This window comes from Streptomyces sp. NBC_00322 (assembly GCF_036147535.1).
GTDB lineage: Bacteria > Actinomycetota > Actinomycetes > Streptomycetales > Streptomycetaceae > Streptomyces.
In genome coordinates this window covers 8360041-8417711 of record NZ_CP108019.1, presented here as the reverse complement: position 1 = coordinate 8417711, position 57671 = coordinate 8360041, and the positions used below count along the sequence as shown (strand labels likewise).

Below are 57671 nucleotides of genomic sequence, written 5' to 3'. Positions count from 1 at the left end.
AAGGGCAACTCAGCCGCGTTCTTCCCGCTCTACCCGGCGCTGATGCGGCTGGTCTCCGAGGTCACCGGCCTCGGCCTGTACGGCGCCGGCCTGCTGGTCTCCGTGGTCGCCTCCATCGTCGCCGCCCTCGGAATCTACGCCGTCACCGCGCGGTTCGGAGGCAGACGGGCCGGGCTGGCCGCGGCCGGACTGTGGGCCGTCTGGCCCGGTTCCGGTGTGGAGTGGGCGGTCTACTCCGACTCCCTCTACGTGGCCCTGGCCGTTTGGGCCTGCCATGCCGTCATGAGCCGCCGCTGGCTCGCCGCGGGTCTCCTCACCTGCGCGGCCGGGCTCAACCGCCCCACCGCCGTGGCACTGATCGCCGCCCTGGCTGTCGCCGCCCTGCTCGCACTCCGCCGGCACCGGGACCGGGACGGCGTCCTGCGTCCGCTGGCCGCGATGGCCGTCGCACCGCTCGGCCTCATCTCCTACCTGGGCTGGGTGGGTCACCAAATGGGTGACTACGCAGGCTACTTCAAGCTCCAGTCCGGCGCCTGGGCCCACGAGTTCGACTACGGCCGGCACACCCTCGACGTCCTCACGTCCGTCCCGGTGGGCCACTCCGACTACCTCTCCGCATGGCCCTTCGCGGACCTGATCGGCGTCGGTGTCGTCCTGCTCGCACTCGCGCTGCTCCCACTGCTGATCCGGCTGCGTCCCCCGGCCGTACTGGTGGTCTACACCGTCCTGACCCTCGTCCTCGTCCTGGGCAGCCAGCAGATATTCGGCAACGTCTCCCGCTATCTGCTCCCCGTCTTCCCGCTCTTCCTCCCGCTCGCCCTCGCCCTGCGCCGCCTCAGCGCGATCCACCAGTTCACGCTGCTCGGCATCGCGGCCCTGGCCTCCGGCTCGTACGCGGGCTATGCCCTCTTCGAACTCGGCGTCCCGTAGCCGACGGACACGGACTCAGGAATGGATGCCCGATGACCACGACCCTGCCCGTCGCCGAGCGGAACCCTTTAAGCCCCACAGGGAAGAAGCCCCCGGTTGCTCCGGTGCGGCGACGGCTGCTCGACCGGTTGCCCCCCGCGGACCTCCGGGTGCTACGGCTCTATCTGTTCACGCGCCTCGGGCTGTGGCTCGTCGCCTACTGCACTTCCTGGCTGTCGCCCGCCGGATCCGACGCCAAGACACCCGCCCGCTGGCTGTCCCGCTGGGAGCAGTGGGACTGGGCGCACTATCAACACATAGCCGAGTACGGATACTTCGACCCCTTCCCGGTGGACGAAGGAGCATCCGGCAAGCTGGTGGCGTTCTTCCCGGGCTTCCCGCTCACCTTGCGCGCCGTACACACCGTCATCACCGACTGGACCGTGGCCGGCCTGCTGATCTCCCTGGTGAGCGGTGCGGTGGCCGTCGTTGCCCTGGCCCGGATCGCCGGACTCTGCCGACCGGACAGGACCCTGGCCGGCCAACGGGCCGCGGGTTTCCTGCTGTTGTCGCCGGCCGCGGTGTTCCTGGCCGTCGGTTACACGGAATCCCTCTTCCTGGCGTTCGCGCTGCCGGCCTGGCTCGCGGCGAAGAACCGCAAGTGGCCCCTCGCTGGTCTCCTCACCGCCGCGGCCACCACCGCCCGGATCAGCGGTCTGTTCCTGGCCGCCGCGATCACGGTCGAATTCCTGTTGGCCCACGACGACCGCCGCGTGCACCGGCGCCTGCGCTCCCTGTTCTGGTGCGCGCTGCCCGTCCTGCCCGCCGCGGCATACACCGCCTACCTGTACGCGCACACCGGCGACTGGATGGCCTGGAAGCACGCCCAGGAACGCGGCTGGAACCGAAACTTCCACACCCCCGCCGAAGCGTTCCCGAACACCTGGCACAACGCCTTCGACCACCTCCAGACCACCGGCTACGCCTGGGAGTTCCAACTGGAGCTGGCCGCGATGGCGACCGGGCTCCTGCTGATGGCCTGGCTGCTGTACCGCCGCCGCTGGCCGGAGGCCGTCTACATCGCGCTCACCCTCTGGGCCCTGGGGACGTCGTACTGGTATCTGTCCATCCCCCGCGCCACCCTGCTCTGGTGGCCCCTGTGGACCGGCCTGGCCCACTGGAGCCTGCGACGCGGCTGGGTAAAGGAGGCTTACGTCGGCGCCGTGGCCCCGCTGACCGTGGTGCTCGCGGTGACCTTCACGTCGGGCCACTGGAGCGGCTGACCCTCGGCAGCCAGTGCACCGACGAGGGCCACCGACGGAATTCGTCTACCTGCGCTTTTGCAGCTTCCCGACTGCGCAGGTCCCGTGTTGATGGCGCAAGATCCCGTAGAGGACGCCCTGTGTGACTTCACGCCTCAGCTGAGCGGTGGGGCATCACAGGTGGCCACACTTTCCGACTCTATGGGCGCCAGTCCGCCTCCAGGTCATGGGAATCGGCCTTGGTGAGCTGTGTCGGTCCCGTGCCGTCGGCCCTTACCAGGTAGAGGTGTTCGGGGTCCGCGTCGTCGGCACCGCCTCTGGTGAAGACCAGGCGGCTGCCGTCCGGGGACCACGAGGGGTTCTTGTCGTTGAGGCGGGCCGCGGTGATGCGGTGCAGTCCGGTGCCGTCGGGGCGGACGAGGTAGAGATGGGCGAAGCCCGAGGAGTCCACGCGGCTGAAGGCGATCCGGCCGCTGTGCGACCAGTCGGGTGTCCAGTCGTGGGAGCCGGACCCGGTGACCGCCGTCTGGGCCAGGGTGGACAGCCGGATCCGCATCACCCTGCTGTGTCCGCTCGCGTCCGCGCGGTTGAACGCCAGGTACTTGCCGTCCGGGGACCACGTCGGATGGAGGTCGTCCGCCGCGGTGTGGGTGAGCCGGGTGGCGGGGGTGCCGTCGATGTCGGCCACATAGATCTCGCGCTGGGTGCCGACCGGCTTGGCATAGGCGATCCGCTTGCCGTCCGGGGACCATGCCGGGTCGGAGGCGCCCTTGGTACCGGGGACGGCCTTCAGGTCGCCGCCCGTGGTCTTCATCGTCCAGATGCCGTCGATGGCGCCACCGGATCCATAGCGGACGAAGGCCACCCGCTTGCCGTCCGGGGACCAACTGGGCATCACCTCGCTGACGGTGGAGGTGTGGGTGAGCTTGACGGGCGTGCCGCCACTGGAGGAGATCGCGTAGAGGTCTTCGATGGGCGCTGCCGCGGTGTAGCGGGCGAAGACGATCGGGTGGTCCCCCGCCGCCCCCGCGTCTCCTGCGCCGCCGAGAGTCAGTGGTACGGCCATGGCGAGCGCCGTGGCGGTCACCGCCGCCCGGCGGCGCCGCGTTGTGCCGTTTCCGCCGGTCCTGCCGATTCTCCGAGCCCCTCCGGCGGTTCTGCCGTTGCCCGTGCGGTGTTGTTGACGCGTCAAGGTGTCCACCCCGATCCCCCTGCAGCCCACTGCGGGCCGCTCCGGCCGGTAAACATCCCACCCGGTGGGGCTTGGGGGAAGCGGCGGCACCTGGCGGTACGAGCCCTGTGACACGTTCCGTACATCGCTGTCACATGCGATGCGGTGCGGACGCGCGGCGGCCGTGGATCAGGGTGTCGGCGGTGGCCTCCGGGGGGCTCCGTGTCGCCGGCCTCGGCGACGGCGAGCCATTCGACGGTGTGGACGAGCAAGGGGGCGTCGTCGAACTGGCCGGAGACGAGGTCGACGCGCTGAGCTGGATCTGCAACACGCTTTAGGGACCCGGGCGGCGAGTTCTTGTCTGGCCAACCGCCCCCTGTGGTTCACCAGTTGGAGCCGGACTCGGGTGTGGAGCATCGCCGTGGCGGCGGCCGGTTCCGGTCATGTGTTCATCGCTGATCACGGCATTGCCACGCCGCATGCCTGGCCGGCCGACCAGGCAGCACCAGAACGTGGCGGACGAGCGTCTGGCGCATGGCGGGCCGCTCTGGGCGTGAGTGGGGTCTCCCGCGCGCCCGCGCACAGCCCTTGATTCCTCCCCCGTGCACCCCCCTTGGTGAGAGTTGCGACGAATTACTGTTCGCATTGAACATTCCGCGGGTCTCTTCCGTATGTAGCACGGCGCTTCCCCCACAGTCGGCTCACCCTGGCGGTCGACCGGCAACGCAGCATAGGAGTCCCTGTGAGATATACAGCCCGAAGACGCTCAAAAAAGGGCAACAGAGTCGTCGCTGCCTCGATCGCGCTCATGCTGGGCGGGGGTGGCCTCATCGCGACCAACTCGTACGCCTCCGCGAGCGAAGGATGGGGGCCATGGCCGGGAGAACGGAACGAGCAACAGCAGAGTCAGACCCAGAGCGCCAGCCCCTCTGCGTCCACCATCAAGTGTCCTGAGGTTGCCAACGGGCTGCCCGAGGTGCCGGATGGAGCCAGGGCGGAAGTCGACCGCGAACTTGCCACGCTGGACAGCCAGATCACTGAGGCCTACCAGCGTTTCGCCGACGAGAAGGAACAAGTAGAGCGGGATCCACTGTTCGCCCAGAACGCTGTCCTCGGGCCGCTGAAGGACAAGCGCGCCGCGAGCATCGACCGCATAGCCGTAGCCATCAGCCGTGTGACCGGGCAGCATCCGCAGAGACTGGAGTCAATGGCCCCTTGCACTCTGCAAGTCGATGACGCAGACGAGGCCGACACCGATGGGGGCAACAGCCAGGGGCAGGACCAAGGCCGCGCCCAGAACGGCGACGGCGGCCAGAACAACGGCAACGGCAACGGCGAGCAGGGCAACGGCCAGCAGGAGAACGGCAGCGGCGGCGAGGCGGGCAACGGGCCGGAGGCCTCGGACTTCGTCGACATCCAGTCCGTCCAGCCCACCGTTCAGGTTCCCCGCACGGTCCGCGACGCCTCCCGCGGTACCTTCTCGACCGACTGCGGCGTAAACGCGAATGAAAAATTCAATCCCGACAACGTGATCGTTGCACCCGGCGTGAGCAATGGCGCGCACCATATGCACGACTACGTGGGCAACCAGGCCAACGACGCGTTCGCGAGCGACGACGATCTCGCCAACGGTCAGACCACGTGCCGCAACCCGGGTGACAAGTCGACCTACTACTGGCCCGTGCTGCGCCTGCAGAACGGGCAGAACGAGAACGACGCCCAGGCCGACGGCGGCGGCAAGGACAAGAACGTCGGCGAGATCCAGACTCCCGCCCAGGTCACGCTGAATTTCGCGGGAAGTCCGGTCGGCAAGGTCACGGCCATGCCCCGTTTTCTGCGGATCATCACGGGTGATGCCAAGGCGTTCGTCAACGGCAACGCGAACGCCAATGCCTCCTGGAGCTGCACCGGTTTTGAGGACCGTCAACTGAAGGACAAGTACCCGATCTGCCCCGGGGGTAGCAAGGTGGTACGGACCTTCAAGTTCCAGAGCTGCTGGGACGGTCAGAACACCGACAGTGCCAACCACCGAACACACGTGGCCTTCACCGACCAGAACGGCCGCTGCCCCAACGGCTTCCGGGCCATTCCGCAGCTCGTGCAGCGGATCGTCTACGACGTGCCGTCGCCGGTGTTCGACGGGGACAACCCGGCAGTGTTCGCGGTCGATTCCTTCCCCGAGCAGCTGCACAAGCCGGTGACCGATCACGGCGACTTCATCAATGTCTTCGACGACGACCTCATGCGGAACATGGTGAGCTGCATCAACGACGGACAAGAGTGCGGCCCCGGCGACCCCGGCGCCCTTCCCGTCGACAACGTGCAGAAGCCCGAGGATGCGGCTGGGTCGGGTGTCGGCACACCGAACGCGCACGGCACTCCGAATACCGCGGGTGAGGTGCAGCAGCCCAAGAATGCGGCCGGGCCGGGTACCACCACACCGCACCCGCACGGCACTCCCAATACCGCGGGTGACGTCCAACAGCCCAAGAATGCGACTGGAGCCGGTGCCAACGCACCGAGCGCGCAAAGGACTCCGGCCGTCGGCAAGAACGACCTCGTACCTGACGGCGGCGGCGAGCAGCAGGCCGGAGCGGGCGGACTTGCCGCTACCGGCGCCCAGCTTTGGCCTTCTGCGGCGGGAGCCGTGCTGCTGATCGCAGGCATCGTGCTTCTCCGGACGCGTCGCACCCCACGTGGAGTCGCCCGTCATCGATAACGCGGCGCCACTCCCGCCCTGGCCGGACCAACACCTCAGGTCCGGGCAGGGCGGGCGCCGATCCCGAGTCGGCTTCTGCTGTTTCCGGAGGGCCGCGTCGAGCGCCCGACGCCACTGGCACGCCGAGGTCTTGCTGTGGACGCCCCACACCGATTCGCATGGCGGGGTGGGGGTGAAGTGGGCGCCGGACCCTCGGGGTGTAGGTGCCGTCGTGGGCGTCGGCGTTGTCCATCCACTGGCGCACGGTGCGCCAGTGGACCTCGAAGGCCTCGGCCACGGCACGCGTTCCCCGGCGCTTTTTGGGACCGGATCTCACCAAGGCGCTCGACCACCTTTTCTGCAGGGCCGGTTGGTTCAACGGCGTGACAAGCGCATTGCATTGAAGCCTGCTTCACCCTTCCGATGTTCAATGAGCCACGCCGGTCATTGACTGGGGAGCGGACCGTTCCGGCCGAATACGATCCGGGGTGATTCGGCCGTCGCGCCTGGCACGGACGAACGCGGGGCGACGGTCGCCAGGGAAGTTCCCTTTCCGCGCCGTTGCGTCCCGGCCACTGATTGAACGCGCAAGGTATCTGAAACGCACGGGGTGCGCGTGCCGTTCCTGCGAGCGCTAGGCAAACTCGAGAACGCCGATCGGTTCCCGCACAATTCAGCACAGCCAGGAAGGATGCGCACCATGCGGAAGACCACTCGATGGACTGCGGCCGGCGTTCTCGTCGCAGGAGCGATGCTGGGATCGACGGCCGGTACCGCGCACGCCGAGCCCTCCTCGCTCTACGCGCCCTCGGCGCTGGTCCTGACCACGGCACACGGAGAGAACGCCGCCACCGCGACTCCGGAGCGCGCCGTGACCCTCACCTGTACGCCCGACGCGACCGGCACGCACCCGGCCGCCGAGGACGCCTGCGCCACCCTCACCCAGGTGAACGGCGACTTCAGCAGCCTGGCGGAGATCAGCCGTGGCCAGCCGCGTTTCTGCACCAGGGAGTACAACCCCGTAACCGTCACCGCACAGGGGGTATGGGACGGCAAGCGCGTGACCTACGAGCACACCTTCTCCAACCAGTGCATCAAGAATGCCGAAGGATCGGGCGTCTTCGAATTCTGAGGGCATCCGGGTGCTGCGGCTCAAGGGCATCGATCGGTGGTTTCGGCCACCATCGGTGCCCTTGCCGAAGGCATTCGGGTGTATGCCTATACGTACGGGTACGTGACGGATAGCGGAAAGTGGGAGCAGGCTGTGCAGCGTTTATGGGCAGTGAGTGCGGCGCTGGTGCTCGCGGGAGCGGGCTTGACAGGCGCGGCGGTGCCGTATGGAGCCGCGATGCCGGGCACGGGGCCGACGGCATCCGCCTCCGCATGCTCGACCGCGTGGGGAAGCGGCGTGAAGTCGGCCGCTGAGGCCGGTGCTGTGCCGCTGAGGAACGTGACGGTGAGCCGGGGCGCGTGCTTCGACCGCATGGTCTTCGATGTCACGGGCGCGTCGGGCAAGGTGGGCCATCACGTCGGTTATGTCGAGGCGTTCCGTCAGGACGGCTCGGGTGACCCGATACCCGTACGCGGGGGCGCCGTTCTGCAGATCTTCCTCTCGGCTCCCAGCTATGACCCGCTGACGCTTCGCCCGACGTATGCCGGCAGGGCCGGCAAGCCGTTGCCCGGCGTGGAAGTGGCCGGGTACAGGACATTCCGGGACGCCAGGTTCGGGGCGAGCTTCGAAGGACAGACGCAGGTGGGACTCGGCGTAAGGGCACGGCTGCCGTTCCGGGTGCTCCAGTCCGGCGACAAGCTGATCGTTGACGTCGCCCATACGTGGTGAGCCAGAACTCCCACTGCGCCTGATGGAAGTCGGGGAGCAGGCCGCCTCCGTGAGGACGTCGGGATCGTACTTGGGCCGCGTCATGCATCAGTCGTCGTCAAAGGCAAGCAGATACCGGCCGGGCTCGGTGCTGAAGCGCACCTGAATCGCCTCCGTCTCGCTGCCCGACGGTGTCTTCACGATCGGTAGGGCGTTCCCGTCGGGGCCGTAGGCGATCACGGCGCCGCCCGCCCTGTGGCAGGCGTGCAGCGACGCTGAACTCGGCACCGTCTTCGGTGCGTTCAAGGCGGCTCGCACACCCGAGGAAAGCCTCAACGACCTCCGCAGAATGCTCCCGTCCCTGCCGCCCGAGGCCCGGGCGGCGATCGCGCGCGCGACGCTCACCGCCGGCCCGGACGACGAGGCGGGCCGCACCCTCGCGGCACTCTCCACGACGCTCACCCCCCGCCAGCGCGGACGAGGATCTCGGAGCACCGGAGGCATGGGCCCCTGCTGGAGACCGAGGGCGGTAGGCCCGTTAGACACGACCCTGAAGCAGCGGCCTGGAGGTTCGCCGCAAGGCGAGGCCCGGAAACTGTGCCCGGGGCCCGCCCAGCCGGCCGTCCGGTTCAGGCGGGCTGCTTCACACAGGTGCCGACCACCTAAACGGTGACGCCGTGCCACGGTCTCGAGGCCCGAGCCGTGCATCTCGCGCGCGGGCGCTTTCGTCTGGGCGATGGCGGGGCTGTCGGCGATGAGCGTGGTACCAACGAGGGCGGCTGACACCATGGACGCACCGAGGATCCGCGTGCGTGCTGTCTGTTACTCCCCTTTCGATTGACGCGGGAGTGTCGCCCGCTGTGTTCGGAGCCAGACTGGATCCGCTCGCGCCGCAGGCTTCACGGACGCCACAAACACCGCACGGACCAGCCACGTCCGAGGCCGTTCGACGGAGCCCGAGCGAGCGCTCAGCGCAGTGCCGTCGGCATATCGGCCCCCTGGTCGGCTACGCGTCGGCGGCGCTGAGCCACTGCGGGCTGGATCACGGGGTCCCAGATCCCCCAGAATGACTGCGCAGTCCGCACAGCACGTCACGAGAGGAAGCTCAGACGCATGGCCGGCAACGCAGACATGGTCGCCTTCATCGAAGCGCGACTTGCCGAGGAGGAGCAGGTCGCGTGGAGCGCCGGCGGCGCGAACTGGAGGTGCCCGGCGGATGCGCCCGGAGAAGTCCATGACAGGAAGTCCGGCATCGCGTTCACTGTGAGAGGAGCCGGCTACGACCAGCACATCGCGCTCCATGACCCGGCTCGCGCGCTGGCCCGCCTCGAGACCAATCGCGTCCTGCTCGGCGAGTATCTGGACGTGGCGGACCGGGACGTCGACCGGCCGGCCGGCGACTTCGCTTCCGGCCGCGCAGTCGGACTCGGCTTCGCGGTGCGGCAACTGGCCGCCGAGTACGCCTGGCATCCCGGCTACAAGGCGAAATGGCTCCCCCGGTTCACCCGGTAGCGCTCGCATCGGCACGCCGACGCCCTCCGCCCTGCTGCACGGAGGACGGCGCGAGTCGTACGGCTGCTGTGTCAGTCGGCCGCCGCGGCCCGGCAGATCTCCGGGGGCCGTGGGTGCGTCAGACATGCCGGCCGGCGAACTCCTCGGCCATACGCTTGAACTGGCCCAAGTCATAGTTGGTCAGCGTCTTGTCCAGGTTGGTGAGCGCACCGAAATGTTCGACGAAGCCGTCGGGCTCGTACTCGACCTGCAGCGTGACGCGGCTGGTCGTGTCGCTGAGGTGGTGGAACGTGACGACGCCGGCGTGGTGAACACCGGCGACCGTCTTCCATGCGATCCGGTCCTCCGGCGCGACTTCGGTGAGCTCGGCGATGAACTGCTTGTCCGCGCCGGGCAGCTCGAGCCACCACGCGAACCGACGCTCGTCGAGGCGGTCGACGCGCTCGACGTGGCTGAGGAAACGTGGCCATGCGGTCACGTCCTGCCAGTGTGGGCCGGTTTCGCGGGACAGAGCCACCGGGCCTGAGACCTTCTTCACCTCGCTGCGGGTCACGGCCCTGGGGCGTGTGCGGTGCCGAAGGCCGAGCCGGCGGAGGTGAACAGGCGTGCACAGCGTTCGGCCATGGCTTGTGGGGACTGTTCGGGGTGCCGGATCCACCAGTTGACGAGTGCGGTCACAAGGCCACGCCAGGCGTACTTGAGGGCGTCGGCGTCGAGGGGGTCGGTGAGACGGGCTGCTCGCAGGATGTCGGCTGATCCTGCGGCTGCGAGATCGTCGATGCCGACCCGGTACTCCTTTGCGAGGCGGGCGGCTTCGCTGTCCGGTGGAAGCCGGTTGTCGTAGAGGACGAGCCATGCTTCCCGGCTGCCTTCGAGGGCTGTGAAGACCGCGTGGAGCACCGCCAGGGGCACGTCCGCAGTGCTACGGCTCTCTGCCATAGCGGTGCGGATCGCACTGAGAAGTCGCTCACCGATGGGGGTGAGGCAGGCGATGTACAGGTCCTGCTTCGTGCCGAAGTACTGATGCAGAAGGGTCTTGGTGACACCGACCTGCTGGGCGATGGCTGCCAGTGAGGCCGCCTCGTAACCGCGTCGGCCGAACTCCTCGGTCGCGGCGCCCAGGATGTCCTGCTTGCGGCGTTCTCGGGGGACGCCTTTCGTACCGGCTCTGCGGTGGGGTGAAGACACAACGCTGATTTTACCCTACGGTAATTTACCTCTAGGTAAATTACCGATGGTGACGGGAGCTTCTTGTGGCCGGATCAAAGTCATCGAACCCACCCCACCGTGCACGCTCCTGGTGGGGCTGGGGCTGGGCCGATGCCCAGCTCGGCGAAGCCGAATGCATCGCTCTGGGCGGGCAACTGCCCGGCACACTCGCGCGTCCGCTGCCGCTGCCGGACGTAGCCTCCCTGCATGTCCAGGCACCGGCCGTCGCGGTCCCGCGTTCCCTGAGCCACCTGGTCACCGCAGACCCGGAGCAACGCGCTGCGCACACGATGGGCAAGGCATACCGGGACGTGATGCGGGCCCTGCGAGGTCGGTCCGGAAGAGTGCCCGACCTCGTGGCTCATCCGGAGACCGACCAGGACATAGCCGGCCTGCTCGAGTGGGCCGGAGAGGCAGGAGCCGCCGTTGTCCCCTACGGCGGCGGGTCCTCCGTGACTGGCGGCGTCGAGTACCGCGGTGACGCACACGCCGCCGTTGTCTCCCTGGACCTCACCCGCATGAACCGGGTACTGGAGATCGACAAGGAGAGCCTGGCCGCACGCATTCAGGCCGGTACACTCGGCCCGGCCCTCGAAGCCCAACTGCGTCCGCATGGACTCACCTTGCGCCACTTCCCCCAGAGCTTCGAGTTCTCCACGCTCGGCGGCTGGCTCGCCACCCGCGCAGGCGGCCACTACGCCACCCTGCGCACTCATATCGACGACTTCACCGAGTCGCTGCGTGTCATCACACCCCTGGGAGCCAGTGAATCCTGGCGGCTGCCCGCCTCGGGTGCGGGCCCCTCCCCCGACAGACTCATCCTCGGCTCCGAAGGCACTCTCGGGATCATCACGGAGGCATGGATGCGGCTTCAGGAGAAACCCGTCTTCAAGTCCGCGGCCTCCGTCACCTTCACCTCGTTCACCGACGCACTACGAGCCCTGCGGTCCATCGCCCAGTCCGACCTCCACCCCGCCAACTGCCGCCTGCTCGACCCCGGCGAAGCGGCCCTGGCCGGTGCCTCCCACGACGGATCCGCGGTACTGATCCTCGGCTTCGAGTCGGCTCATGCCCCCGTGGACCACCGTCTCGGACAAGCCATAGACCTGGCCCGCTCCCACCGTGGACACGCCGAAGAACCTGCCACCGAACCCGGCTCGCCAGCCGGGGCGGCCGTAGACGCATGGCGCACCGCGTTCCTGCGCATGCCCTACCTCAGAGACGCTCTGGCCCGCATGGGCGCAATCGTCGAAACATTCGAAACGGCAGTCACCTGGGACCGACTGCCGCAACTGATCGATGCCGTCCGCACTGAAGTAGGCAACGCCGCCCACCTGGCAACCGGTCACCCGGCAACCATCAACTGCCGCATCACCCACGTCTACCCGGACGGCGCCGCACCGTACTTCACCGTCCTCGCCGCCGGCCGCCCGGGCTCCGAAGTCGCCATCTGGGACGAACTCAAGACGGTTGCCAACGAAGTACTGCACCGCCACAAAGCCACCATCACCCACCACCACGCCATCGGACGCGACCACCGCCCGGCGTACGACCGCCAGCGCCCCGACGTGTTCGCGGCCACGCTCCGAGCCGCAAAAGACACTCTGGACCCCCACGGCATTCTCAACCCCGGAGTCCTGATCACCTGACAGCCGTGGTCGCAGAGCCACGATCACAACCGCCGGGATGTGCACGAAATCCAAGTTCGACGTCAGCGGGCCCGTGCGGCTGGACGGCCACGCCAAGGGCCGGCGCGTCGGCTTCGTTCGACAAACGCGCCTACATCTTCCACGGCACCGTCATCGTCGCCTCGATCCGACTCTGGCTCCGCTCGTGATCCGCGACTGGCTAGTCGTACGAGCCGGTAGCCGACGGCGGTACCTCGAGGACGAAGAACAGGAAGGTGGTTTTGGTCGAGAGGTCATGGAAGTCGTCGGGGAACAGCTCACGGGCGGCCAGGTCGGGCCGCGGTTCGCTGATGACGGCAAGGCGGAAGCCGGCGGCGGTGAAGGCATCGACCATGGCGTGCAACGGCCTGCGCCAGAACCTCATCGGGAAGGACTGTCCGTTGAACGTCCAGTCGAAGGTATAGCTGGTGGTCGCAAAATAGTCGGGCCGAGGATCCTGGATCGTGTAGGCCACGAAAGGGTGGTCCACCGACGCGATCAGCCGGCCGCCGGGCCTGAGCACTCGCCGCAACTCGGCCAGCGTCGGCCCCCAGTCCTCCAGGTAGTGCAGCACCAGCGACGCGACCACGTCGTCGAACGCACCGTCGTCGAACGGCAGGCGGTCGCTCAGGTCGACCACGTGCAGGGCTAGGTCGTCACCGAGCCGCCGCCTGGCCAGCGCCAGCATCCCGGCGCTGGCGTCGATGCCGGTGACGACCGCACCGCGGTCGCGTAGTGCAGCGGACAGGGGGCCCGAGCCGCAACCGGCATCCAGGATCCGACGGCCGGCCACGTCTCCGGCGAGGGCCAACATCGCGGGCCGCTCGTAGTACCCGTTCACGAGGTTGCTCTCGTTCTCCGCCGAGTACGCCTCGGCGAAGCTGTCGTAGTCATTCACCTGGTCCCGATCTGCAGACTGGGCGAAACTCTCGGGTACGTCGGTTACGCGTTCCATCGTCGCAGCCTAGTAGTCACATGATCCGCCGGCAGAACGACGCCCGAACCCCAGCCGGGCGCGCCGGGCGCCGCTGGCAGCGGCAAGTCCACGCTGGCGAGCATGCCGTTGATCCGCCAGAGGACCACGTGGGAGACGGCGGAGGCTTCCCATTCCTTCACTCCGACCGGGCCTCCTACATCCAACGGCCCTCGGCATCCGGCCGGATCATGATTGCCCGGATACGTCCCAACAGCCTCTGCGAACTGGCGGCCGGCAGCACGGGCGCAGCTGCGAAGAGCCGATGCGGCGCCGCTTCGTCGGACGGGATTCGTCCGGTGCGTTGCTGGTCCGGCGCCGGATTGTCCTGCTGGCGACCCCTTTCGTCGGCGAATTCATGGGCGACCCATGGCCAAAGCAACCCATGATGCGCAAGGATCACGCCCGCACCGAGCCACCCCCCAAATCCGGCTCATCACATCCCATCGATGGAGGATGTATATGGCTCGCCGCACATCCCGCGGCCTGGCTGCTGCAGCCACGGCCACTGTGGCGCTGTTCACCCTGGCCGGCCCGGCCGGTTCGGCTTCGGCCTCCGGATCCGCTCCGACTGCGCCGCAGGCCCGCGTCTTCATGGTCAATCCCGTCCAGTCCTCCGGTGATCAGTTGCTCACCGACGCCAAGGATGCCGCTGGGGCCGTACCGACCTCTGCCTATGCCGTCGCCGCGCTGCGAAACCTGGACGGCAGTGGTGGCCTGTCCGGGACGTGGGCCTCCGTGAGATCCGACACGGGAGCCTCGGCAAAGACGACTGACGTCGGCTCGTACACCCGGCACGACGACCAGTTCGAGCAAGTCATGGCCTACTTCTGGGTGAACGAGGCACAGGAGTACCTGCAGGGCCTGGGTTTCGGCAGCGAACTGCCCGGGGCCAACAACCGAGCCCAGCCGGTCCGTATCAACCAGTGGGGTGCGGACAATTCCTTCTTCACCGACAAGAAGGCCGAGATCCGTTTCGGCAAGGGCGGTGTGGACGATGCCGAGGACGCCGAGGTGATCGTCCACGAGTACGGGCATGCCGTGCACCACGCCCAAGTGCCGGGCTTCGGGACGTCGTTGGAGGCAGGCTCGATCGGCGAGGCCTTCGGTGACTACCTCGCCGTCGAGGTCGGCGCACACGCGGACGCCAAGTACGGCTGGCCGATGAAGGCCGACCTGGCATGCGTCGCCGACTGGGACTCGGTCACGTACAGCAGCGCCCCGCACTGCCTGCGCCGCATCGACGGAAGCAAGGTCTACGGGGACCGGGTGGGGGAGGTCCACGCGGACGGCGAGATCTGGTCCCGCGCGCTCTTCGACATCCGCAACGCGCTCGGCGCGAGGACCGCTGACCGCATCATCATCAACGCCCAGTTCGGTTTCGCGCCCGACACCAGCTTCAAGGACGCGGCACTGAAGACGATCGCGACCGCCGAGCGCATGTACGGCACGAGCGCGGCGGACACCGTCCGCAGTGCGTTCAAGGGCCGCGAGATCCCCGGCATTCAGTAACGCTTCGCCGATCGGTGGCCGTCGCTCGACGCGGCGGCCACCGGTGCGTCGGGGCTGATCTGGACGGCCCAGGGGCGTGGGCCATAGCGCCGCCGCCTCCGGCGCTGTCTCCCGACGAGGGACGGCGGCGGATGCGAAAGGGTGGGCACGCAGCGGCTCACCCCGGCCGCCCACGCCGGATGGTCAGGACCCCGGTACCGTTTCGGCGGTCGGTGCGATGAATCGGGCCACCTCTTCAGCGCTTGTTCATCGTCTCGGGAGGCGCCCGGTTCGGGTCGAGGTTGATGTTCACGAGAACGGACAGCACCCGGCCGTCGACACTCCAGTCGGGCAGGGCGGGGTCTCGGCTCAGATGCTCACGCTGCCGCCCGAGCCGGTCTGTGGGCCGTCGGTGGCAACGTAACCCGCGCCCGCTTGCGCCTGCTGCCAGGTCACCCACGCCGCGCTGAACAATTGCCCCTGGTCACGACGCAGGGACGGATCTGCGCGGCATCGAGGGGAAACCGATGGACAGAGCACGACGTATGCATCGTAGAGCGCTGCTTGCCGGCGGACTGGCGGGCGCAACCGTCGCGCTCGCAGGGTGCTCATCGACGAGGGCCGCCCCGACGGCGGCGAGCGCTTCGCCCAGCCAGCGCCCGACCACACCAGCCGCGGCATTCGCGAGACTGATGGAAGGCAACGAGCGCTGGGTGAGCGGAGACCTTCAACACCCCGACCGGGATCCGAACCGGCGTCAGCTCGTGGCCCAGGAGCAAGAACCGTTTGGGGCGATCCTCTCGTGCATCGACTCCCGAGTGCCGCCCGAACTCCTCTTCGACACCGGGCTGGGTGACCTTTATGTGATGCGCACGGGCGGGGAGGCGGTCGGCCCGGTGGTCACCGGTTCCGTCGAGTACGGGCCCATGACCAGTGGCACCCCGCTCATCGTGGTCCTCGGCCATCAGCGCTGCGGCGCCGTCAAGGCAGCGTACAAGTCCATTCGTGACGGTAAACCGCTGCCCGGCAACCTGCAGGCGATCGTCAAGGCTCTGCAGCCGGCATACGAACAGGCAGCCCGGGAAGGCGGCGCCGACCCGGTCGAGAACATGGCACGCGCCCAGGTCACGTTGACCGCGGCCGACCTGCGCTCCAACAACGACCTCGCCCCACTCGTGGGAAAGGGCGCCCTTGCCGTGGTCGGCGCCTACTACTCGCTCGACACCGGCAAAGTGGAAGTCCTGGCCGGCGCGCCTTCCTTCGCGGATTCGATCCCGCAAAAATGATCAACGGGCGGACGATACACATCGCAGGCCGATACGGCTTCCGCGGCAGGTTGCGTATTGCGCGATGGCCGCTCCCTGAGCCCAGGCTCTGCGTTGGGTGGCTGATGAGTCACCGACGCGACTGGGACATTGCTCTCCGACTGTGACGATTTGGCAATTTATAGTGGAACAATGCGACTTGTTCCTAGATGGGCCTTGCTCTCGTCGGGATGTGCGCCTGTCCTGTTGATCGGAGGCTGGACGCTCGCGGCTCTACTTGAGGGACCCGCCTACGACCCTGCTACGCAGACGATCAGCGTCTTGGCGGCCTACGGAGCTGCCGGATTCTGGGTGATGACCGGAGCCCTGCTCGCCCTGGGTGTCTGCCACCTGCTTACCGCCTGGGGGCTGCGCCCAGCTGCGCTCGCCGGACGTGTGGCGCTGGCCGGGGGTGGAGTGTCGGCGTTGGTCGTGGCTCTGCTCCCGCCGCCGCGCAGTGGGGGTTCCCTGCACCACGGTTCAGTTGCCGTGGTCGGCTTCACTCTCCTGTCGGTGTGGCCGGTCCTGGCCGCCGATCGCAACGGAGCCGCGCCATGGGGACTCCGGCCCGTACCCTCAATCGCGGCGACCGCTCTGATGAGCGTCGGCGCAGGCTGGTTCCTGGTCGAAACGCATCATCACGGTGCCGCTGGAATCGCTGAACGCCTTGTGACATCCATTCAGTCCCTCTGGCCCTTCGTGGTCGTCGCCTCCTGCCTCCTGCGCCCTGACAACGATGGACCTTCGAATTGACCAGGGCCGACAGTTGGTTACGGCCGGGAGCGGGTGGGAATTCCCGGTGCTGTATGACCTTCGCGCCGGGGTCGCGGGACACGCCCTGCAGGCCCCCGAGCCACACCAGCACTCCGTCCAACAGCGGGCCCGGCGTGCAGCCGATGGACTTGGGGAAGCCCGTCGCAGCTGGGCCCACGCCCCGTGGGCCCCGCGCCGCTCAGTTACGTACCCCTCGACGCGGAGAGCCGCGAACGGCTCGAAAAACCCGAGGCGTTGGCACTCGCCCCGGTCTGAGCGCGCATGACCGTCCGCATGGGTCCGGGCCTGGACCGTGGCGTGCGGTCCGGGCCCGGGTTCGGTGTGGCGGTCAGCCTGTGAAGCGTGTCACCGCCGGGACGAGGTCGCCCTGTTTGGCGACGCCCACGGTCCACAGGTCTGCGGTGCCCGGCACAGTGGTGAACCCTCGCACCACCACACCGGGGTCGGCTGCCTTCCCCCAACGGCGCTGCTGCGTGTCGAAGCGCAGGGCGAGTGAGACGGCACCCTTGCCGCCGACCGCCCACAGCGTGCCGTCCCCGGCCCTACCGACGGCTCGAAGCCGGCCGTCGGCGATCTCGGCTGTTTGGGCGTCGGTCCACTTCTTGCCGTCCCAGTGCACCGCGTAGGGGCGATCGCCTCCCTTGGACGTCGATCCGCCCACCGCCCATATGTCGTCGGCACCCAGTGCGGTGATGCCGCTGAGCCAGCGGTGCTCGTCCTGGGCAGCGGTGGGTGCGGCGGCCCGCGTCCAGGAGGTGCCGTCCCAGTGCAGCAGCAGGGCCGTCTCCGCGGCGTCGTCGGTGGCGAAGGACGTGCCCGCCGCCCAGATGTCGTCCGGTGCGACGGCGGTGAGGCTGGTGAGTTCGCCCTTGCCGACGTCGGGCAGGGGCTGCCGGCGCCAGGCCGTGCCGTCCCACGCCTGGATGGCGGGGACCCCGTTCTTGATGCCCTGCGGCACCGCGCGGCCGGCCGTCCAGGCTTTCCCGTCGGACGTCGTCACCACCGCGTCGGGTGTCAACCGGCCCGCGGGGTCGCGGGCGAGATTGCGCGTGGTCCAGGAGGTGCCGTCCCAGTGGGCCGCCGTCGCGCCGACCGCCCAGATGTCACTGGGCGACCGTACGGCGAGCGCCTGCGGGAAGCTGCCGTCCGGCAGCGTCGACTGCTGCGTCCAGGACGTGCCGTCCCAGTGCAGGGCCAGGGCCTCCAGCTCGGTGTCGCTCTTCAGCCGGTAGCCGACGGACCAGGCCTGCTTGTCGCTGAGCGCGGCCACGGCGGTGATGTCGCCCTTGACCACCGGGACTTTGGTCGACTGCCACTGTCCGGCGACGCGCGCCGGTGTGGCCGCCACGTCCTTGGCGGCGGGCGCGGGTCCGGCCCAGCCCGTGCCGGCGGCGATCAGGCCCCCGGCCGCGATGGCGCCTGCGGCCAGCGCCCCCACCAGCGGCGACCGACCCAGGTGCAGGCGCCGGGATGACTTGCTCGTATGCATCACGGAAATCCTTGAGTGATCGGCGGTCGGCTACTTGGCCGTGGTCTGGATGACGAAGTCGAAGGCGCCGGTGTATCCGCCGCCCTGCGGGCCCGCGAGCGTGATCGTGCAGGCCCGGTTGAGGAGTCGGTCCGCGGCGTTGAGCGCGGCGAAGTCCCGGCCGTACGCCTGGGTGTCGTCGGGGAAGTACAGCTGGGTGACGAGCACGGGTCCGCCGGGGGCCTGGACCTGGGTGTGGATGTGGGGTGCCCGCTGGCCCCAACGGCCCCAGTAGTCCCGGGGGATGATCGTGCTCAGCCGGAACGCGCCCCTGCTGTTGGCGTACTGATGTCCGCGCAGCGAGAAGCCGGCGGTGTCGTAGTCGCCGTTCTGGTCGCACTGCCAGAACTCGATGAGCGACCCGGGCAGGGGCTTGCAGGTGGTGTCATAGACGATGCCGCTCAGATCGAGCCGCACTCCGTGGATAGCGGGGGTGATGAAGTCCGTCCGCTCGGGGGACTGCGGCTTGAAGAGCGGGCCCTCCGTCGCCGCCGGGGTCTCGTGACCGTCACAGGCGGGCGTGAGGGCGAGCGGGCGTCCCGCCGCGCGTGCCTTCTGCACCGGGCTCACCGGTGCCGCCAGGGCGGCGCCGGCCCCGCTTGTCGCCACCAGGGCGGCGGTCATTCCCGCCGAACTCGTTCTGATGAACGCCCGCCTCGAGCTCGTGTGTTCGCCGTCCGCATCGTGGTCGTGCCGCATCGCGTCTCCTTGCCGGATTACTGTCCAGGCAGGGCATTCCGTGGGGGAGGGCCCGGATCCACGCCGTCGGGTCCTTGGAATGCCCTGTTCCGCGTCAGCTTGGTCGCTGCGGCCTGCGCACGGATCGATCGGATGACCGGCGGCTTGGCGGCGTTACGAAACCTCGCCGCGGCGCGGATCGTGCGTGGGGGCGGCCCGGCGCTTCTCCCTTCCGGCCACCCACAGCGCGATCCGCGTACGGGAGCGCATGCCCAGCTTGTCCCGCACGTTGTCGAGGTGGGTCGAGACGGTGCTCGCCGACAGATCCAGACGAGCGGCGATCTCGCGGTTGGTCAGTCCCTCGGCGACCAGCGCCGCCACCGTCATCTCCCGCCCTGTGAGCGGGGACTGCCCGTTGTCCGTACGGACGGCCTGCGTCGCTCCTTCGCCGTTGCCGCGCAGGGCGTACGCGATCAGCCGCTCCCAGCCCATCCCGCGTCCCTGGGCCACCGCGGTGTCCCGTCCCGCCGGGGTCAGCGCCGCCGCCGCTCGGGCCGTCGCCGACTCGACCTGCCGTCGCCACTCGGCCTCCGTCTCGGTGTCCAGCCGCCTGCGCGCCTGCGCAGCGGCCGCGAACAGCCGCAGTGACCGCTGCATCTGGCCCCTCTCGGCTGCCACGACGGCAAGCCCCTCCAGTGGATACAGCGCGTGGAAGCTCTCGCCGGGCACCGTGCGCAGGCCCTCGGCGAACAGTCCCTGGGCCGTCTCGGCATCGCCCAGGGCGAGCCGGATCGCACCGGCGGTGTGCAGAGCGGCTGCCGACTGGGCCCAGGGGGATTGTCCGCGCAGCAGCGGCAGGCAGGACGCCATCAGCTCGTCGCCCTCGGCCGCCTTGCCGATGTGTAGCAGCGCCCAGGCCAGATGGTGGCGGCACGACGCGGTGTCGCGGGGGCGGCCGAGTGCGGCGACGATGTCCAGGCACTCAGCGAAGTCGGCCACGGCCCGGGCGAACTCGCCGCCGCACACCAGGGCGGCGGCCCGGGCGTCCAGGGCGTTGGCGAGTGCGGTGGGGTTGTCGCGCCGCCGCTCGATCGCCACCGCCTGCTCCGCGAAGTACAGCGCGGCCGCAGGGTCCTGCTGCTGGCAAGCCGCGCGTGCGGCGAGCGCCAGTGCCGCACCGCCGTGCGCGGAGCCGTCGTCCTGCGTGAGTACGGCGGTCAGCAGGGTGCGGGCGGCCGTCAGCTGCTCCTGCTGGAAGCGCACCCGTGCCAGCGCGAGGGCCAGCCCGAGGGGCGGCCTGCCGTCGCGGTCGGTGGCGTAGGCGACTGCCGCCGCAAGGTTCTCCCGTTCCCTCGCCGGTGCTCCGCCGATCTGGTCGGCGAAGAGCCGCCCGGCGGTGGGCTCCAGCAGACCGGTCAGCCAGTCCAGGGCCCGCTGCCAGGTCCTGTGCAGTTCGCCGGAGTCGGCGAGCCGCTCGAGTGCGTAGGCGCGGATTGCGCTCAACTGCCTGAATCTCGCGGTGTCTTCGGTCCCCGGCAGCCGTACGATCAAGGACTTGCCCTCCAGGGCGCACAGCACGCGCAGCACATCACGCGGCGGCACCTCGCCGTCGGCGCAGACCGCGGCCGCGCCAACAGCGTCGAATCCGCCGACGAGGACGGCGAGACGGCGGAAGAGGGTCTGCTCCTCCGGGGCCAGTAATCGATGGCTCCAGTCGATTGCCGCGGCCAGTTCGCGATGCCGGCCGGGCCCGGTCCTGCTGCCGTCCGTCAGGAGCGCGAGCTGGTCGTCCAGGCCGGCCAGGATGTCGCTCAGCGGAAGGGCTCCGGTGCGGCGTGCCGCCAGCTCGATGGCCAGCGGCATCCCGTCGAGACGCCGGCAGATCTCCGCTACGGTACGGGCGTTGCCGACGTCCAGCGCGAATCCGGGTACGCGGCCGGCGGCTCGCTCCACGAAGAGCCGTACGGCGTCGGCCTGCAGCACGGCTGCCGGGTCGTCCTCGGCGGCGAGCGGTGACAGGGACAGTTCACCGACCCGGAACACCACTTCGCCCGGAACCCGCAGCACCTCGCGGCTGGTGGCGAGGATCCGCAGCCGGGGGCACCGGCTCAGCAGGGCCGCGGCCAGCTGTGCGCACGGCTCGGCCAGGTGCTCGCAGTTGTCCAGGATCAGCAGCATCGATCGTTCGCCCAGGGCGTGGGCGAGCATCTCGACGCCGCTGCGGCCGCCGCGTTCACCCAGGCCTAGTGCGGTGGCGACGGCCTGGGGCAGCTGGGTGCCGTCGTGCAACGAGTCCAGCTCGACGAACTGGGCCCGACCGTCGGCGCCGCCGCGCATGCTCCCGGCGAGTTCCAGCGCGAGGCGCGTCTTGCCGACGCCGCCGGGGCCGGTGAGGGTCAGCAGCCGCGCCGACTTCACCAGGGTGCGCAGCCGGGACAGTTCGCGGCTGCGGCCGACGAAGGAGTCGAGTGCACGCGGCAGTTCCCGGCCCCGCACGGGCGTAGCCGGTGTCGGCGCGCCGGCCGCGGCGGGCGGCTGCGTGCGGCCCGTGGCGTCCTGTGCCGAGCGGCGGCGGAAGGCTCGCTGTCGGCAGGCAGCACAGCAGTAGCGGGCGGGCCGGCCGCCCTGCGCCGGCTCACTTCCCGTACGCCGGTCCTTTGCGGGCAGCTCTCCCCCGCACTCCTCGCACCTTCGGCTCGGACTCATCCGTCGAATCCTTGCCGACCGGCCGCACCCGGCACCACCGTCTCAGGAGAAGGTGAGCCACGCCCCACGGCGGCTGAGCACGGGCTGAGCGTCCGCTATGCGCCCACTATGCGCGCGCTGTGGACGGCTGCTGGTCCCGCTCCGGCGACTGAAGCCGTCCGCCGTGCGCCGGGGAGCAAGCCGGTCGGCCGAAGGAGTGGCGGCCATCAGGATCGCCGATGCTTCGTCACTACCACGCCGCCGAATCCCTGGCGGAGCACCTCCACCAGCGGATGCGCTCTGCACAACCCGCCCGCCCTGCAAGCCGCTCTCGCCGATGCCCGCTCCCCGCACCCGCGGGTAGGGCCCCTTCCTGGGTGCCATCCCGTCGGGCACGTAGCGGGCACATGGTCACTCGCAGGACAGCAGGTCAGACCCACGCCCGTCGCTGATACCGAGGGAGCCGGGTCGTCTGCGGCTCATGCCACCGGTGCGGGCGGAGACTAAGCCGGCAAGGATGCCAGCGAGGCCGTCACCACCACCGGCGCCAACCGCCCCACCCCACGCAAACCATCTGCGACCATCTCCACCAGCCACACCGCAATATCCGGCGACCACTCCCGCGTACGGCAGCCCAACCGCATCACCTCACGCATCCCCTCGGCATGCACCACACGGCCGAGGTCGAGGTCCAATCCCGGCAGACCGTTTTCCGCCACGGACGTGGAGACCTCCACCGCCCTCTGCGCCATCTCCCGCACCGCCTCGCACACGGCTGCCGCATCATCCTCGACCACTGCGCCCTGCCCAGGACGGCAGGAGACAGTCAGCACCACCTCGTGCCGGGCATCCGGATCCGCAAGGTCGAACCAGGGCGCCAACTCGATCTGGTGAAAGGCCGTGTTGCGCTCGGCCGCCTGCAACGGCAGCAGGGCGTGCAGGCCGGTGAACGTCACCGCACCCACTCGGGCCAATGTCTCGGACAACACCAAGACGATCGGCCGGGCGGGAAGACCCGGACGCGGGGGGTCGGTGAGAACCCCCGCCTGCAGCCAGGCCAGCTCGTGAACCCTTCCATCCTGTCTCCAGTCACCGCCGACCTCCTCATGAGCCCACGAAGTGGGCTCATGGTGAGCGGTGACCTTTCCGTCCTCGTTCAGCCAGCTGCTCAGGGTTTGCCAGCCGTAGGAACCGGCCCGGTCGATCGCAAGACCGAGAAGATCTTCCTCAACGGTGCCGTCGGGATCCTGCTCTACAACCCGGTCAAACCACGGGTACCGCTTGAGGATCCCATGCAGACCAATGATCACGGTGGGGGGAAACACAGGCACTCCAGGGAGGCAGGCGGCGCTGGAAGAGTACCCTTCCAGCGCCGCTGTTCAGCACTTGATCACGTGCCGCAGTACAGCGTCTGCGCCGCGGTGACCTTCTTGTTGGCCTGGTCCGGGTAACCGATGAGATCAACGTCGATGACGCTGCGGAAGGTGTGCTTCTGGATCAGGTTCGTGCACTTCCAGGCAGCCGACGCCCGCTTGGCGCTTCCGCCACCGGAGTAGACGGTCTTGGACCCCGTGTTCAGTGTCCTCCAACCTGTCCCGCTCTTGACTTGCAGCTCTATTGTGACCTTGGCCTTGGTCGCCGGCCCGCTCAGACGCTTCCACCAGCCGTGGGCGTTGATAGCCCCCCGCACCGTGTGCGAAAAGTGAACGTTGTCGCCCTTGGTTTCGAAAGCTCCGATGCCGGAGCCAGCGCGCGCGGATTCCTGACTGTAGGTGCTGCGGTCCTGCGGTGTGCTGTGGTCGTCGGCCTGTGCCGGGACAGCTGCGCCAACGGCCAGCAGGCCGGCCAGGACAGCGGAAGCCGCACCTATTCGGATACGCACGTAGAGTTCCCCCTCATCGTTGGGCGTGGTCACGCCCGACACACGACCCAACCAAACATTCGATCTTCGTGCAATCGTTTAGATCACAAGCGCTCGCGTGCCAACCCCCCGCTGTGCACGGCGCGTTGGTGGCATCAACGCCACCACCTACGAGGGCACCTGAGGAACTCGCCGAGCATGAGCGTGCAGCCCGCCTCGGCGTAGCCACCCGAAGCGGCGCTAGGCAGGTCGCCGCTGCCTCGATCCTGCGCGAGCTGCGTCGCTATGACCTCACGCAACGCGGTGGACGGCGCTCAGCCGGTACGCGGAGGCCGGGCTTCCGTTGCTGCCGGGCGGTTAGCTGTGCCAGCGAGCAGCGATCACGAGGACCGGACGCGCGGCGGCCAGGTCACCGGGTACCTCCGAGGGTGCCCCGGTCTTTAGGCCGGGGAGGAATCGGGACTCCTGCGGTGCAGGGCGGGGGAAGATGAATCGCGGTCAGGGCGATTCGTCGTCTGCGAAGGGGGTGCCGCGCTCGGCCTCAAGCCGGTGCAAGATTTCGGAGTTGAGGGACCGCCGAGCGGACTTTGCTTGAGTGGTGAGCCATGTATGGAGGTCGGCGGGGAGTCTGAGTGTGATGCGTACTTCATGGTCCATACGGTCCATCGTAGTAGTAGGTTGGTGGCATGACGACACCACAGATGGCCGAAGATGCTGGGCACGCCCGGTACACCTACAGGCTTCGCGTGTCGTCCACCGCGCTCGCCGCGCTGGAGGCGGAGTGGGCGCGGTGCCGGTGGATCTGGAACGAGTGCTGCGCCCGGTCGAAGAGGGCGCACGCCGGGGACGAGAAGTGCGGCCCGGCCCGGCTGGACAAGATGCTGACCGAAGCTCGGGCTGCGAACGCGTGGCTGCGCGGGGGCAGTTCGGTCCCGCAGCAGCAGATCATCCGGGACTTCGCCAAGTCCCGCGCCAAAGCCTTGAAGGACATCAAGGCGCGGCTGCCGATACGGCAGCGGGCGGGGATGCCGAAGTACAAGAAGAAGCGCGACGCAGACCCGACGCTGAACTACACGCAGCGTGGCTTCCGGTTGAAGGACGGCCGCCTGCACCTGGCTGGGGGCATCGTCCTGGCCGTGGTGTGGTCGCGGGATCTGCCCAAACCCCCGTCCAGCGTGCGCGTGTACCGCGACAGCATCGGGCATTGGTATTGCTCGTTCGTTGTCCCCGCCACGACTGAGGCCCTGCCCGCCACGGGCCGTGTGATCGGTGTGGACTGGGGGGTGAGGGAGACCGCCACCACCACGTCCGACCTGCACGACCTGCCCCATGCGGGGCATGGGAACAAAGCCCAGGCGAAGCTGACCCGGTACGACCGGATGACGGCCCGGCGCAGGCCGAAGAAGGGGCAGCCCGGATCGAAGGGCTACCGTGAGGCCAAGCGGCTGCGGGCAAAGCTGTACCGGAAGGTCGCACGGCAGCGGCAGGACACCACCCGCAAGTGGGCCAAGCACGTGGTCCGCGACCATGACGCCCTCGCCGTCGAGGACTTCCGGCCGAAGTTCCTCGCCAGATCCACCATGGCCAACAAGGCCGCCGACGCCGCGATCGGTGCCACCAAAGCGGCCCTGATCGAAATGGGCCGCAAGCACGGACGTGCCGTGCACCTGGTACATCCCGCGCACACCACGATGGACTGCGCGCAGTGCGGAGCGAGAACCAAGCACGCACTACCTCTTTCCGAACGAACCTATGCCTGCACCGCGTGCGGAACCGTATCCCCCAGGGACAAGAACTCCGCCCGCGTGATGCTCGTCCGGGCTGGTCTCAACCCGGCTGGTGCTGATCGTGTAAGAGCTGGCGGACCGCCGGTCCACAGCCAACGTGAGCCAGGAATCCCCTCCCCTTAGGGAGGGGGAGGAGTCAATCTCCCCACGGTGTGATCCCCCAACGGACCGTGTGCCGCTCGCCGGGGCCGAGGCTGACGAGCGCGGTGCCGCTGCGGAAGGCGTCCGGCGGGCAGGTCATCGGCTCGACGGCGACGGCGCGGCGCCGCTCCCCTGGCGGCAGAGTGTCGCCCGTGTAGAGCTGCACGTAGTGGGCGCCCTCACCGAGCCACACGTCCGTACCGAAGGCACCCGACGGGTGGGCCAGGCGGACCACCGCCCGCCCATCCGCGTCCCGGTCGAGGTCACCGAACGGGGTGTCCAGTCGGCGTGCTCCTACGGCGTGCGGTGCACGCAGGTCGTACGCCGTCCCGGCGACCGGCTCGGCGGCCACTGGCAAGCCACGCTCGTCGGTGCGCAGCCACGTCCGCGCAGGGACAGTCAGCACCGCCTCGTCGACGGTCGCAGTGCCCGCCATGACGTAAGGATGCTGGCCGAAGCCGTAGGGTGCGGCGCTCTCACCGAGGTTCCGCGCGGTGACGGCGACCTCAAGTCCTCCCTCCCCAAGGGTGTACTCGGCGAGGACGTGGAGGTGGAAGGGGTAGCCCGGCTGCGGCCACAGTTGCACGGCCAGCGCGGCCCGATTTTCGCTCGACTCCACGACCCGCCACGAGACCCACCGGAGCAGCCCGTGGAGGGCGTTGCGGCCGGTCGGCTCGGTGAGCGGGAGTTGGAGCTCCTGCCCGTCCCAGCGGTACCGGCCGTCCCGGATCCGGTTGGGCCACGGCACCAGGATCTGGCCGCGGCCGCCGGTGATCCGGTCCTGTGCGGCGAATCCGTCGATCACGGCGCGTTCACCGACCGTGTATGACCGGAGCGCCGCGCCCAGCTCAACCACGACGGCAGTGTGGGGGCCGTGGCGGAGCGTCAGTTGCTGTCCGGTGCGGCTCTCCTGCACGCGTGGCCCCCTTGGTCCGCCCGGTCGGCGCTCTCAACCGCGGTCGATGTGGTGACCTGCGGTATTGGCCTCCGTCGGGAGCATGCGGCTGCGCGCAGAGCCGGTCAAGCGCGACACGTTCCCACGGGCGGAATCGCTCGGCGCTTTCGCCCACTGGAGCCACGGGCGGTGGATGACGGGACCGGTGCGCCCCGGCTCCGGGACCGGTGCCCCCCGGCTGCCACCGACGGCCGCCGCATCCTTCCGGTCGTCGCACGGGCACTCCGCTGCCCACCCCGGACGGAACTCGCGCGGCGTCACCCGCCGCGCGAGCGCCTGCTGCGCGAGTGCACGCTGCCTCGGCCGATGCGCCGCCAGACAGCCCGTTGGAATCTGAGCGTCAGGACGCCCACCGTAATCAGGAGCACGATGTTGAGCAGCAGCTGGAGCATGGACCCGCGCGCCTCGCTCCAGCTGGAGAACGCGCAGGAGACACCGACGTCGGCGGCAGCCGGGATGGTGGTGACCGAGATGAAGACGCCGAGCAGCGCGCTGGTTCTGGCCTGGGTCAGCGACACGATCCCGACGATTCCGGCCAGCACCGCGACGACGACGGAGAAGACGTTGGGGGCGTCGATCAGGTTCGAGACCGGTCTGATGCCCAGGTCGAATGCCCTGGGCTGCAGTTCGAGAGCGCGGATCGCCCACGAGAACAGGAACGTCACCACGACAGCCAGTGAGAATCCCACCGCAAGGGCGAAGAGTCCCTGACGGATCCTGGTGCCGTTGCCACGGTCGATGCCCAGCGCGACGCTGGCGATGGCGCCGTACTCCGGTCCGACGACCATTGCCGCGACGATGAGGATCTGGGAGTTGGTGAGGATCCCCACCGACCCGATGACACCTGCGATGACCAGGTAGACGTAGAAGCTCGGCAAGTACGTACCCTCGGCGCGAATGCGCGCCTCGACCTCCTCCCAGACCGGCGCATGCGCGAGCGCCCCCAGTTGCTTTTGTTCCGCCTTGGCGGCGGTGGCGGAGAAGGCCATCTCGACCGGCTCGATGACGATGGATCCGCGGCGCTCGAGTTCCAGATCGCGCAGACCGCGCAACACGTCGTTGGCCGCACCCGCCAGGATGTCGCACTCGACCGCGTCGCCGTCGGGATTGCGCGCCAGTTCGCGGAGAACGACCAGGTTGAACACATAGGGGTCGTCGGCCAGCAGTCCAACCGCACGGGACGTCAGGTCAGGAGGGCTCACCAGTCGGACGTGGATCATCTCCATGCACAACCTCCATCGCCGGGCCACTCGGCCGAACCGGGGCGCAACGGCCCGGGCGTCGAGTTCGGACCCCACGTGCGCTGGGCAGGCCCTAGCCAGTAACGCCCGCCGGGTGGGCGGTCGGCAACCGAGAGCGGTGCACGGCTTGGTCCCCCAAGGGTCGCCCGGACGGCCCAGCTGTGGCACCCCCTGCGATGGCCCTCAGCCAGGGCCCTACGCCGTAAGGGTGCCGCCCGCGAGCCGGGGACGTGGGCGAGCGGTCGCCCCGCCTCGGCATGGCGAGGACCAGCGGGGTGAGCGATGGTGGATCTCAGGAGCATCTCCGAGCCCCCGGAGTGGCCATGGACCGCTACCCTCCCATCGCCGAGCACGGCCTGGTGGGCGACCTGCAGACCGCTGCCCTCGTCTCGTCGCAGGGCGTCGTCGACTGGTTCGCCGCTCCCCGGTTCGATTCCCCCAGCATCTTCGCCGCACTGCTCGACCACGACCGCGGCGGATACTTCCAGCTGGCCCCCGAGCACCCGGACGGGACCTGCAAGCAGCTCTACTACCCCGACACGGCCGTCCTGGTGACCCGCTTCATGTCGCCCGACGGCGTGGGCGAGGTGATCGACTTCATGCCCCCGGACCGGACCGGCATCGCCAGCGACCGGCACACGCTGATCCGGGCAGTGCGCGTCGTGCGGGGGACCGTGGACTTCATGCTCGACTGCCGGCCGCGCTTCGACTACGGCCGCGCCGAGCACGAGCTCGAACTCGGCGACGACGCTGCCGTGTTCCGGGCTCCGGGAATCGAGGCACACCTTCAGGGCACCTTCCCGCTGGAGAGGAACGGCCAGGACGTACGCGGCAGGGTGACGCTGCGCGCCGGAGAGGTCGGCGGCGCTGTCTTCACCGTATGCGCCCCGGGCGACACGCCGGAACCTCCCACGGTCGAACGGGTGACCAAGCAGTTCTGGGACGTGGTCGACTTCTGGCACACCTGGCTGCGCCAGTCCCGCTACCGGGGCCGCTGGCCGGAGCTGGTGCACCGCTCGGTGATCACCCTGAAACTGCTCACCTACGCCCCCACCGGCGCCCTGGTCGCCGCGGCCACCACGGGGCTGCCCGAGCAGGTCGGCGGGGAGCGCAACTGGGACTACCGGTTCACCTGGGTACGCGACGGCGCTCTGTCCGTGCGGACCCTGCTGGACCTCGGCTTCGCGGAGGAGGCCACCGCCTTCGTCCACTGGCTGGTGCAGCGGCTGCGCGAGCGCGAGGGCAAGGAGGGCGAGCCGCTCCAGACGATGTACCGGGTCGACGGCAACCCCGATCTGCCGGAGGAGATCCTCGACCACTTTGAGGGCTACCGCGGTTCGTCCCCCGTCCGGATCGGCAACGGTGCCGCGGACCAGCTCCAGCTCGATATCTACGGTGAGGCGCTCTACGCGGTGTCCCAGGGCCTTGAGATCGCCCAGCAGTCCAGTTACCAGGGGTGGAAGACGCTGACCAGGACGCTGGACTGGTTCGCCGACGCGTGGGACAGGCCGGACGAGGGCATCTGGGAGACCCGCGGGGGCCGGAAGGACTTCACCTACAGCCGGGTGATGTCCTGGGTGGCCTTCGACCAGGGCCTGCAGCTGGCGGACCGCTTCCGCAGACCCGCCGATCTGGAGAAATGGCGCATGGCGAGGGACGCCGTCTTCGAGCAGGTGATGCGACGCGGATGGAGCGAGCAGGAGCGCGCCTTCGTCCAGCACTACGACGGCCACGTCCTCGACGCCTCCCTCCTGGTCATGCCGAGGGTCAAGTTCCTCGCCCCCAAGGACCCCGCCTGGCTGTCCACGCTCGACGCGATGGACCGCAAGCTCGTCTCCGACAGTCTCGTCTACCGCTATGACCCGTCTGCGTCACCGGACGGCCTGCGCGGCTCGGAGGGCACGTTCAGCCTGTGCACCTTCCTCTACGTGGACGCGCTGGCCCGAGCCGGACGGCTGCCCATGGCCCGGTACACCTTCGAGAAGATGCAGACCTACGCCAACCACGTCGGCCTCTTCGCCGAAGAGGTGGGTCCGAGCGGGGAGCAACTGGGCAACTTCCCCCAGGCGTTCACCCATCTGTCGCTGATCATGGCTGCCGTCACCCTGGACGAAGCGCTCGACCGGGAAGGAAAGTGAGCGCGGTCATGGCCACCCCGGCGGGATTGCCGCGGCTCAGCGCCGGCGAATTCGCCGAACTCTACGCACGCGTCCGCCGCAGCGCCCGTGCCTCCCTCCGCGGTGCCCTGGACGACATCACGCCGCGTCATGTGGTGGCGGCCGCAGCCGAGGTGAGGTCGGGCCGCACGGTGACGATGGCGGCGCAGGTCGAGACGGAGCAGGGGCCCGACAATCCTGAGCCGTTCGGGCACCTCATGACGGGCGCCGTACGGGGTGGGATTGAGTCGAGCGGGCTCCAGTTCGCCAGGGACCGCTTCACTATGAACGTTCACGGGGACGCCGACAGCCATCTCGACGCCCTGTGTCACGTGATCTACAACGGCACGCTGCACGGTGGCGTGGACGCGAACACCGTCACGCCGGCCGGGGCCACGGCCCTGTCCGTCGACGCGGCTCGCGACGGAATCGTCGGACGCGGCGTGCTGCTGGACATTCCGCGGCTGCGGGGTGTGCCGTGGCTCGAACCAGGCGATCACGTGACTCTCGACGACCTCACCGCGGCCGAGAGTGCCCAGCACGTCCGGGTGTCCGACGGCGATCTCCTCTTCGTCCGGGTCGGGCACCGCCGCCGCCGCAACGAGCTGGGAGCTTGGCACTCGGCAGACATGCGCGCCGGGCTCCATCCCTCCGCGCTGGAGTTTCTGGCGGACCGGCGGGTCGCGGTGCTCGGCGGCGATGGGAACAATGACACGGCCCCGAGCTCCACCGAGGGCGTCGGCTTCCCTGTGCATGTGCTGGCCGTCCACGCCATGGGCCTTCACCTGCTGGACTACCTCCAGTTCGAGGACCTTGCGGCAGTCTGCGAGGCGGAAGAGCGCTGGTCGTTCCTCTGCGTCATCGCCCCGCTGAGGCTGCCGGACGCCACCGGCTCGCCGGTCAACCCGATCGCAGTGTTCTGAGGCCGTCCCGTACTCGGCAAGCCGAGAGCTCGGCGCCGGTCCTCCGTCAGGGGGTGGGCGGCAGCACGATGTTCTCCAGCCGCTCCCCCGCCAGGTAGCGCAGCAACTGGGCCCGGACCAGGCGTAGAGCGCGGGGCAGGAAGGCCGAGGTGGTGCCGCCGACGTGGGGGGTGATCAGGGTGTTGGGGGCGTGCCAGAGCGGATGCCCGGCGGGGAGCGGCTCGGGGTCGGTGACGTCGAGGGCCGCGCTCAGCCGTCCGGCGCCGAGTTCGGCGAGCAGCGCGCCGGTGTCCACCACGGGGCCCCGGGACACATTCACCAGCAGCGTCCCGTTCCGCATCCGTGCGAGGAAGTCCACGTCGGCCATGCCGCGGGTGTGCGGGGTGAGCGGGACGGTGAGGATCACTACGTCGGCGCGGGGCAGCAGTTCGGGCAGTTCGGTGATGGGGTGCACGGGACCGCGCGGGGCATCTCGGGCGGTCCGGGCCACTCGCAGCACGTCGCACTCAAAGGGGGTGAGGCGGGCCTCGACCGCGGAGGCGATGGAACCGTAGCCCACCAGCAGGACGGTGCGGTCTGCAAGCGCCGGGCGGAAGCCGGTCAGCCACTCGGCCGTGTCCTGATTCCGGATGAAGCCGGGGAGGCCACGCAGCGATGCGAGCGTGAGCGTCACCGCCAACTCGGCGGTGCTGGCGTCGTGCACTCCGCCGGCGTTGCACAGCACCGCGCCGGTGGGGATGTGCTTGTGGAGGTCCTCGACGCCGGCGGAGAGGGACTGGACGACCCGAAGCCGCGGCAGGCGGGGCATCAGCGGCGCGGCCACATCCGCGAAGGTGTACGGAATGACGAAGAACTCCACGGCCGCCAGGCTCTCGATACCGGGCGGAGCGCCGGTGCCGTCCCACACCGCGACGGGCAGGCCCTCGGGCAGACCTCCGATCTGCGACGGCGGGTAAGGGAGCAGAAACCTCGCGGCGCTCCGACCGGTTCGACGGTCCATGGGGCTCATGGGCTGAATGTAGAGTCTGTCGGCCGGTCGGGCAGGTCACCGGGCCGGGCCCTGTCCTACCGTCAGCCCGTCGGACGGACGAGGCTGGGAGGACCTCCGTGGGAGCAGCGTCTCGGGTGCCGCCGGTGGTGGTTGTCATGGGTGTGTCGGGTTCGGGGAAGTCCACGGTGGGCCGGCTGCTCGCGGACCGGCTCGCGGTGCCCTTCGTCGAGGCTGACGACTTCCACCCGGAGGCGAACCGCGCCAAGATGGCCGCCGGCCGGCCGCTCGCCGACGAGGACCGCAGGCCGTGGCTGGTGTCCCTCGCCGACTGGATCCGGGAGGCGACCGCCTCCGGCCGGGGCGGGGTGATGGCCTGCTCGGCTCTCAAGTACGAATACCGGGACCTGTTCCGCCGGGCGGGCGCAGGCGTCCTGTTCCTGCACCTTGCGCTCGACCGGGCGTCCGCCGAACGAAGGATCGCCGGACGCACAGGCCACTTCATGCCCGCCCGGCTGGTCGACTCCCAGTACGCCGCACTCGAACCGCTGCGGCCCGACGAGCGCGGCGTGACCGTCGACGCGGCGGCCGACCCGCAGAGCATCGTCGACCAGGCGTCGAGCGCGGTACGGGCGATCGGGTGAACAGGGACCTCTTCAGCACCCATCCGGTCGCCGCCACGAAGGCTGCCCGATAGCTTCGGATTCGGCACTGAATGTCCCCCGTATGCAGGTGCATTTTGACACGCACACCACCTGCCCTGCGGGGCGGGCACTACGGCGAGGACAGCCATCGACTCCTAGAACGGGACCCCGCATGGCCGACGATCAGCACTACGACGTCATCATCATCGGTACGGGAGCGGGCGGCGGCACACTCGCCCACCGGCTGGCCCCCACCGGCAAGCGGATCCTGATCCTGGAGCGCGGCGACTACCTGCCCCGCGAGCGGGACAACTGGGACTCCACCGCCGTCTTCGTCAAGGGGAAATACCGCGCCCCCGAGTTCTGGTACGACAAGCACGGCAATGAGTTTCCCCCGGAAGTCAACTACTACGTCGGGGGCAACACCAAGTTCTACGGCGCGGCGCTCTTCCGGCTCCGGCCCGAGGACTTCGGCGAGCTGCGCCACCACGACGGCATCTCTCCGGCCTGGCCGATTCGCTACGAGGACCTGGAGCCGTACTACACGCAGGCGGAGCAGCTCTACCTCGTACACGGGCGCCACGGCGAGGACCCGACGGAGGGCCCGGCCAGCGGCGAGTATCCCCACCCGCCGGTGGAACACGAGCCACGTATCCAGCAGCTCAGCGACGACCTCGAGAAGAAGGGGCTCCACCCCTTCCACCTGCCCATCGGCGTGAACCTGACCCAGGACGAGAACGGCAGAGCAACCCATAACAGCGTCTGCATCCGCTGCGACCGGGTGGACGGCTTCCCGTGCCTGATGGGCGCCAAGTCCGACGCCCAGGTGATCTGCGTCGACCCTGCGCTGAAGCACGACAACGTCACGATGGTGACGGGCGCCCATGTCCGGCGCCTTCAGACCGACCCGACCGGACGCACCGTCACCAGTGTCGTTGCCGAGCTCAAGGACAAATCGACGCAGGAATTCAGCGCCGACATCGTCGTGGTCGCCTGCGGCGCGGTCAACTCCGCTGCCCTGCTGCTCCGTTCGGCCAACGACAAACACCCGGACGGCCTGGCCAACGGCTCGGACGTGGTGGGACGCCACTACATGCGGCACAACAACCTGGCGCTCATGGCGGTGTCGAAGGAACCGAACCCCACCAGGTTCCAGAAGACACTGGCACTGCACGACTGGTACCTGGGGGCCGACGACTGGGACTTCCCGCTCGGCGGCATCCAGATGCTGGGCAAGTCGGACGCCGATCAGATCCACGGCGAGGCGCCGCGCTGGGCCGGCGCGGTCTCACCGGACATGCCGTTCGAGATGCTCGCGCACCACGCCGTCGACTTCTGGCTCTGCGGGGAGGACCTCCCGCTGCCCGAGAGCCGCGTCACCCTCGACAAGAACGGCGACATCCACCTGGCCCTCGACGAGAAGAACAATGTCGCCGGGCTCAAGCGCCTCCAGCACAAGCTCCAGGGGATGCTCGGTCACCTGGGCATGCACGAGCACCGCCTGCTGTCGCACAGCATTTACCTCCACAAGGGGATGCCCATCGGGGCCACCGCCCACCAGGCAGGCACCGTCCGGTTCGGCACCGACCCCCGCAGCTCGGCCCTGGATGTCGACTGCAAGGCACACGACCTCGACAACCTCTACGTCGTGGACACGAGCTTCTTCCCCAGCATCGGCGCGGTGAACCCATCGCTGACCGCCATCGCCAACGCCCTGCGAGTCGGCGACCACATCGCCGCCCGGCTGCGCTGACGGGGTGTTCGCACTCAGCGATGGAGCCGGCGGCAGGTGGACGTGCTACCCGCCGCCGGCTCCATCACTGAGTGAACCGGCGCAGCTCCGCTACAGGTTGTCCCCGGGCGCTGCGGCAGCCCCGGTGTCGGCGTCGGTGAGCGGCTCCAACTCACCCTGCGTGTCGAGCCGGTAGAGCAGCACCAGCGCCGGCCCGACCACCACGATCGCAATGCCCGTGACGATCGCCAGCCAGCGCAGGGTATGAGGGGCGCCGGCCGCCTCGGCCACCGTCAGTGAGGTGGGCAGAAGGTAGGGCCGCTGCGCGAAGCCCCAAGCACCGACAGTGAGCGCCACGCTCGCCACCGAGGTGTAGCGCGTCCAGCCGTAGGACCGGCGTACCAGAAGCAGCACCGTGGCCAGACCGCACACCGCTGCCAGCACAATCATCAGCAGACCCAGGCCCCGGGTGAGGCCCTCCCAGACATGCCGGGCGTCGTCATGGGTGACGGGCAGGGCGATGAGCGCCAGGACGACGATCGCGGCGAAAGCGAGCAGCGCCCGCAGACGGAAGTAGCCCACGAGGTCTTCCGTACCGAACCGTCGAGCATCGGCACACAGGAACACCGCCCCGAGGAACGCGGTGGCGGCGATGGTCAGCAGACCGGTGAGGACCGAGGTCGGGTTGCTCCAGGCGTCCGCGGATGCGGTGGTCCCGACCGCGACCTGACCGGCAGCAATGCCGCCGAGCACCGCCCCGAGAAAGAAGGGCGTGAGGAGCGATGAAATGGCGAACGCCGCACCGTAGATCCGCCGTTGAGCCAGTCGGCGGGACGGCTTGCGCAGGGCGAACCCGGCGCCGCGGAGCACCAGGCCGACGGCCGCGAGCGCGAGCGGCAGCCACATGGCCTCGAAGACAGCCTGGAACATCGTCGGGAAGCCGGTCCACATGACGACGAAGACGAAGATCAACCAGACGTTGTTGACCTCCCAGACCGGCGCCATCGCGTGATCGATCAGCCAGCGGGGCCGCTTGCCGCGCTCCGCGCCCCCGGCCATGAGGTCCCAGAATCCCGCGCCGTAGTCGGTACCCCCACCGCAGGCATACGCGGCGATTGCGACCACCATCACCCAGGCAATGAGATCCGCCATCATGATGCACCACCAGGGGTTCGGTCGGAGCCGTCACGGGGTGCGGTCCCGACGGCTGCGGGCTCAGGCTCGCTTCTGGGCCCGTAGGGGGTCTCGGCCTCCGGCGGCAGGACGGCGCGCTCGGCTGCCGAGCCCTCGTCGGCGATTCGCCAGCGGGTGCGCAACTTCAGGATGACCGCGAGGAACGCGCCCAACACGACCACGTACACGACGATGACGATGCCGAGCATCGCCCACAGCGATCCGGCCTTGGTGGCGGTCACCGCCTCCGAGACCCGCATCTGGTTGTACACGATCCAGGGCTGGCGGCCGACCTCCGTGGTGATCCAGCCGCACTCCACGGTGACCAGGCACGCGGCACCCGCGATGGCGGCGCAGCGGAAGAACCAGCGGCTGCGAGGAAGGTCCCGATGTCGCAGCCAGCACCATCCGTACCAGAGCGCCAGCAGGATCAGCACGCTGCCGACAGTGGCCATGATGTCAAAAGCCCAGTGGGCGATGGTGGCCTGGACGGCGGTGGGCCGGTCGGACGCCGCCACCGAGGTCAGTCCGGTCACCTGCGTACTCGGCTTGAAACCGGCGAGGATCGAGTCCAGCTGGGGGATCTTGAGTCCACCGGAGATCGTCCCGTCGCTGTTGAGCCGTCCGAACAGGTACTCCGGCACATGGGTGTCGGTCTTCCAGACGATCTCCATGGCGGCGAACTTGATCGGCTGCTTGTGGAAGACGGCCCGAGCAGCGGAGTCGCCGAGCATGAACTGGACCGGCGTGAGGATGGCCGCAACGGTGAACGGCACCGTGAAGCCGAGCCGGTGGTAGCGGTCGCGGCGCCCGCGCAGCCAGCCCACCGCGTACACCCCGGCGACCACATACCCGGCGGTCAGGAGCATCGCGACCACGAAGTGCCAGTACTCCGGGCCGAACATCGGTGTGAAGATCGCCTGCTGCACGTCGACGTCGACGGGCTTGCCCTGGGCGTCGAGGTTGAACCCCTGCGGTGTGTTCATCCAGGAGTTGGCGGCGATGATTCCGAACGCCCCCATCAGGGCAGCCAGCGGCAGCGGTACGCCCAGCCAGAAGTGGGTCCAGGGCTTCAGCCGGCGCCAGCCGTAGAGGTAGATCGCGATCAGGACGGCTTCCAGGAAGAACGCCCACGCCTCGATGCCGAAGCCGAGCCCGAACACATCACCCCAGCGCCCCATCATGCCGGGCCACAACAGGCCGAGCTCGAACGACAACACTGTGCCGGTGACGACGCCGATGGCGAACTGGACGGCCATCACCGCAGACCAGCGCCGGGCGAGCTTGAGGGCAACGGGATCGTTGCGGCGAAGAGCCCGGTGATGCATCAGCAGCGTGATGAACGGCAGCGCCACTCCGAACGGGACCAGCAGGATGTGCGAAGCCAGAGTGAAGGCCATCAGCTCACGAGCCGGCAGCAGTTGGGGCGGCGTGGCCGCCAGATGGATCGCTGTGCTGAGCATGTGTGCCTCAATGGTCGGCCCCGCGGACGGCGGGGGCTGAGGAGGGACAGGATGCGGAGGGACGGCGGCCGGAAAGGGGGGGGCGGGGCCGCCGTAAGGGGGCCGACGTCAGAGAGGCGGCGAAGGCGCCTTCGGCCCGGGCGCCTGGCCGGCCGGCGCATCGGCCCCGGGCATGGTGAAGGCGCGCTCGCGTCGCGAGCTGCTGATGAAGGCGACGGACCAGCTGAGCACCGCTCCCAGCCTGCTGCGGAATCCGGTGAGGAAGGCCAGATGGATGAAGAGCCAGACCAGCCAGCCGGGGAAGCCCGACAGGTGCAGCGGGCCTGCCTTGACGACGGCCCGGCCGCGGGAGATGTAGGCGGCACTGCCGAAGTCCCAGTACTTGAAGGGCTTCGGCTGCTTCGTCCTGCCCTCGACTGCGTGACGCACCATCCGGCCCGCGTATGCGCCCGACTGCATGGCAACCTCGGCCAGTCCCGGCAGCCGGTTCAGGCTCATCACGTCGCCCGTGACTCGGATCTCCGGATGGCCGGCGACGGTGAGGTCGGGTTCGACGGCGATGCGTCCGGCCCGGTCCTGTTCGGCGCCGGTTGCCCGGGCCAGCGCGGCGGCGATCGGCGGCGCCTCGACCCCCGCCGTCCACAGCACAGTACGGGCATCGAACCGGGTCGTCGCACCGTCACGATCTTGTACTGTCAGGCCGTGCGCGTCGACATCGGTCACCTTGGTGCCCAGGTGGAGCTCAACGCCGAGGCCCTGCAGGGTTCGGGCGGCACGGCGGGCCAGTGGGTGGCCGAACGCGCCAAGCACCTCGTCGGCCCCCTCGAAGACCATCACCCGGGCCTGGGCGGAGTCGATCGAATGGAACTCCCGGTCGAGTGTATGGCCGGCGATCTCCCGGATCTGTCCGGCGAGCTCGACACCGGTCGGCCCGCCACCGACGAGCGCGAAGGTGAGCCACTGCTGCCGCTCCTTGGCGTCCGCGGCCGTTTCGGCCATCTCGAACGCCTGATAGAGCCGCCGGCGAATGCCCAGTGCGTCCTCCAGGGTCTTCATGCCGGGCGCGTACTCGGCGAACTCGTCGTGCCCGAAGTAGGACTGACGCATGCCGACCGCGACAATCAGATCGTCGTACGGGAGGGACACTGCTTCGCCGTCGGGCCGACTGGCGTGGACCAGCCGGGCCTTGACATCCACGTCCGTGGCCTCGGCGAGAAGGCAGCTCACGTTGTGGTGGCGCCGAAGGACCGCACGCAGCGGTTGCGCGATCTGGCCTTCGGACAGAATCCCGGCGGCGCACTGGTACAGCAGCGGTTGGAAGAGGTGGTGGGCGCGGCGGTCGACCACGGTCACCGCGACCGGTGACCGCCGCAGCGCGCGAGCAGCGAACAACCCGGCGAACCCCCCGCCGAGGATCACCACCCGGCGGGGCGTCACATGGTCTTGCACAGGGGATCAGCCTCCGGTGGCGAAGCCGGGGAAGAGCGTCATCCCACCGTCGACGTAGAGCGTGGCGCCGACGACGTAGTCGAGCAGGTCCGAGGACACGGCGACGACGGCGTTGGCGATGTCGTCCGGGTCACCCACGCGGCGGTACGGAATCAGCCGCAGGAGGTCGGCCTCGGCCTCGGGGGTTGACCAGGCGTCGCGATTGATCGGCGTGCGGATCGCGCCAGGTGCAACCGCGTTGACCCTGATCCGATGGGGGGCCAGCTCCTGGGCGAGAGTCTGCATCAGCATCCCCACACCGCCCTTGGAGGAGGCGTAGTTCACATGCCCCGCCCACGGGACGATCTGGTGGACCGAGCTCATGCAGATGATCTTCCCGGCCGACCGGGACACCTCCTCCACCACGCCGCGCCGCATGAACTCCTTGGCGGCTTCCCGAGCGCAGAGGAACTGGCCGGTCAGGTTGACATCAATGACCTTTTGCCACTGGGCGAGCGTCATCTCCGTCAGGGCCGAGTCCCGCTGGAGGCCCGCGTTGGCCACCATGATGTCGATGGTTCCGAACTCCTCGACCATCCGGGCGACCATGGCGACCACCTGGTCCTCGTCGGACACGTCGGCCTCGTGGGCATAGGCCCGCACCCCGAAGTCCTTGATCTGCGCCACGACCTTCTCGGCCTCGTCCGCGCCGGCGACGTAGTTCACCACAACGTCCGCTCCGGCCCGGCCAAGGGCAACGGCAGTCGCCAGGCCGATACCCGAATTGGCGCCGGTCACCAGCGCCTTCTGGCCCCTGAGCAGCTGCGCGGATGTGATTCCGCGGCTCTCGTCGACTCCAGTTGCCACGAGCTCTCCTTAGGCGTTTTCGAACGGCCCGCCCGCCCACGTGAAGAACGCCGACAGGCGATGCGTGAGGGGGAGGTTGGGCCTCGGACTGTCCGCCAGGACGGGCCCACAGGAGCAGTCGCCAGCCTGCGCACAGACGAAAGCACCCTGCGTCGTGAGCGGGACGGACCGGCGCGCCACACAGCCGTATTTCGGCTGGGCATGTCACACGGTCGGGCTACAGGGTCCCGAGAGTCAGTACGGGCAGAACATTCCGAGGGCGAACAGCCTCAGCCGGGTTCAGCCGATCATCATCGCGACAAGCGCAAGCAAAAGGACCGCGCCCCTGATTTGTCGGGCGGGATTGGTCGATGCGGGGCTGACCGGCTGGCAGACAGCCGATCCACGCGCGGACGCTGAGGGAGTGGCAAGAGCCGGCACGAGCCGATTCTGGGTCTGGACCTCAGGTAGCTGGCTCAGCGTCGCATGCAGGACCGCGGACGCTACGGCTGATCGGCCTGGTGTTCACCTCACGGCTCGCCGGACCGGTCTGATCACCCTAGCGTCGGGTACAGGAGCCGGTGGCTCCATCGGCTTGGCAACCTGCACGAGGAGCACTCATGTTCATCCAGGTCATCCAGGGCCACGTCAGCGACGCCGCGGCGCTACGAGCCCGGCTCGACCGATGGCAGGCGGACATTGCTGCGGGCGCCACCGGCTGGCTCGGCTCCACAGGGGGTGTGACCGGTGACGGCACATTCGTGGGAGTGGTCCGCTTCGAGTCGGCGGAAGCGGCGCAGCGCAACAGCGACCGGCCGGAGCAAAGCGCGTGGTGGTCGGAGACTTCGAAGCTCTTCACCGGCGAGGTCACGTTCCACAACTGTCGTGAAGTCCTGTCGTACCTGCGGGGCGGCTCGGACGACGCCGGCTTCGTCCAGATCATCCAGGGGCGGGTCTCCGATCCCACTCGCCTCCGTGAGATGTACGACGCGACCGACGAAGGACGTCTTGCCGCGTTCCGGCCGGACCTGATCGGCGGCACCGTAGCGCTGCACGGCGACGGTGGGTTCACCGAGGCGGTCTACTTCACCTCGGAGAAGGCCGCTCGCGAGGGAGAGCAGAAGGAACCACCGGCCGAGATGAGAGAGGAATTCGACCAAATGATGTCCCTCACGCAGAACGTCACCTACCACGACCTCTCGGAACCCTGGCTCACGTCTCCGAGGTAGCGATCGCAGGTCACGGCGACCCTGCCTGGGACCCGCCGGAGCCGCGAGCCAGCGGCTGTGGGACACGCTGTGCGGGCTGCTGAATGCTGGGCAGCGGGCCGTGCTGGACTCCTTGCTGACGGTGCCGTCGGGGCCAGGGTGTCGGAGCTGGACCGGTTGCGCCGGGGCCCGGTGCGGAACTCGGGCCCGCAGATGAAGTGGTCGCTTCAGCGGGTGGAGGAGATCGCCGCTCTGGGGATGGGCGAGGTGGACGCCTCGGGATGCCGCCGCGGAGGATGGCGGAGCTGTCCCGGTACGGCGTGGACGGCCAGGCGACGCCCCTGCGGCGCCAAGGAGACGCCCGGCGTCTGGCGACGTTGCTGGCCTCCGCCGTCTGTCTGACGGCGCGGGCGGTGGACGACGCGCTGGACCTGAGCCCTACACGGCCCCGGCTCGCGCCGCTGCTGCGGCCACGCGCTCCACCACGGGCCGCCAGCAGTCCAGATCCAGCACGCGCAGGCCCACGACTTTGCCCGCGTCGTCGGCGCGGCGCAGCGAGACCGCCGCCGTGAAGTCAGGGTCTGTCTCGAAGACGGCGGCTTCCTCTGACGTCATGGCGCCGCCCTGGCAGCCGAGGGTGCGGGCGCTTCCCGGGGACAACGCGAGGTGCGCGTCGGTGGCGGCCAGATAGCGCTTGGCGGGGATGTGGAGCGCGACCAGGCGGGCGACCCGAGCACCGAGGAGGCCGGCGACGGCCGCCGCGGCGCGCTCGCCGTGGCCGGCCTCGTCGCCGGGCAGCAGGTGGTGGCCGATGTCGTGGACGAGCCCGGCGACCTGCAGCTCCTCGTCGTCGGGGTGGCGCTCGGCGAGGACCGCCGCAACCTGGAGGCCATGGTCGAGGATGTCCACCGGATCGCCTGAGCGGTCTGGGGTGTCCCAGGCGTCCTCGCAGTCGGCCAGCAGTGCCATGAGCTCGTCCACGGACGACGGTCGCTCTCCGTTCATGCCCGCACGCTGCCGAAGTCGTCCGTACAGCGGGTGTACGCGCGACGTACTCCAGGCGGCCGGGCGGCCAAGAAAGCCCGAAGTAGGACCGCTGCTCATGGCTACCTGGCCGCGCGCGGCACCTCCGGCACGGTGCCGGAGAACATCTCCGCGGTGGTGAATCAAGTTCCCGCAGATAGCAGGGCGTTATCTGTGGGACGACTTCGGACCGGTCCCGGAGCCGACGCCCCGTCAGCCGGCCACCAGGGACGACAGATCCTTAGCGCCAGGTTTCGTCCCGAAGTTCCTCAACTCCCGAGGCGATTGCGCTGAAAGGCGGCCGGCTCCGGTGTTGACGAACTCGCGCACCTCAGGGAGAGCGCCCAGGCCAAGGGGCCGTCAGGCGTCCTTCTCCATCATCGGTCGCAGGCGTTCCAGCAGCGCGTAGAGCGTCGCGCTCTCGGCTTCGTCCAGGGCGTCGAGGGCGCCGTGCGTCTCCTGCATCTCCTCGCGTACGCGGCGGATGATCTCGCGGCCCGCGTCGGTCGCGACGACGTTCTTCACGCGGCGGTCTGCGGGGTCGGCTTCACGGCGGACCAGCTCGCGGGCCTCCAGGCGGTCCACGATCCCGGTGACGTTCGACGCGTCGCACACCAGCAGGGCGGCGAGGCCGCGCATCGGCAGCGGGCCGCCGAGCTGGGCGAGGACCTTGGCCTGGGTGGAGGTGAGGCCGTGGTGGGCGGCGGCGGCCGCGAAATCACGCCACTGGGCGGTGCCGATGGCGGCGAGCAGCTCCAGCAGCTGGAGCTTGGTGGGGGCTTGCGGGGCGGTGGCGCTCATGGTTGGAGCGTACTCAAGATGCTTCATATTCTCAATTATTTACTTGACCACCTTAACCATTAAGGTCTACCGTCTGCGAAGTACTTGATGTCATCAAACATCTGTGATCTGAAGCATTGAGAAGGTCCCCACTCCCATGAGCACCGCCGCACCCGCACCCGTCACTGACGCCCGGCACAGGAACGAGACGGTCATCGTCTTCGCTCTCAGCCTTGCCGCCATGGTCGTGTCGATGATGCAGACCCTGCCGGTCCCGATCCTGGGCCTGATCCGCAACGACCTCGGCACCTCGACCGCCAACGTCAGCTGGGTGACCACCGCCACCCTGCTGTCCGCCGCCGTCTTCACCCCGCTGCTCGGCCGCTTCGGCGACCAGCACGGCAAGAAGCCCACCCTCGTGGCCGTCCTCGGCGTCATGGTCGCGGGCTCCGTCATCGCCGCGGTCGCGAGCTCGCTGCCGCTGCTGATCCTGGGCCGGGTGCTCCAGGGCGCCGCCACCGCGATCTTCCCCCTGGCCCTTTCCGTCCTGCGTGAAGAGGTCCGGCCGCAGAAGCTGCCCGGCGCCATGGCACTGGTCAGCGGCACGCTCGCGTTCGGCAGCGGGCTCGCACTCGTCGCCACCGGTCTGCTCACCTCCGGCGACGACGCCGACTACCGCAACGCCTTCTGGATGGCGACCGGCTTCGCGGTCCTCGCCCTGCTCGCCGTCGTCTTCCTGGTCCCAGCGACCCGGCACAAGACCGGCGGCCGCACCGACTTCCTCGGCGCGCTGACCCTCGGCATCGCTCTACTGCTGCTCCTGCTGCCGATCTCCCAGGGCCACGAGTGGGGCTGGACCTCCGGCCGTACGCTGGGCAGCTTCGCCGGCGCGGCCGTCATGACCGCCGTCTGGGTGCTGGTCGAGCGCAAGGTGCGCGAGCCGCTCGTCGACATGGGAATGTTCGTCCACCGCCCGGTCCTCATGGCCAACCTGGCCGGCATCCTCGTCGGCTTCGGCATGTTCGCGAACTTCCTCGGTGTCTCCTACCTCGTGCAGCTGCCCAAGGCGCTCACCGGCTTCGGCTTCGACGCCTCCATCCTGCGCGCGTCCGTCGAGTTCCTGCTGCCCGGCGCGATTGTCTCGCTGCTCGCCTCGCCCGTCGGCGGCCGGCTGGTCCGCCACCGCGGCCCCCGGTACGTGCTCGGCATGGCCGCGGCATTCGGAGCCGTCGGCTTCGGCTGGCTGGCCCTCGACCACGCCCACACCACCTCGGTGATCGGCGCCGGCCTCATCGTCGGCGCGGCCGTGAGCTTCGGCTACGCCGCCATGCCCGCCGTCATCATGGCGAGCGTTCCGCACCACCAGAGCGGCATCGCCAACGGCATCAACTCGATCTCCCGCTCCACCGGCAGCGCGATCGGCAGTGCCATCGTCACCACGATCCTGGCCTCCAAGACCATCGAGCACCTGCCGGCAGGTGTGCCGCCGCTGCCCGCCGAATCCGGGTTCACCCTCACCTTCGGCATCGGGGCCGTCGCCTTCGCACTGGTCGCGCTGATCAGCTGGCTCGGACTGCGCGGACAGCACGGCCCACGGGTCGTCGAGGCGGGCAAGGCGCCCGCGGCGCAGCAGGCGCACGTGCCGGCCAACGCCGGCTGACCCCTGCCGAGCCCTTCCGGGCGACGCCCGGGCCGAGAACTGCCGGTACTCCCGGACACTAGGCGCGCAGGCTGTCGAACTCGATGTTCAGATGGCGGGGTCCCCGCAGGACGGCGTTCTGGCGGTAGGGCGGAGGATCTTCCACCAGGCGGGGACTGTCGAGCCTGCGGGCGAGCTCGGACAGGGCGATCTGCGCCTCGAGGCGAGCGAGCGGCGCGCCGAAGCAGCTGTGGATACCGCTGCCGAGTCCCAGGTGCTGGATGTCCTTCCGGTCCGGGTCGAAGCGATCGGGGTCCTCGAAGCGTTGCGGGTCACGGTTGCCCGAGGCCAGAACCAGCCACAACGACGATCCCTTGGGGATGGTGACACCGCGGACCTCAATGTCGGCGATCGGTGTGCGCTGCGGCAGCAGCTGCACCGGCGGTTCGTAACGCAGCAGCTCCTCCACGATCGGCACGGCCAGGCGCGGCTCGTCCCGCAGGCGCTGCAGGACATCGGGGTGGCGCAGCAGGGTGAGCATCCCGTTGGTGATCAGGTTGACCGTCGTCTCATGGCCTGCGATCAGCAGCAGGGCCGCGGTGCTGAGCACCTCCATCGTCGACATGGCTCCGTCCGGTCCACCGCCGTTGACCAGCGCGGAGAGCATGTCGTCACTCGGGGCCTTGCGCCGCTCCTCGATCAGCCCGGCCAGGTACATGCCCAGTTGCGTCCGAGCCTCCTTCGCGATGCGGTCCCGCTCGGCGAGGTCCTCGCTCGGGGCGGGATCCAGGCTGGCGGCGAGGGTGTCGGCCCAGGTGTGGAAGCGTGGCTCGTCCTCACGCGGCACCCCGAGCAGTCGGCAGATCACCGTCACGGGGAAGGGGTAGGAGAACTGGTCGACCAAGTCGATGCGGCCCCCGTTCGCGAGACCGTCGATGAGACCGGAGACGATCTCACCGAGTTCCGCGCGCATGCCCTCGACGCGCCGGGGGCTGTGCGGCGGCCCGAAGGGGCGGTTGGTCATACGGCGCAGCCGGTCATGCTCAGGGGGGTCGAGCCGCAGGAAGCCGGGCGGCAGGCTCGTCTCCTCCTGCGACTGCTGCAACTCGTCGGCCACCGGCGCGGCGAGATTGCGGGCCTCGGAGCTGATCCGCGGATCGTGCAGCAGGCTGTGGATGTCGTGGTAGGTGCTGATGACGTACGGGCCGTCTTCGTCGTGGGCCACCGGCGTCTTTCGGAGCTCCGCGTAGAGAGGGTAGGGGTTGGCGCGGTTGGAATAGTCGGTAATCTGCCGCAGGAGTGACGTCATGACAGGTCCTTGAGGGCGTGGGCGCCGGCCGTGGAGTCGTTGCCGGAGACGGTTCGGGTGGTGGCGCGGTCCGGCCCCGGACGGACCCGGACAGGAGGGGCCGCCGTCGGACGGCCCGCAGTCGTCGGACGGCCCGCGGTCGTCATCGGCCGGGGGTGAAGACCAACCGCCGGTCGGCGGGCGAGTAGCCACTGAGGGTGACGGTCGGACCGTGGGTGGGCACGGAGGGGTCGGGGAAATCGGCCGGGAGCGGGCGCTGCCCGTCGGAGCGCCTGTCCAGGGTCGGGAACGGCGGCGGGAACGGCGCGGTCGACTCGATCAGCCGCTCGTAGAACGGCAGCCACCGCGAGTTGTCGAAGGTGACGGCGCCGATGACGCGTCCCTGGTGTCCGTACACTCCCGTGAACCTGCGCTCCGCCAGTGCACCCTGGCTGATGAGGATCTCCTCGCCCATGGACGGCACCCCGACCGACTTGATGTTCACCCCGAACTGGGACGACCAGAAGGCAGGCACCCACATGTGCGGGCGGCGGTCCGCGCCGGCGCTGACCATGTTGTGCGCGGCGATCTCGGCCTGCGAGACGGCGTTGCCCCAGTGCTCCAGGGACAGGAACTGGTACCCGAACAGCGGGTGCGGGGACCTCGCCACGTCGCCGGCGACGAAGACGTCATCGGTCACGATGCCCCGGATGTCGAAGGCCCGGCATCCCGCGTCGCACGCGATGCCACGGGGGCCCGCACCCAGTCCGGATCCAGCCAGCCATTCCGTATTGCGGGTCGCGCCGAGCGAGACGACCACGATGTCCGCCTCGACCGCGGCGCCGTCGGACAGGTGGGCGGAGCGCACGCGCCCTGCGGAGTCACCCTCCAGCGAGGTGACCATGACACCGCAGCGCAGGTCCACGCCCTGTTCGCGTTGCATCTGTGCGGCCACATCGCCGATCACACCGCCGAGGGCACCGGCCAGGGGCGCGGCGGCGCGTTCCGCGACGGTGACCGCAATTCCCCGCTCCCGGCAGGCGGAGGCGATCTCCGAGCCGGTGAATCCCGCGCCGATCACGACCACCCGGCGTGGTCCCTGCGCGAGCCGGCTGTGCAGCCGAGCCGCGTCGTCGCGGGTGCGCAGGACGAAGACCCCGTCGAGCTCCGCCTCGCTCTCGTTCGGCCACGGACGGGCCCGCACACCGGTCGCGATCAGCAGCCGGTCGTACGCCACCTCGTCGCCGTCGGCGAGTTGCACCCGCCTCGCCGCCATGTCGAGACCGGTGGCCGCTACCCCGAGGCGCCACTGCGCGTCCGGGTCCCGTCGCCGGGGAAGCGCGGTGCGGTCGGCGGCCGCCTTCCCCAGCAGGACCTGCTTGGACAGGGGCGGCCGGTCGTACGGCTCGTACGGCTCGTCGCCGATCAACGTGAGGGAACCCGCGAAGCCCTCCTCCCGCAGCGTCTCCGCGGCCCTCAGGCCGGCCAGTGACGCGCCGACGATCACGATCCGTCCCTCGCGCCTCAACCATTCCAGCTGGCGGTCACCGTCCACGGGATGCCTCCTCACCATGCGCGGCGGGAGCACCGGCCGTTTCGTCCAGGCCCTCCACGAGGATGGCCTGGACGGGGCACGCGGCTACGGCACGCGCCATGTGCTCCCTCTGCTCGGCGTCGGCCTGCGGGTTGTACAGCAGTGCCTCGTCGCCGTGCATGGCGAAGACATCGGGCGCGAGGAACGCGCACTGCGCATATCCCTGGCAGCGGTTCAGATCGACGACAAGCCTCATCAAGGTGCGCCCTTCCAGTGGTTCCGTTCCTCAGCTTGCGGGTGTTGTCGTGTTGTCGCGAGCACAGACGGGCCAGAAGCGTCATGGGTCCGCATCGCCCGGGAACAGCGCGTCATGACATGGAGGCCGATGCGGACGGCCGGCGCAGACCGGCCACAAGGATGTGCAGGCTGAGAACCAGGGCCCACAGCGGGAAGACCAGCTCCGACCAGGCGATGCTGTCCGTCACGAAAAGCAGCGTCAGCGCGACGAGATAGCCCAGGATGGACAGCCATCGGGGAAGGACTCCGAGGCGGTGCCCCATGGAGGAGGTCGTCAGGGCGAACACCGCTGCCATGCGCATCGAATACGTCGTCAGAAGGCCGTAGGTGAAGTGCTGGCCGAACGACTGCAGTTGCGGCCCGGAACCGGCCCCGGACACACCCGCCGCGGCCAGCAGGCTTCCCGCTGCCGCCGCGGCGCCGAAGAGGGTCGCCACGAAGAGCAGACCGCTGCCCAGGAACACAGTGGCGACGAACTTGTCCTCCGCATCCCCGATACGTGCGCGTACAGCGCCCATGAACCACAGGAAGAAAATGCCCGCGAACGGGATGAGGCCCAGCGCCGTCTGCACCGTGCGCCGCCGGGAGGCATCGGAGAACCAGTCGCCGCTCACACCATCCGGGTCGGGCAACGTCAGGCGGACCAGAATGATGGCGGCGCCGAGCAGCAGAGCGAACAAGATGCCCACCAAGCCCGCGGCCCGGGGAGTACGCAGCGCCTGATCTCTTCTCGCCATGGGCGGCCGGCTCGCTTCCTCTCCGCATCCGTGGGACACCCGATACCGGGACGGACCACTGCAACCAGAAAGAACCCATTACTCGTGGCTGCGCCACCCGGAGCGCGCGTGAGGGTGACACGCGGCGAGGCGCACCGTGCGCATCGCGGCTGATCGAGCCGCCGAAGCGCGGGTCGTGGTGCTCGGCCTGACCTTCCAAGTCTGTCGGTGGTGCTGAGCAGCCTGCCCGAGGTCCGACCCGCCTTCCCTTGGACCGACCGCGGCAGTCTCACGTGGCCGTGAGCCCGCCGAGAGGTGGGATCACGGCCAGGCCGGAGCAGTGGGACAGGTCCAGGTCAGCTGGAGGTCTGGCGCAAGACGAGGCAGACGAAGCCAAAGCTGTCCCGGTAGGAACGCAGCCATTCGGAGCGGCGGGTGGTGGCTGTCGAGAGGACTTCGGAACTGTCTGGATCATCAGGATGGTCCAGGGCCCATGCCGCCATCGACCCCCAGCATGCCCACTCGTAATCGTCCAGCTCCCGACGGGTGCTGACGTGGCCGTGGACGGGCGTCCACCCGTCTGCGGTCACGCGATCCAAGGTGGTCGCCAGGTCGGTGAGGTCGCCGAGCATCTCAACGGCTTCCGGGGAAGGCTCTTTCTCTCAGAATCCGTCGCCGACCAGGACGCTTCCGCCCGGAGCCAGATGCTTTTGTGCCGCCGCGAGAGTGGGGAGCAGGCCGCCGAAGGCGTGGGTGGCCCCGACGCTGAGCACCAAGTCGAACGCGTGCGCGGAGGCGAAGTCGGCGGCTGCCTGGTGGTGGAGGACCAGGCGTTCTTGGACGCCGAGGCTGCTCGCGGCGTCACGGGCTTGTGCCAGCGCGTCTTCAGAGATGTCGACGCCCTCGGCACGCAATCGAGGGCTGGTGGCCAGGGCGCGAAGGAGCCACTCTCCCCCTCCGCAGCCGAGATCAAGCACACGCGCATCAGGTTGGGAGATCCCGCGCTCGAGCAGTTCGCGCACCGAATCGTCGTCGAGGGGAGACTTAATCGGATGATTGGCATGAGCGATCGCGGACATCTGTTCACGGTTCATCGGCGCAGCCTGACACCGCCGGAAGACTGCACGCACCTCCATTTCCTCGGTGAACTGCACGCCACTTACGCTCATATCCCGCTCCTTCGCCGCCGATCAGCCGTTCCTCGCCGTGAAGGAGTGGCGGCGAGCCCGGCACAGGACCGATCATTCATCGTCAGTCCCGTGTGCCGTCCGGCTCAGCTCGCTTCGGCCCGTTCGGCCCGGGCTTTGATGTGGGCCAGGCCACGCCGCGGCCATGGGTCGACGACGATTCAGGTGGTCCCCGGCAGATGGCAGCGGGCTGATGCAACGCAGGGCTTCGTCGGGAGGCGCCACCGTCGGGTTGATCAATCCGAGCATTCCGGGGCATTCAACCCTAAGGTGAGGGGCTGTGAGTGGCCACCAGCGAGTGCGGGACGACGAGGGGAGCGCGGCCCGACTCCTCGCGCTGTCGGACGGCGTGTTCGCCATTGCGATGACGCTGCTGGCGCTGGACATCACGCTGCCCGCCGGGCTGGATCCCGCCGGTTTCGAGAATGCGCTGGGGGATGTGATGCCCAACGTCTGGGCGTACGCCCTCAGCTTTCTGGTCATCGCGGCGTTCTGGCGGGGCCACCACCAGATCTTCCGATACACGCAGAAGGTGGATGCGATGGTCATCAGGCTCGGGCTGCTGGGCCTGGCGCTGATCGCCCTGATGCCCTTCCCTACCACCCTGCTGGCCGAGTACGGGGACGAGCCGGAGTCGGTGGCCGTCTACTCCGGCGCCGTCGCGGCCATGGGCGCCACACAACTCGCGCTGGCGGTCGCTCTGTGGAAGCGCCCGTGGCTGGGTAGCGTGGCGCTGCCCGATCCCGTCGCACGCAACGATGTGGCCGATCTGGCGTCGACGGTGCTGGTCTTCGCCGTCGCCGTCCCGCTCGCCTTCGTCTCCCCGACCGGCGCGAAGCTGTGGTGGGCGGTGCTGATCCCAGTCAAGTGGGTTACGGGCGAGCGGGCCAGGCGCCTGCGCTCGGCCGCCCAGCAGCCAGACGCCACGTAGAACTCCGTTACTGACCTCTTCGGAGGGTCGTCGGTTGGTGACGTGTCCTGATGCCTGCCCTCGGACGGTGGTATGCGGTACGCGCAGAGTGGCGGGTGAGTGAGCATCCCCGCAACCCCACGGGCGCCCACTCCTGACCACTCCCTATACCTTGAGTACGCATCGCGCTGACGCACTGCTCGGACGCACTCAGAAGGCTGTTGTCATGTAGGCGTCGGTCGCGATGGGCCGGCGGGCGCGCCAGACCCGGCGGTGCTCTCGGTCACAGCACTCGATGAGACCGACCCGCCGGACCCCGGCGGCGCGCCGGGGCCTCTGCGTCGTCTCGTCTCAGACGACGATGTGTCAACCAGCGGCGAGAGGTCCTGCAACGCTGCGGGCAGTGCGCCGATGCCGCTCTGGAGGTACCGGCCGCGCGCGCCCGGCGCAGGTCGGCGGCGCGGGCGACCCGCCATTCGTCGCAGAACTGCGTCATCGAGCCGTGAAACCCTCTGGGCGGGAAGAAAGAATGTGCAGGGACTCCGCCCTTCGTGTGATGCGGCGTCAGGGGGGTTGTGGACGGGCTGGCTCACCTGGGGTAATAGGCGTACCGGAACCGCAGGTTCGTCCTTCCTCTTCGAGGCCAAACGATGGCCAGTCCGTCGTTCGCCCAAGCTGCGTAGTGCGATTGAGCTGGCGGCAATCACACAGGACAGGACCCGTCACCGGTGCGGCGCGCTCGAGCAAGGTCAGGAGTTGGCCGCCCCTCGAGCGGTCTCCCTGCCCCCCACCCCTATCCCGATGGCCTGAGCCAGGGGCGCCCCAGTCGCGGGCGACCAAGCCCGGGCGCATGTCCTGACCGAGTCGATGTGGTCGATCGGCTGCGGAGGATCCGGGCGCATGCGCGCCACAGTGCTTCCCACCCCGTGCTGTGCCAGGTCCAGGGCGGGTGCATCGCTTGCTGAGGAGTGGCGATGCCCTGCCGCTGGGACAAGACACTCCTCCAACCATCGCACGCGTTGCCCTCTTCTGGAGGTACAGCCATGCCTATCAGTCCGAACCAGGGATCCACTGGTGGCGGGACCACCGTCACCATCACCGGCGTCAACCTCGCCAACGCCAGTGCCGTGAAATTCGGCAGCAAACTGGCGACCATCACTGCCAACACGCCCACGTCGGTCACGGTCGGTTCCCCGTCCGGGGCCGGCGTGGTCGACGTCACCGTGACCACATCGGGCGGCACCAGCAACCCGCTGTCGTTCTTCTACATCGGCGCCCCGTTCAAGAGCGCGCTGGGCGCCACCTCCGGGCCCACCGCGGGCGGGAACACAGTCACCATCAACGGTACCGGGCTGTTCACAGCGTCTACCGTCAACTTCGGGGCCAACGCCGCGACCCCGACCGTGATCTCCGACAACCAGCTCAGCGTCGCCGTCCCGACCGGGGCCGGGCCCGGAACGGTCAGCGTGAGCGTCACCACAGCCGGCGGCACCAACAACGGCCTGTCCTACACCTACGTGGACACGCCCACGGTCACCACGCTGTCCCCCAACTCCGGATCGGACGACGGCGGCACCGCAGTGACTATCACCGGCACCAACCTGTCCACCACCCAGTCGATCACCTTCGACGGCGCACCTGCGCCGTTCACCGCGGCCAACAGCACCAGCGTGATCGCGATCACCCCGCCCGGCAGTGCAGGCGCAGTTGACGTTGTCGTCACCACCACCGGCGGCAGCGCCACGGAGGTGGGTGGCTTCACCTACCTAGGCGGACCGGGCATCTGATTCGGCATTCCCGGCACCCGATTGACCACCGGGCCGGACATTGAAAGAAGCCCGGGCGTAGGCATCCACTCGCGCCCGGGCGCTCCACGCCCGACGCAGCAGTTGTCGACTGTATTCATCCGCTCTTGCACGGAGGCGCCGTGATCACCTCCCAGAGCTCCAACATGGCAGCCGCGTCGCCTCCGGCCCTTATGGGGCTCGCTGCCAACCAAGGACCTATCACGGGCGGCACGAAAGTGACGCTTACCGGCACCAATTTGAGCGGAGCAAGAGCGGTGAACTTCGGCGCACAGCAGCCGTCTTCACCCGAGTCTCGTTCACGGCATTTGGATAGTCGTTGCCTGGCGGTGGGCTCGTTGAGCGGGTGGTCGTGCCCGGCGCAGACCCATACTCCGCAGACAGCCTGGCTCAATTGCCGGCCACGGCAGGGACGACGTGCCGGGCATGTGTCGATCCGCTTCCGCCCCCTGATGGCAGCGGCCGGAAATGCCCAACCGCGTCGTACTGGGCTTGCCCGCCGCGTGCTCCAACTCATCTTCAGCACTGTCCAATTCGCCCAGCACATCTATGCCTCGTGCGGCTCTGCCCCCAGTGATGCGTGAAGGAGTACAACCATGGCTGCCCCCACCTTGTCCTCTGTCAGTCCCAGCCAGGGACCCTCTTCCGGGGGGGCCACCGTCACTCTGACCGGTACCGGTTTCACCGGCGCGACAGCCGTCCGGTTCGGCACGAACGCCGCCGCCTCCTTCACCGTCACCGGCAGCACACAGATCATCGCGGTGACTCCCCCCGGCACCGGCGCAGTCAATGTCACCGTCACCACCAGCCAGGGCACCAGCACCCAGACCGTCACCTACACCTACGTGACCGCCCCCGTGCTCTCAAGCCTGGCCCCCAGTCAGGGCCCCACCGCCGGCGGCACCACAGTCACCCTCACCGGCACCAGCCTGTCAGGCGCCACGGCAGTGCGTTTCGACGCGACAGCGGCCTCATCGTTCACCGTCAACTCCCCCACACAGATCACCGCCGTCACCCCCGCCCACGCAGCCGGCGCCGCACCCGTCACCGTCACCACCCCCGGCGGCACCAGCAACGCCCAGACCTTCTCCTACGTGGCCGTACCCTCCGTCACCAGCCTGGCCCCCAGTCAAGGCCCCACCGCCGGCGGCACCACGGTGACCCTCACCGGCACCAGCCTGTCAGGCGCCACAGCAGTACGTTTCGACGCGACAGCGGCCTCATCCTTCACCGTCAACTCCCCCACACAGATCACCGCCGTCACCCCCGCCCACGCAGCCGGCGCCGCACCCGTCACCGTCACCACCCCCGGCGGAACCAGCAACCCCGACAATCCCCCCGCCTACTTCTTCTACGCCACACCGCCATCGGCGACAGACATCACGCCCTCTTCCGGAGTGGTGGCGGGCGGTACCACGGTGATCCTGACCGGAAGCGGATTCATCAACGCGACAGCGGTGCGTTTCGATGCGACGGCGGCCTCGTCGTTCACCGTCAACTCTTCCACGCAGATCACCGCCGTCACCCCCGCCCATGCAGCCGGCGCAGCAGCCGTCACAGTCACCACCCCCGGCGGCACCAGCAACGCCCTCACTTACGTCTACCTCCAAGCCCCCACCATCACCAGCCTGACTCCCAGCCAGGGACCCGCCAGTGGCGGCAGCGTGATCACACTGACCGGAACCAACCTCACCACCACCGCCAGCGTCCAATTCGACGGCACCCCCGCAGCGTTCACCGTGCTCTCCCCCACCCAGGTCACTGCCCTCCCCCCTGCGGGCGCCGCAGGAGCCGTCACCGTAACGGTCGCCACTGCCGCCGGCGTCAGCAACGGGCTGACCTATACCCGCATCGCAAGCCCCGCCATTTGACCGCCTCCCTGCACGTACGAGCCGCTAGAAGTGGACCCCGCAAGCGTTCGACATGACCTTCGATGGACACTTCACCAGCAACCTCATCCGGCAGGCTGCTGAAAGGCGGCGAGCCACGCGGCGGTTCTCCACGCAAGGGCGCTCGGGCCCGCGCGGCGGCGAACCCGGATCTGGCCCCGCCGGATCACCCTCTGTGCGGTCATGGCGAGCAGTAGGCGATGGCGGTGATCGAGTATTCCTGCGTGCTGGAGACGTTGTGGAAGTTGACGGTCCAACTGTCGTCAGGGTTGGAGCTTGTGCTGCGGTAATTGTTCACGGGGATGACCTCGTCGCCCGCTAGCCAGCCGCCGGCGACTGCTCTTTGACCGGCCGGACAGACGGTGACCAAAGCAGTGGTCTGTCCAGGTCCCAGTGTGCCGGGGTCTCCGAATACCGGGGTGATGTTGGCGGTGTTGGAGGGTCCGGTGGGCCCTGTGGGTCCGGTGGGTCCCGTAGGTCCGGTGAGTCCGGTGGGTCCGGTGGGTCCCGTAGGTCCGGTGGGCCCCGTAGGCCCGTGCCCGGTGGGTCCGGTCGGCCCCGGTTTGTGGCATGGCGGTACGGGGCGTGTGACATGGATGTAGCGGGCGGCGACCCAGCCGGAGCGGTTGGCGAGGCTGTACCAGGTGGCGTTTCCGCCTACGTCCTGGCCGTCCGCCTCGCACAAGATGCTGATCCGGGCGCCTTCGGAGTACCCGCCCAATTTGGTGGAGTGGGTCGTGGGCAGGGCGCGGATGCTCAGGCCCTTCGTGGCCGTGACGGCCCCTCGGACGGTGGTCCGGGGCTCGTTCGGCGTCTGCGCGACAGCAGCCCATGATGGCGCGGCGCTCGTTGGCCTCTGGGTTGCCGCTGCGGGTTCCGACAGCTCGCACGCCAGGCCCAGGCTCATCGCTGCCAGGACCAGTGGTGCGACCGCAATCCTTCCCATCACCAACCACCATGCCTTCCGTCGTGCTTCCACAATCAAGGGATAGGTAGAGAGGAAAACGTATATGCCATCGATAAGCACGTTATGACACGAAGAATATGAATGAGTATTTTCCGGTTTCCGCGCACCGCCCTGCGTCGGCTCTGCTGGTCCGCCCACTACAGCTCACCCGCCCACTGCCCGGTGGTGCCCTTGTGCTCCGGCGCGCCCTCCTCCAACGAGTAGAACGTGATGTTCCCCCGCCTTCGCATACCGCTGCACCGGGCCGAGCGCGTCGATCACCGGCCGGTGCACCGAGTTGCTCGATTGGAACTGAAGCACCCTCAGCAGCTCGCTCAAGTCCTTGCGGTAGTGGCCCTTCGGCCAGTCGCCGCCGCGCTGGTCTTGTGATGTGCAGGCCGGCCGTCACCAGGGATTGACGACCTCGTCGAGGCCGTGCATCCACTCGAAGCTTCCGTGGCGCAGGCGCTCGGGTCAGCCGAGTGCGGCCGGTGACTCGGAGTCGGGTACCAGTAGGTGAGGTGCGCCGGAGCCGTCAGAGCGCACGGACCAGACGTCGGGGTCGCCGCTGCTGTCTCGCACCGTGTAAGCGAGCGTGGCGTTGTCGAGCCAGGCTGCCTGGTCGTCGATGCTGCGGGTCTCGGCCAGCGGCGTCACGCGCATTGAGGCCAGTTCGAGCACGGACAGCCGCCAGCCGCGGGTGGGGTCGGCGCCGATGGCCTGCTTGAACGCGATGCGGGTGCCGTCGGGTGACAACGACGGGCACTCAACGTTCCCCTTGAGTGTGCGCACGGTTCTGGCGGCGAAGTCGCCCTCGACGAGGTATCGGCGGCCGGCCGTGGACATGGTGGCGTAGAACCGGTTGTCGTCGGCGGTGAAGGTGACGCCCCAGAAGTTGACGTCGGCGGCCTGGTAGGGCCGGGTTCCTCTGATCACCGCGAACTTCTCCAGTGTGGTGACGAGCGCGCCGGTGCGGGTGTCAAGGATGCCGGTACGGGTGGAGAAGCCGCCGCCGCTGTAGGAGTCGCCGCCGACGAAGGTGGTCCACGCCACCATGCGGCCGCTGGCCGAGACCCGGGCTCGGTTGGGCAGACCGGGGACCGGGACCGCCCGCTTCTCATGGAGCTCCTGGTCGAGGACGACCAGGTGGTAGGACCACGGGGAGTCGGGACGGATGCAGACGCCGGTGCCTGCCGCGGCGTAGACGCGGACGCACTCCAGGGGAGCGACCGTCCGCGGTCCGCCCGGGTCCTCCCGGGGGACGGTGGCGAGATGGCGGTTGCTGACCACCAGCAGTCGTGGGCCGGGAGCCAGCGTCGCGCGGTCCGCGGTGGCGGTGAGGGGATCAGCGGTGTTGCCCGTAGCGCTGGTCCGGTGGGCGGACAGGTGGATGTAGCCGATGGCGACGGCGGCGAGCACCGCCGTGGCGGCCAAGAGGATGGTGATCCGAGTCCGCTGGTTCATGGCGCTCAACTGGATACCTCCTGGGCGACGGCGGTGGGTCGGCGAGCAAGCAGCACCGCGGTGGCGGTGATCGCCACGACTACGCCTATGGCGGCCATCCGGCTGGCGGTGGCCGGGCCCCACGCCTGCCAGGCAATCCCGAACAGGATCGAGGAAACGAGGTAGGCCAGTGCCTGGCCGGTCTGGACGACGGCGATGCCGGTGGTGCGCAGCCGCCCGGGCAGCAGCGGGCCTGCCAGCGCCATGAGCACGCCGTCGGTGGCGGCGTAAAAGACGCCGTAGAGGCCGAGCGTCAGGCCGATCAGCGGCCATCCGTCCAGTGGTCCGAAGAGCAACAGATACACGGCGACCAGCGCGGTGTAGCCGCACAGCATCACCGGCAGTCGGCCGACCCGGTCGGCCAGGGCGCCGATGGGAGCGGCGAGCAGCAGATAGGCGAGGCTGGTGCCGACTGCGAGCAGCGGAAACCAGCCTGCGCTCAGCTCTTCGCGTCGCTGCAGGAGCAGGTACACGAAGCCGTCGCCGACGGTGGCCAGTCCGAGCAGGCAGGCGGCGAGGATGAGGCGGCGAACCGGCGCGGACCGCAACAGGGTGACGGCGTCGCGGGGTGACACGGTCCCGGCCGTGGGTTTGGCGTCGCGCCGGTCGCGGACGAACAGCACCAGCAGCACAACTCCGAGGACAGCAATGCAGAAGCTGGTGACGAAGACCGCGTCGAAGGACTGGCCGGCGGCGGCGAGGACTGCCAATGCCACCAGCGGGCCGAGGAAGGCGCCGAGGCTGTCCATCGCCCTGTGCACGCCAAAGGCCCGCCCCAGGGCATCCGGTGGCGTCGACAGAGTGATCAGTGCGTCCCGAGGTGCCGTGCGCAGTCCCTTTCCGGTCCGGTCGACCGCGATCACCAGACCCACCGCGGCGACCGACCGGCCCGCCGCGAGCAAGCCGAGCTTGGCCACGGCGGAGAGCGCGTAACCAATGCCTGCAACTGCCTTGCGGCTGCTTGTCCGGTCGGCGACGTAGCCGCCGATGATCCGCAGCAGCGCCGTGGCGCCGGTATAGGTCCCGTCGATCACTCCGTAGGCCATCGGGCTCAGCTGAAGGCCGAGTACCAAGTAGAGGGGAAGGACTGCGGTGACCATCTCGGCGGAGATGTCGGTGACCAGGCTGACAGCGCCGAGAGCGAAGACGTTGGCGCTGAGCGCGGGCCGCCGGAGCTTGCCGGACCCGGCTGCGCCGACGGCCCCCTTGAACCAGCCGATTGTCGACAGGTACACGCGGTTGCGCACCTCCTGCGGCTTGCACGGGGCGAGCGGGTGGGGGCCGCCGCTGCGACGGCGGACGCCCACGGAGCGTTCGTCTGCAGCGGCACTCGATCGCGATGACGACGGCCCATCGTCCGGTGCCCGCGCCGCGTGAACCACCCACGGCAGTCGGCGAACAGGCATGCAGGACATGAACAGCCAGTGGCCTGCTCACAGCCCGTCAGAACACTTGAGCGGGCGCGAAAAGACCTCACCAACAGCACGCACAGCGTTCATCCAATCGCGTGGTGATGGCTCCGGTGGGTCCCTAGGTTCCCTGACGCCCTCCACAGCCCTCACCTCAGATGGGATCACCAGATGGGCAACCGCCACGTCCGGAGAGCAGCGATCGCTGGAGGATCAGCCGCGCTGACGACCGCCGCCATCGCCGCCTTGCTCACCACCGCCCCCACGGCCACCGCAGCCTCCTCCACCTTCACCCCCGTTGCCGACACCTACGTGCAGGGCAGCACCCCGTCCACCAACTACGGCACCTCGACCCAGTTCGTGGTCGACAACTCTCCGGTGCGCCAGTCGTTCCTGAAGTTCGCCGTCAGCGGTCTGACCGAGCCGGTGACCAGTGCCAAGCTGCGGATCCGCACCATCAGCGGGAACAACGGCAGCAACACCGGCGGCACGTTCAAATCGATGACCAGCACCACGTGG

Annotated in this window: 49 protein-coding genes and 2 pseudogenes (2 of these 51 only partly in view); 23 read left to right on the top strand and 28 right to left on the bottom strand. The window is 69.0% G+C overall.

Going from position 1 to position 57671, the window contains the following annotated elements; all coding sequences use genetic code 11:
* A protein-coding gene (locus OG905_RS38265) for a glycosyltransferase family 39 protein (RefSeq protein WP_328682826.1) crosses the window boundary here: on the top strand, positions 1-930 show its 3' portion. The gene continues 216 nt to the left of window position 1, outside the view; only the last 930 of its 1146 coding nucleotides appear in the window; the start codon falls outside the window, past its left edge; the stop codon is at positions 928-930.
* Between the two features lie 32 nt (positions 931-962).
* The gene (locus OG905_RS38260) at positions 963-2192 is read left to right on the top strand and encodes a mannosyltransferase family protein (RefSeq protein WP_328681798.1); all 1230 of its coding nucleotides are present in this window, start codon (positions 963-965) and stop codon (positions 2190-2192) included.
* Between the two features lie 178 nt (positions 2193-2370).
* On the opposite strand, the gene OG905_RS38255 is transcribed toward OG905_RS38260, so the two are convergent.
* A complete protein-coding gene (locus tag OG905_RS38255; RefSeq protein WP_328681796.1) occupies positions 2371-3237 on the bottom strand; it encodes a hypothetical protein in 867 nt (288 codons plus the stop codon).
* Positions 3238-3545: 308 nt separating this feature from the next.
* On the opposite strand from OG905_RS38255, the gene OG905_RS38250 reads away from it, so the two are divergent.
* From OG905_RS38250 to OG905_RS38235, 4 genes are all read left to right on the top strand, one after another.
* Complete coding sequence (locus tag OG905_RS38250; RefSeq protein ID WP_328681794.1) at positions 3546-3680, top strand: hypothetical protein; 135 nt, start codon at positions 3546-3548, stop codon at positions 3678-3680.
* 404 nt (positions 3681-4084) lie between these two features.
* Positions 4085-6061 carry a DUF1996 domain-containing protein gene (locus OG905_RS38245; RefSeq protein WP_328681793.1) on the top strand — a complete coding sequence of 659 codons (1977 nt, stop codon included), beginning with the start codon at positions 4085-4087 and terminating at the stop codon, positions 6059-6061.
* Between the two features lie 679 nt (positions 6062-6740).
* Positions 6741-7172 (top strand): subtilase-type protease inhibitor, encoded by a 432-nt coding sequence (locus OG905_RS38240; RefSeq protein ID WP_328681791.1) that lies wholly within the window; start codon positions 6741-6743, stop codon positions 7170-7172.
* A 132-nt stretch (positions 7173-7304) separates the two neighbouring features.
* Positions 7305-7880 (top strand): AMIN-like domain-containing (lipo)protein, encoded by a 576-nt coding sequence (locus OG905_RS38235; RefSeq protein WP_443044113.1) that lies wholly within the window; start codon positions 7305-7307, stop codon positions 7878-7880.
* A gap of 87 nt (positions 7881-7967) precedes the next feature.
* Here the strand turns inward: OG905_RS38235 and OG905_RS38230 are convergent, their stop codons facing one another.
* Positions 7968-8165 carry a hypothetical protein gene (locus OG905_RS38230; protein WP_328681787.1) on the bottom strand — a complete coding sequence of 66 codons (198 nt, stop codon included), beginning with the start codon at positions 8163-8165 and terminating at the stop codon, positions 7968-7970.
* Between the two features lie 807 nt (positions 8166-8972).
* Here OG905_RS38230 and OG905_RS38225 point away from each other — a divergent pair.
* Positions 8973-9371, top strand: a complete 399-nt coding sequence (locus OG905_RS38225; protein WP_328681785.1) for a DUF6221 family protein — start codon at positions 8973-8975, stop codon at positions 9369-9371.
* A 118-nt stretch (positions 9372-9489) separates the two neighbouring features.
* On the opposite strand, the gene OG905_RS38220 is transcribed toward OG905_RS38225, so the two are convergent.
* Positions 9490-9909 (bottom strand): SRPBCC family protein, encoded by a 420-nt coding sequence (locus OG905_RS38220; protein ID WP_443044112.1) that lies wholly within the window; start codon positions 9907-9909, stop codon positions 9490-9492.
* A gap of 11 nt (positions 9910-9920) precedes the next feature.
* Complete coding sequence (locus OG905_RS38215) at positions 9921-10559, bottom strand: TetR/AcrR family transcriptional regulator (RefSeq protein ID WP_328681783.1); 639 nt, start codon at positions 10557-10559, stop codon at positions 9921-9923.
* A 65-nt stretch (positions 10560-10624) separates the two neighbouring features.
* On the opposite strand from OG905_RS38215, the gene OG905_RS38210 reads away from it, so the two are divergent.
* Positions 10625-12229, top strand: coding sequence for an FAD-binding oxidoreductase (locus OG905_RS38210; protein WP_328681781.1), 1605 nt, complete (start codon positions 10625-10627; stop codon positions 12227-12229).
* 199 nt (positions 12230-12428) lie between these two features.
* On the opposite strand, the gene OG905_RS38205 is transcribed toward OG905_RS38210, so the two are convergent.
* Entirely contained in the window at positions 12429-13202 is a 774-nt protein-coding gene (locus OG905_RS38205) for a class I SAM-dependent methyltransferase (RefSeq protein WP_328681779.1), read from the bottom strand.
* Between the two features lie 480 nt (positions 13203-13682).
* Between OG905_RS38205 and OG905_RS38200 the strand changes: the two genes are divergently transcribed.
* From OG905_RS38200 to OG905_RS38190, 3 genes are all read left to right on the top strand, one after another.
* Positions 13683-14732 (top strand): M4 family metallopeptidase, encoded by a 1050-nt coding sequence (locus OG905_RS38200; RefSeq protein ID WP_328681776.1) that lies wholly within the window; start codon positions 13683-13685, stop codon positions 14730-14732.
* Positions 14733-15403: 671 nt separating this feature from the next.
* Entirely contained in the window at positions 15404-15997 is a 594-nt protein-coding gene (locus OG905_RS38195; RefSeq protein ID WP_328681774.1) for a carbonic anhydrase, read from the top strand.
* Positions 15998-16168: 171 nt separating this feature from the next.
* Positions 16169-16768, top strand: a complete 600-nt coding sequence (locus OG905_RS38190; RefSeq protein ID WP_328682823.1) for a DUF998 domain-containing protein — start codon at positions 16169-16171, stop codon at positions 16766-16768.
* A 349-nt stretch (positions 16769-17117) separates the two neighbouring features.
* On the opposite strand, the gene OG905_RS38185 is transcribed toward OG905_RS38190, so the two are convergent.
* The 6 genes from OG905_RS38185 to OG905_RS38160 form a co-directional block, all read right to left on the bottom strand.
* Positions 17118-18278 (bottom strand): hypothetical protein, encoded by a 1161-nt coding sequence (locus OG905_RS38185; protein WP_328681772.1) that lies wholly within the window; start codon positions 18276-18278, stop codon positions 17118-17120.
* 30 nt (positions 18279-18308) lie between these two features.
* Entirely contained in the window at positions 18309-19016 is a 708-nt protein-coding gene (locus tag OG905_RS38180; protein WP_328681770.1) for a dioxygenase family protein, read from the bottom strand.
* Between the two features lie 153 nt (positions 19017-19169).
* Positions 19170-21701 (bottom strand): ATP-binding protein, encoded by a 2532-nt coding sequence (locus OG905_RS38175; protein WP_328681768.1) that lies wholly within the window; start codon positions 21699-21701, stop codon positions 19170-19172.
* 482 nt (positions 21702-22183) lie between these two features.
* Complete coding sequence (locus tag OG905_RS38170; protein ID WP_328681767.1) at positions 22184-22990, bottom strand: hypothetical protein; 807 nt, start codon at positions 22988-22990, stop codon at positions 22184-22186.
* A gap of 80 nt (positions 22991-23070) precedes the next feature.
* The gene (locus tag OG905_RS38165; protein ID WP_328681765.1) at positions 23071-23595 is read right to left on the bottom strand and encodes a hypothetical protein; all 525 of its coding nucleotides are present in this window, start codon (positions 23593-23595) and stop codon (positions 23071-23073) included.
* Positions 23596-24039: 444 nt separating this feature from the next.
* Complete coding sequence (locus OG905_RS38160) at positions 24040-24198, bottom strand: Arc family DNA-binding protein (protein ID WP_328681763.1); 159 nt, start codon at positions 24196-24198, stop codon at positions 24040-24042.
* 29 nt (positions 24199-24227) lie between these two features.
* Between OG905_RS38160 and OG905_RS38155 the strand changes: the two genes are divergently transcribed.
* Positions 24228-25451 carry an RNA-guided endonuclease InsQ/TnpB family protein gene (locus OG905_RS38155; RefSeq protein WP_328681761.1) on the top strand — a complete coding sequence of 408 codons (1224 nt, stop codon included), beginning with the start codon at positions 24228-24230 and terminating at the stop codon, positions 25449-25451.
* A 13-nt stretch (positions 25452-25464) separates the two neighbouring features.
* On the opposite strand, the gene OG905_RS38150 is transcribed toward OG905_RS38155, so the two are convergent.
* The gene (locus OG905_RS38150) at positions 25465-26385 is read right to left on the bottom strand and encodes an aldose 1-epimerase family protein (protein WP_328681758.1); all 921 of its coding nucleotides are present in this window, start codon (positions 26383-26385) and stop codon (positions 25465-25467) included.
* Between the two features lie 296 nt (positions 26386-26681).
* On the bottom strand, positions 26682-27650 hold the full coding sequence (locus OG905_RS38145) for a DUF389 domain-containing protein (RefSeq protein WP_328681756.1): 969 nt from the start codon (positions 27648-27650) through the stop codon (positions 26682-26684).
* A 338-nt stretch (positions 27651-27988) separates the two neighbouring features.
* Between OG905_RS38145 and OG905_RS38140 the strand changes: the two genes are divergently transcribed.
* Both OG905_RS38140 and OG905_RS38135 read left to right on the top strand, forming a co-directional pair.
* A complete protein-coding gene (locus tag OG905_RS38140) occupies positions 27989-29803 on the top strand; it encodes a glycoside hydrolase family 15 protein (RefSeq protein WP_328681754.1) in 1815 nt (604 codons plus the stop codon).
* A gap of 8 nt (positions 29804-29811) precedes the next feature.
* Positions 29812-30744, top strand: coding sequence for a cyclase family protein (locus tag OG905_RS38135; RefSeq protein WP_328681751.1), 933 nt, complete (start codon positions 29812-29814; stop codon positions 30742-30744).
* Between the two features lie 46 nt (positions 30745-30790).
* Here OG905_RS38135 and OG905_RS38130 read toward each other — a convergent pair whose 3' ends face one another.
* Complete coding sequence (locus OG905_RS38130) at positions 30791-31753, bottom strand: 2-hydroxyacid dehydrogenase (RefSeq protein WP_328681749.1); 963 nt, start codon at positions 31751-31753, stop codon at positions 30791-30793.
* Between the two features lie 137 nt (positions 31754-31890).
* Here OG905_RS38130 and OG905_RS38125 point away from each other — a divergent pair, with 137 nt between their 5' ends.
* Together OG905_RS38125 and OG905_RS38120 are read left to right on the top strand one after the other, a co-directional pair.
* Complete coding sequence (locus OG905_RS38125; RefSeq protein WP_328682822.1) at positions 31891-32376, top strand: gluconokinase; 486 nt, start codon at positions 31891-31893, stop codon at positions 32374-32376.
* Positions 32377-32548: 172 nt separating this feature from the next.
* Entirely contained in the window at positions 32549-34129 is a 1581-nt protein-coding gene (locus tag OG905_RS38120) for a GMC family oxidoreductase (protein ID WP_328681748.1), read from the top strand.
* 90 nt (positions 34130-34219) lie between these two features.
* Here OG905_RS38120 and OG905_RS38115 read toward each other — a convergent pair whose 3' ends face one another.
* The 4 genes from OG905_RS38115 to OG905_RS38100 form a co-directional block, all read right to left on the bottom strand.
* Positions 34220-35263, bottom strand: a complete 1044-nt coding sequence (locus OG905_RS38115; RefSeq protein WP_328681747.1) for a cytochrome d ubiquinol oxidase subunit II — start codon at positions 35261-35263, stop codon at positions 34220-34222.
* Positions 35260-36744 carry a cytochrome ubiquinol oxidase subunit I gene (locus OG905_RS38110; RefSeq protein ID WP_328681746.1) on the bottom strand — a complete coding sequence of 495 codons (1485 nt, stop codon included), beginning with the start codon at positions 36742-36744 and terminating at the stop codon, positions 35260-35262. The genes OG905_RS38115 and OG905_RS38110 overlap by 4 nt, the downstream gene beginning before the upstream one ends.
* A gap of 108 nt (positions 36745-36852) precedes the next feature.
* On the bottom strand, positions 36853-38193 hold the full coding sequence (locus OG905_RS38105) for an NAD(P)/FAD-dependent oxidoreductase (protein WP_328681745.1): 1341 nt from the start codon (positions 38191-38193) through the stop codon (positions 36853-36855).
* A gap of 6 nt (positions 38194-38199) precedes the next feature.
* Positions 38200-39039, bottom strand: coding sequence for an SDR family oxidoreductase (locus OG905_RS38100; protein WP_328681743.1), 840 nt, complete (start codon positions 39037-39039; stop codon positions 38200-38202).
* Between the two features lie 599 nt (positions 39040-39638).
* On the opposite strand from OG905_RS38100, the gene OG905_RS38095 reads away from it, so the two are divergent.
* Entirely contained in the window at positions 39639-40247 is a 609-nt protein-coding gene (locus tag OG905_RS38095) for a hypothetical protein (protein WP_328681742.1), read from the top strand.
* Positions 40248-40287: 40 nt separating this feature from the next.
* Positions 40288-40664: pseudogene (locus tag OG905_RS39265) on the top strand (Tn3 family transposase); the annotation flags it as partial.
* Here the strand turns inward: OG905_RS39265 and OG905_RS38090 are convergent.
* Both OG905_RS38090 and OG905_RS38085 read right to left on the bottom strand, forming a co-directional pair.
* Positions 40665-41231 (bottom strand): HD domain-containing protein, encoded by a 567-nt coding sequence (locus tag OG905_RS38090; protein WP_328681741.1) that lies wholly within the window; start codon positions 41229-41231, stop codon positions 40665-40667.
* A gap of 378 nt (positions 41232-41609) precedes the next feature.
* Positions 41610-42050 carry a MarR family winged helix-turn-helix transcriptional regulator gene (locus OG905_RS38085; protein WP_328681740.1) on the bottom strand — a complete coding sequence of 147 codons (441 nt, stop codon included), beginning with the start codon at positions 42048-42050 and terminating at the stop codon, positions 41610-41612.
* Between the two features lie 136 nt (positions 42051-42186).
* On the opposite strand from OG905_RS38085, the gene OG905_RS38080 reads away from it, so the two are divergent.
* Positions 42187-43689: an MFS transporter gene (locus OG905_RS38080; RefSeq protein WP_328681737.1), complete on the top strand. Its 1503-nt coding sequence runs from the start codon at positions 42187-42189 to the stop codon at positions 43687-43689.
* 58 nt (positions 43690-43747) lie between these two features.
* On the opposite strand, the gene OG905_RS38075 is transcribed toward OG905_RS38080, so the two are convergent.
* From OG905_RS38075 to OG905_RS38055, 5 genes and pseudogenes are all read right to left on the bottom strand, one after another.
* Positions 43748-44977: a cytochrome P450 gene (locus OG905_RS38075; RefSeq protein WP_328681735.1), complete on the bottom strand. Its 1230-nt coding sequence runs from the start codon at positions 44975-44977 to the stop codon at positions 43748-43750.
* Between the two features lie 142 nt (positions 44978-45119).
* Positions 45120-46529: an NAD(P)/FAD-dependent oxidoreductase gene (locus OG905_RS38070; protein WP_443044042.1), complete on the bottom strand. Its 1410-nt coding sequence runs from the start codon at positions 46527-46529 to the stop codon at positions 45120-45122.
* Positions 46501-46746, bottom strand: a complete 246-nt coding sequence (locus tag OG905_RS38065; protein ID WP_328681731.1) for a ferredoxin — start codon at positions 46744-46746, stop codon at positions 46501-46503. The genes OG905_RS38070 and OG905_RS38065 overlap by 29 nt, the downstream gene beginning before the upstream one ends.
* Positions 46747-46858: 112 nt before the next feature.
* Positions 46859-47524 carry a hypothetical protein gene (locus OG905_RS38060; RefSeq protein WP_328681729.1) on the bottom strand — a complete coding sequence of 222 codons (666 nt, stop codon included), beginning with the start codon at positions 47522-47524 and terminating at the stop codon, positions 46859-46861.
* A 335-nt stretch (positions 47525-47859) separates the two neighbouring features.
* A pseudogene (locus tag OG905_RS38055) lies at positions 47860-48597 on the bottom strand (SAM-dependent methyltransferase).
* Between the two features lie 373 nt (positions 48598-48970).
* Between OG905_RS38055 and OG905_RS38050 the strand changes: the two are divergent.
* From OG905_RS38050 to OG905_RS38040, 3 genes are all read left to right on the top strand, one after another.
* The gene (locus tag OG905_RS38050) at positions 48971-49621 is read left to right on the top strand and encodes a TMEM175 family protein (RefSeq protein ID WP_328681727.1); all 651 of its coding nucleotides are present in this window, start codon (positions 48971-48973) and stop codon (positions 49619-49621) included.
* Between the two features lie 1022 nt (positions 49622-50643).
* Positions 50644-51387 (top strand): IPT/TIG domain-containing protein, encoded by a 744-nt coding sequence (locus OG905_RS38045; RefSeq protein WP_328681726.1) that lies wholly within the window; start codon positions 50644-50646, stop codon positions 51385-51387.
* 614 nt (positions 51388-52001) lie between these two features.
* Complete coding sequence (locus OG905_RS38040; protein ID WP_328681724.1) at positions 52002-53276, top strand: IPT/TIG domain-containing protein; 1275 nt, start codon at positions 52002-52004, stop codon at positions 53274-53276.
* Between the two features lie 199 nt (positions 53277-53475).
* Here OG905_RS38040 and OG905_RS38035 read toward each other — a convergent pair whose 3' ends face one another.
* The 3 genes from OG905_RS38035 to OG905_RS38025 form a co-directional block, all read right to left on the bottom strand.
* Positions 53476-54240 carry an SH3 domain-containing protein gene (locus OG905_RS38035; RefSeq protein ID WP_328681722.1) on the bottom strand — a complete coding sequence of 255 codons (765 nt, stop codon included), beginning with the start codon at positions 54238-54240 and terminating at the stop codon, positions 53476-53478.
* A gap of 474 nt (positions 54241-54714) precedes the next feature.
* A complete protein-coding gene (locus tag OG905_RS38030; RefSeq protein WP_328681721.1) occupies positions 54715-55704 on the bottom strand; it encodes a TolB family protein in 990 nt (329 codons plus the stop codon).
* 5 nt (positions 55705-55709) lie between these two features.
* On the bottom strand, positions 55710-56978 hold the full coding sequence (locus OG905_RS38025; RefSeq protein ID WP_328681719.1) for an MFS transporter: 1269 nt from the start codon (positions 56976-56978) through the stop codon (positions 55710-55712).
* A gap of 345 nt (positions 56979-57323) precedes the next feature.
* Between OG905_RS38025 and OG905_RS38020 the strand changes: the two genes are divergently transcribed.
* Positions 57324-57671, top strand: the beginning of a protein-coding gene (locus OG905_RS38020) for a CBM96 family carbohydrate-binding protein (RefSeq protein ID WP_328681717.1). Its footprint extends 1053 nt past the window's final position; the window shows 348 of its 1401 coding nt (coding positions 1-348); its start codon is at positions 57324-57326; its stop codon lies off the right edge, out of view.

Coding starts and splice junctions, on each gene's coding strand:
- OG905_RS38145 (WP_328681756.1), bottom strand. CDS start 27,650: ATGGAGATGATCCACGTCCGACTGGTGAGCCCTCCTGACCTGACGTCC.
- OG905_RS38080 (WP_328681737.1), top strand. CDS start 42,187: ATGAGCACCGCCGCACCCGCACCCGTCACTGACGCCCGGCACAGGAAC.
- OG905_RS38135 (WP_328681751.1), top strand. CDS start 29,812: ATGGCCACCCCGGCGGGATTGCCGCGGCTCAGCGCCGGCGAATTCGCC.
- OG905_RS38130 (WP_328681749.1), bottom strand. CDS start 31,753: ATGAGCCCCATGGACCGTCGAACCGGTCGGAGCGCCGCGAGGTTTCTG.
- OG905_RS38045 (WP_328681726.1), top strand. CDS start 50,644: ATGCCTATCAGTCCGAACCAGGGATCCACTGGTGGCGGGACCACCGTC.
- OG905_RS38030 (WP_328681721.1), bottom strand. CDS start 55,704: ATGAACCAGCGGACTCGGATCACCATCCTCTTGGCCGCCACGGCGGTG.
- OG905_RS38125 (WP_328682822.1), top strand. CDS start 31,891: ATGGGTGTGTCGGGTTCGGGGAAGTCCACGGTGGGCCGGCTGCTCGCG.
- OG905_RS38060 (WP_328681729.1), bottom strand. CDS start 47,524: ATGGCGAGAAGAGATCAGGCGCTGCGTACTCCCCGGGCCGCGGGCTTG.
- OG905_RS38065 (WP_328681731.1), bottom strand. CDS start 46,746: ATGAGGCTTGTCGTCGATCTGAACCGCTGCCAGGGATATGCGCAGTGC.
- OG905_RS38110 (WP_328681746.1), bottom strand. CDS start 36,744: ATGCTCAGCACAGCGATCCATCTGGCGGCCACGCCGCCCCAACTGCTG.
- OG905_RS38075 (WP_328681735.1), bottom strand. CDS start 44,977: ATGACGTCACTCCTGCGGCAGATTACCGACTATTCCAACCGCGCCAAC.
- OG905_RS38200 (WP_328681776.1), top strand. CDS start 13,683: ATGGCTCGCCGCACATCCCGCGGCCTGGCTGCTGCAGCCACGGCCACT.
- OG905_RS38180 (WP_328681770.1), bottom strand. CDS start 19,016: ATGCGGCACGACCACGATGCGGACGGCGAACACACGAGCTCGAGGCGG.
- OG905_RS38160 (WP_328681763.1), bottom strand. CDS start 24,198: ATGGACCATGAAGTACGCATCACACTCAGACTCCCCGCCGACCTCCAT.
- OG905_RS38140 (WP_328681754.1), top strand. CDS start 27,989: ATGGACCGCTACCCTCCCATCGCCGAGCACGGCCTGGTGGGCGACCTG.
- OG905_RS38260 (WP_328681798.1), top strand. CDS start 963: ATGACCACGACCCTGCCCGTCGCCGAGCGGAACCCTTTAAGCCCCACA.
- OG905_RS38195 (WP_328681774.1), top strand. CDS start 15,404: ATGGAAGGCAACGAGCGCTGGGTGAGCGGAGACCTTCAACACCCCGAC.
- OG905_RS38190 (WP_328682823.1), top strand. CDS start 16,169: ATGCGACTTGTTCCTAGATGGGCCTTGCTCTCGTCGGGATGTGCGCCT.
- OG905_RS38255 (WP_328681796.1), bottom strand. CDS start 3,237: ATGGCCGTACCACTGACTCTCGGCGGCGCAGGAGACGCGGGGGCGGCG.
- OG905_RS38175 (WP_328681768.1), bottom strand. CDS start 21,701: ATGAGTCCGAGCCGAAGGTGCGAGGAGTGCGGGGGAGAGCTGCCCGCA.
- OG905_RS38035 (WP_328681722.1), bottom strand. CDS start 54,240: ATGGGAAGGATTGCGGTCGCACCACTGGTCCTGGCAGCGATGAGCCTG.
- OG905_RS38225 (WP_328681785.1), top strand. CDS start 8,973: ATGGCCGGCAACGCAGACATGGTCGCCTTCATCGAAGCGCGACTTGCC.
- OG905_RS38115 (WP_328681747.1), bottom strand. CDS start 35,263: ATGATGGCGGATCTCATTGCCTGGGTGATGGTGGTCGCAATCGCCGCG.
- OG905_RS38085 (WP_328681740.1), bottom strand. CDS start 42,050: ATGAGCGCCACCGCCCCGCAAGCCCCCACCAAGCTCCAGCTGCTGGAG.
- OG905_RS38185 (WP_328681772.1), bottom strand. CDS start 18,278: ATGCATACGAGCAAGTCATCCCGGCGCCTGCACCTGGGTCGGTCGCCG.
- OG905_RS38155 (WP_328681761.1), top strand. CDS start 24,228: ATGACGACACCACAGATGGCCGAAGATGCTGGGCACGCCCGGTACACC.
- OG905_RS38095 (WP_328681742.1), top strand. CDS start 39,639: ATGTTCATCCAGGTCATCCAGGGCCACGTCAGCGACGCCGCGGCGCTA.
- OG905_RS38205 (WP_328681779.1), bottom strand. CDS start 13,202: ATGGAACGCGTAACCGACGTACCCGAGAGTTTCGCCCAGTCTGCAGAT.
- OG905_RS38120 (WP_328681748.1), top strand. CDS start 32,549: ATGGCCGACGATCAGCACTACGACGTCATCATCATCGGTACGGGAGCG.
- OG905_RS38090 (WP_328681741.1), bottom strand. CDS start 41,231: ATGAACGGAGAGCGACCGTCGTCCGTGGACGAGCTCATGGCACTGCTG.
- OG905_RS38040 (WP_328681724.1), top strand. CDS start 52,002: ATGGCTGCCCCCACCTTGTCCTCTGTCAGTCCCAGCCAGGGACCCTCT.
- OG905_RS38070 (WP_443044042.1), bottom strand. CDS start 46,529: ATGGTGAGGAGGCATCCCGTGGACGGTGACCGCCAGCTGGAATGGTTG.
- OG905_RS38240 (WP_328681791.1), top strand. CDS start 6,741: ATGCGGAAGACCACTCGATGGACTGCGGCCGGCGTTCTCGTCGCAGGA.